This is a genomic window from Pseudomonas sp. OST1909, from assembly GCF_015277575.1.
In the GTDB taxonomy this organism is placed as follows: Bacteria; Pseudomonadota; Gammaproteobacteria; order Pseudomonadales; family Pseudomonadaceae; genus Aquipseudomonas; species Aquipseudomonas synxantha_A.
Map to the genome: position 1 here is coordinate 5,697,125 of NZ_CP063780.1, position 57,292 is coordinate 5,754,416.

At 61.0% G+C, this 57,292-nt stretch carries 54 protein-coding genes and 1 pseudogene (2 of these 55 cut by a window edge); 24 read left to right on the forward strand and 31 right to left on the reverse strand.

All coding sequences use genetic code 11. The features are described from left to right. Positions 1-2,355, reverse strand: partial view of a hybrid sensor histidine kinase/response regulator gene (locus IH404_RS24815; RefSeq protein WP_005791698.1) — the 5' portion only. Its footprint begins 45 nt before the window's first position; 2,355 of the gene's 2,400 nt are visible here — the first part of the coding sequence; the start codon lies at positions 2,353-2,355; the stop codon falls past the left edge of the window. Between the two features lie 275 nt (positions 2,356-2,630). Here IH404_RS24815 and IH404_RS24820 point away from each other — a divergent pair, with 275 nt between their 5' ends. The 4 genes from IH404_RS24820 to IH404_RS24835 all read left to right on the forward strand — a co-directional run bounded on the left by IH404_RS24820 (position 2,631) and on the right by IH404_RS24835 (position 6,168). Continuing rightward, positions 2,631-3,428 (forward strand): hydroxymethylpyrimidine/phosphomethylpyrimidine kinase, encoded by a 798-nt coding sequence (locus tag IH404_RS24820; RefSeq protein ID WP_194439315.1) that lies wholly within the window; start codon positions 2,631-2,633, stop codon positions 3,426-3,428. A gap of 32 nt (positions 3,429-3,460) precedes the next feature. After that, positions 3,461-4,084: a thiamine phosphate synthase gene (gene thiE, locus IH404_RS24825; RefSeq protein ID WP_005791702.1), complete on the forward strand. Its 624-nt coding sequence runs from the start codon at positions 3,461-3,463 to the stop codon at positions 4,082-4,084. Positions 4,085-4,103: 19 nt separating this feature from the next. Beyond that, on the forward strand, positions 4,104-5,387 hold the full coding sequence (hemL, locus tag IH404_RS24830; RefSeq protein WP_005791703.1) for a glutamate-1-semialdehyde 2,1-aminomutase: 1,284 nt from the start codon (positions 4,104-4,106) through the stop codon (positions 5,385-5,387). 226 nt (positions 5,388-5,613) lie between these two features. After that, complete coding sequence (locus tag IH404_RS24835; RefSeq protein WP_005791705.1) at positions 5,614-6,168, forward strand: tetratricopeptide repeat protein; 555 nt, start codon at positions 5,614-5,616, stop codon at positions 6,166-6,168. On the opposite strand, the gene IH404_RS24840 is transcribed toward IH404_RS24835, so the two are convergent. From IH404_RS24840 to IH404_RS24865, 6 genes and pseudogenes are all read right to left on the reverse strand, one after another. Further along, positions 6,169-7,281: a succinylglutamate desuccinylase/aspartoacylase family protein gene (locus tag IH404_RS24840; RefSeq protein ID WP_005791707.1), complete on the reverse strand. Its 1,113-nt coding sequence runs from the start codon at positions 7,279-7,281 to the stop codon at positions 6,169-6,171. Positions 7,282-7,289: 8 nt separating this feature from the next. Next, positions 7,290-8,000, reverse strand: coding sequence for an ABC transporter permease (locus IH404_RS24845; protein ID WP_005791709.1), 711 nt, complete (start codon positions 7,998-8,000; stop codon positions 7,290-7,292). Then, positions 7,997-8,713 (reverse strand): annotated as a pseudogene (locus IH404_RS24850) (ABC transporter permease subunit). Before IH404_RS24850 ends, IH404_RS24845 begins: the two are co-directional and overlap by 4 nt. A 30-nt stretch (positions 8,714-8,743) precedes the next feature. After that, a complete protein-coding gene (locus IH404_RS24855; protein ID WP_032803725.1) occupies positions 8,744-9,502 on the reverse strand; it encodes a transporter substrate-binding domain-containing protein in 759 nt (252 codons plus the stop codon). Positions 9,503-9,540: 38 nt separating this feature from the next. Beyond that, on the reverse strand, positions 9,541-11,595 hold the full coding sequence (locus IH404_RS24860; RefSeq protein WP_194439317.1) for an NAD(P)-binding protein: 2,055 nt from the start codon (positions 11,593-11,595) through the stop codon (positions 9,541-9,543). A gap of 223 nt (positions 11,596-11,818) precedes the next feature. Then, complete coding sequence (locus tag IH404_RS24865) at positions 11,819-12,145, reverse strand: DUF1820 family protein (RefSeq protein ID WP_003194436.1); 327 nt, start codon at positions 12,143-12,145, stop codon at positions 11,819-11,821. Between the two features lie 130 nt (positions 12,146-12,275). On the opposite strand from IH404_RS24865, the gene miaB reads away from it, so the two are divergent. From miaB to lnt, 5 genes are all read left to right on the forward strand, one after another. Continuing rightward, positions 12,276-13,604, forward strand: a complete 1,329-nt coding sequence (gene miaB / locus IH404_RS24870) for a tRNA (N6-isopentenyl adenosine(37)-C2)-methylthiotransferase MiaB (RefSeq protein ID WP_005791718.1) — start codon at positions 12,276-12,278, stop codon at positions 13,602-13,604. 230 nt (positions 13,605-13,834) lie between these two features. Continuing rightward, positions 13,835-14,839: a PhoH family protein gene (locus tag IH404_RS24875; protein ID WP_005791720.1), complete on the forward strand. Its 1,005-nt coding sequence runs from the start codon at positions 13,835-13,837 to the stop codon at positions 14,837-14,839. Then, positions 14,832-15,290, forward strand: coding sequence for an rRNA maturation RNase YbeY (ybeY, locus tag IH404_RS24880; RefSeq protein ID WP_194439319.1), 459 nt, complete (start codon positions 14,832-14,834; stop codon positions 15,288-15,290). Before IH404_RS24875 ends, ybeY begins: the two co-directional genes overlap by 8 nt. 42 nt (positions 15,291-15,332) lie before the next feature. After that, positions 15,333-16,172 (forward strand): HlyC/CorC family transporter, encoded by an 840-nt coding sequence (locus IH404_RS24885; RefSeq protein ID WP_005791724.1) that lies wholly within the window; start codon positions 15,333-15,335, stop codon positions 16,170-16,172. 273 nt (positions 16,173-16,445) lie between these two features. Continuing rightward, positions 16,446-17,969, forward strand: a complete 1,524-nt coding sequence (gene lnt, locus IH404_RS24890) for an apolipoprotein N-acyltransferase (RefSeq protein ID WP_005791726.1) — start codon at positions 16,446-16,448, stop codon at positions 17,967-17,969. A gap of 42 nt (positions 17,970-18,011) precedes the next feature. Here lnt and IH404_RS24895 read toward each other — a convergent pair whose 3' ends face one another. Both IH404_RS24895 and IH404_RS27935 read right to left on the reverse strand, forming a co-directional pair. After that, complete coding sequence (locus IH404_RS24895) at positions 18,012-18,773, reverse strand: YdcF family protein (protein WP_005791728.1); 762 nt, start codon at positions 18,771-18,773, stop codon at positions 18,012-18,014. A 97-nt stretch (positions 18,774-18,870) separates the two neighbouring features. Then, complete coding sequence (locus IH404_RS27935; protein ID WP_005791730.1) at positions 18,871-19,188, reverse strand: hypothetical protein; 318 nt, start codon at positions 19,186-19,188, stop codon at positions 18,871-18,873. A gap of 261 nt (positions 19,189-19,449) precedes the next feature. On the opposite strand from IH404_RS27935, the gene leuS reads away from it, so the two are divergent. From leuS to IH404_RS24920, 5 genes are all read left to right on the forward strand, one after another. Further along, positions 19,450-22,056 carry a leucine--tRNA ligase gene (gene leuS / locus IH404_RS24900; protein ID WP_005791732.1) on the forward strand — a complete coding sequence of 869 codons (2,607 nt, stop codon included), beginning with the start codon at positions 19,450-19,452 and terminating at the stop codon, positions 22,054-22,056. An 89-nt stretch (positions 22,057-22,145) separates the two neighbouring features. Continuing rightward, a complete protein-coding gene (gene lptE, locus IH404_RS24905) occupies positions 22,146-22,751 on the forward strand; it encodes an LPS assembly lipoprotein LptE (RefSeq protein ID WP_005791734.1) in 606 nt (201 codons plus the stop codon). Positions 22,752-22,790: 39 nt separating this feature from the next. Continuing rightward, complete coding sequence (holA, locus tag IH404_RS24910; protein ID WP_194439321.1) at positions 22,791-23,828, forward strand: DNA polymerase III subunit delta; 1,038 nt, start codon at positions 22,791-22,793, stop codon at positions 23,826-23,828. Between the two features lie 214 nt (positions 23,829-24,042). Further along, complete coding sequence (gene arfA, locus IH404_RS24915) at positions 24,043-24,207, forward strand: alternative ribosome rescue factor ArfA (RefSeq protein WP_003176285.1); 165 nt, start codon at positions 24,043-24,045, stop codon at positions 24,205-24,207. Positions 24,208-24,269: 62 nt separating this feature from the next. Next, the gene (locus tag IH404_RS24920; RefSeq protein WP_148854014.1) at positions 24,270-25,595 is read left to right on the forward strand and encodes a lytic murein transglycosylase; all 1,326 of its coding nucleotides are present in this window, start codon (positions 24,270-24,272) and stop codon (positions 25,593-25,595) included. Between the two features lie 68 nt (positions 25,596-25,663). On the opposite strand, the gene IH404_RS24925 is transcribed toward IH404_RS24920, so the two are convergent. The 13 genes from IH404_RS24925 to IH404_RS24985 form a co-directional block, all read right to left on the reverse strand. Next, positions 25,664-26,584: an LD-carboxypeptidase gene (locus IH404_RS24925; RefSeq protein WP_194439323.1), complete on the reverse strand. Its 921-nt coding sequence runs from the start codon at positions 26,582-26,584 to the stop codon at positions 25,664-25,666. A gap of 153 nt (positions 26,585-26,737) precedes the next feature. Then, positions 26,738-27,739 carry a lipoyl synthase gene (gene lipA, locus IH404_RS24930; protein ID WP_161794304.1) on the reverse strand — a complete coding sequence of 334 codons (1,002 nt, stop codon included), beginning with the start codon at positions 27,737-27,739 and terminating at the stop codon, positions 26,738-26,740. A gap of 25 nt (positions 27,740-27,764) precedes the next feature. Further along, positions 27,765-28,412, reverse strand: a complete 648-nt coding sequence (gene lipB / locus IH404_RS24935; protein WP_032879294.1) for a lipoyl(octanoyl) transferase LipB — start codon at positions 28,410-28,412, stop codon at positions 27,765-27,767. Beyond that, entirely contained in the window at positions 28,412-28,693 is a 282-nt protein-coding gene (locus IH404_RS24940; RefSeq protein WP_194439325.1) for a DUF493 domain-containing protein, read from the reverse strand. Before IH404_RS24940 ends, lipB begins: the two co-directional genes overlap by 1 nt. Before the next feature lie 85 nt (positions 28,694-28,778). Continuing rightward, positions 28,779-29,936: a D-alanyl-D-alanine carboxypeptidase family protein gene (locus tag IH404_RS24945; RefSeq protein ID WP_005791754.1), complete on the reverse strand. Its 1,158-nt coding sequence runs from the start codon at positions 29,934-29,936 to the stop codon at positions 28,779-28,781. Between the two features lie 180 nt (positions 29,937-30,116). Further along, positions 30,117-31,121 carry a septal ring lytic transglycosylase RlpA family protein gene (locus IH404_RS24950; protein ID WP_103734857.1) on the reverse strand — a complete coding sequence of 335 codons (1,005 nt, stop codon included), beginning with the start codon at positions 31,119-31,121 and terminating at the stop codon, positions 30,117-30,119. Beyond that, complete coding sequence (mltB, locus tag IH404_RS24955; RefSeq protein WP_005791758.1) at positions 31,121-32,131, reverse strand: lytic murein transglycosylase B; 1,011 nt, start codon at positions 32,129-32,131, stop codon at positions 31,121-31,123. The genes IH404_RS24950 and mltB overlap by 1 nt, the downstream gene beginning before the upstream one ends. A 17-nt stretch (positions 32,132-32,148) precedes the next feature. Continuing rightward, positions 32,149-33,252, reverse strand: coding sequence for a rod shape-determining protein RodA (gene rodA / locus IH404_RS24960; RefSeq protein WP_050549432.1), 1,104 nt, complete (start codon positions 33,250-33,252; stop codon positions 32,149-32,151). Positions 33,253-33,283: 31 nt separating this feature from the next. Further along, positions 33,284-35,182, reverse strand: a complete 1,899-nt coding sequence (gene mrdA, locus IH404_RS24965; RefSeq protein ID WP_005791763.1) for a penicillin-binding protein 2 — start codon at positions 35,180-35,182, stop codon at positions 33,284-33,286. 15 nt (positions 35,183-35,197) lie between these two features. Further along, positions 35,198-35,665 (reverse strand): 23S rRNA (pseudouridine(1915)-N(3))-methyltransferase RlmH, encoded by a 468-nt coding sequence (gene rlmH / locus IH404_RS24970; protein ID WP_003176297.1) that lies wholly within the window; start codon positions 35,663-35,665, stop codon positions 35,198-35,200. Positions 35,666-35,674: 9 nt separating this feature from the next. Beyond that, positions 35,675-36,169, reverse strand: coding sequence for a ribosome silencing factor (gene rsfS, locus IH404_RS24975; protein ID WP_003176298.1), 495 nt, complete (start codon positions 36,167-36,169; stop codon positions 35,675-35,677). A gap of 66 nt (positions 36,170-36,235) precedes the next feature. Next, entirely contained in the window at positions 36,236-36,880 is a 645-nt protein-coding gene (gene nadD, locus IH404_RS24980; RefSeq protein WP_194439327.1) for a nicotinate-nucleotide adenylyltransferase, read from the reverse strand. Next, positions 36,880-38,145, reverse strand: coding sequence for a glutamate-5-semialdehyde dehydrogenase (locus IH404_RS24985; RefSeq protein ID WP_005791769.1), 1,266 nt, complete (start codon positions 38,143-38,145; stop codon positions 36,880-36,882). The genes nadD and IH404_RS24985 overlap by 1 nt, the downstream gene beginning before the upstream one ends. A 174-nt stretch (positions 38,146-38,319) precedes the next feature. Here IH404_RS24985 and IH404_RS24990 point away from each other — a divergent pair, with 174 nt between their 5' ends. Next, a complete protein-coding gene (locus IH404_RS24990) occupies positions 38,320-39,003 on the forward strand; it encodes a DNA-3-methyladenine glycosylase (RefSeq protein WP_005791771.1) in 684 nt (227 codons plus the stop codon). A gap of 141 nt (positions 39,004-39,144) precedes the next feature. Then, positions 39,145-40,461 carry a bifunctional DedA family/phosphatase PAP2 family protein gene (locus IH404_RS24995; RefSeq protein ID WP_005791773.1) on the forward strand — a complete coding sequence of 439 codons (1,317 nt, stop codon included), beginning with the start codon at positions 39,145-39,147 and terminating at the stop codon, positions 40,459-40,461. Here the strand turns inward: IH404_RS24995 and IH404_RS25000 are convergent. From IH404_RS25000 to IH404_RS25015, 4 genes are all read right to left on the reverse strand, one after another. Next, positions 40,455-40,670 (reverse strand): hypothetical protein, encoded by a 216-nt coding sequence (locus IH404_RS25000; protein ID WP_032803985.1) that lies wholly within the window; start codon positions 40,668-40,670, stop codon positions 40,455-40,457. The genes IH404_RS24995 and IH404_RS25000 overlap by 7 nt on opposite strands. Positions 40,671-40,770: 100 nt before the next feature. Beyond that, positions 40,771-41,361, reverse strand: a complete 591-nt coding sequence (locus IH404_RS25005; protein ID WP_005791777.1) for an LON peptidase substrate-binding domain-containing protein — start codon at positions 41,359-41,361, stop codon at positions 40,771-40,773. 22 nt (positions 41,362-41,383) lie between these two features. Then, positions 41,384-42,100: an LrgB family protein gene (locus IH404_RS25010; RefSeq protein ID WP_005791780.1), complete on the reverse strand. Its 717-nt coding sequence runs from the start codon at positions 42,098-42,100 to the stop codon at positions 41,384-41,386. Continuing rightward, positions 42,097-42,450, reverse strand: a complete 354-nt coding sequence (locus IH404_RS25015) for a CidA/LrgA family protein (protein ID WP_005791782.1) — start codon at positions 42,448-42,450, stop codon at positions 42,097-42,099. Before IH404_RS25015 ends, IH404_RS25010 begins: the two co-directional genes overlap by 4 nt. A 185-nt stretch (positions 42,451-42,635) precedes the next feature. Between IH404_RS25015 and IH404_RS25020 the strand changes: the two genes are divergently transcribed. The 3 genes from IH404_RS25020 to IH404_RS25030 all read left to right on the forward strand — a co-directional run bounded on the left by IH404_RS25020 (position 42,636) and on the right by IH404_RS25030 (position 45,586). Beyond that, on the forward strand, positions 42,636-43,091 hold the full coding sequence (locus tag IH404_RS25020; RefSeq protein ID WP_005791783.1) for a MaoC family dehydratase: 456 nt from the start codon (positions 42,636-42,638) through the stop codon (positions 43,089-43,091). A gap of 105 nt (positions 43,092-43,196) precedes the next feature. Next, positions 43,197-44,915: a C13 family peptidase gene (locus IH404_RS25025; protein WP_005791785.1), complete on the forward strand. Its 1,719-nt coding sequence runs from the start codon at positions 43,197-43,199 to the stop codon at positions 44,913-44,915. 29 nt (positions 44,916-44,944) lie between these two features. Further along, positions 44,945-45,586, forward strand: coding sequence for an oxidoreductase (locus tag IH404_RS25030; protein ID WP_005791787.1), 642 nt, complete (start codon positions 44,945-44,947; stop codon positions 45,584-45,586). A 121-nt stretch (positions 45,587-45,707) separates the two neighbouring features. Here IH404_RS25030 and IH404_RS25035 read toward each other — a convergent pair whose 3' ends face one another. The 5 genes from IH404_RS25035 to IH404_RS25055 all read right to left on the reverse strand — a co-directional run bounded on the left by IH404_RS25035 (position 45,708) and on the right by IH404_RS25055 (position 51,336). Continuing rightward, on the reverse strand, positions 45,708-45,992 hold the full coding sequence (locus tag IH404_RS25035; RefSeq protein ID WP_005791789.1) for a YceK/YidQ family lipoprotein: 285 nt from the start codon (positions 45,990-45,992) through the stop codon (positions 45,708-45,710). Next, entirely contained in the window at positions 45,985-46,614 is a 630-nt protein-coding gene (gene ubiX, locus IH404_RS25040) for a flavin prenyltransferase UbiX (RefSeq protein WP_005791790.1), read from the reverse strand. The genes IH404_RS25035 and ubiX overlap by 8 nt, the downstream gene beginning before the upstream one ends. Continuing rightward, positions 46,611-47,960 (reverse strand): UDP-N-acetylmuramate:L-alanyl-gamma-D-glutamyl-meso-diaminopimelate ligase, encoded by a 1,350-nt coding sequence (mpl, locus tag IH404_RS25045; protein WP_194439329.1) that lies wholly within the window; start codon positions 47,958-47,960, stop codon positions 46,611-46,613. The genes ubiX and mpl overlap by 4 nt, the downstream gene beginning before the upstream one ends. 109 nt (positions 47,961-48,069) lie before the next feature. Beyond that, positions 48,070-48,768 carry a hypothetical protein gene (locus IH404_RS27940; RefSeq protein WP_032803986.1) on the reverse strand — a complete coding sequence of 233 codons (699 nt, stop codon included), beginning with the start codon at positions 48,766-48,768 and terminating at the stop codon, positions 48,070-48,072. A 657-nt stretch (positions 48,769-49,425) separates the two neighbouring features. After that, positions 49,426-51,336 carry a sigma-54-dependent Fis family transcriptional regulator gene (locus IH404_RS25055; protein ID WP_194439332.1) on the reverse strand — a complete coding sequence of 637 codons (1,911 nt, stop codon included), beginning with the start codon at positions 51,334-51,336 and terminating at the stop codon, positions 49,426-49,428. A gap of 271 nt (positions 51,337-51,607) precedes the next feature. On the opposite strand from IH404_RS25055, the gene IH404_RS25060 reads away from it, so the two are divergent. From IH404_RS25060 to IH404_RS25080, 5 genes are all read left to right on the forward strand, one after another. Then, on the forward strand, positions 51,608-53,128 hold the full coding sequence (locus tag IH404_RS25060) for an aldehyde dehydrogenase family protein (RefSeq protein ID WP_005791797.1): 1,521 nt from the start codon (positions 51,608-51,610) through the stop codon (positions 53,126-53,128). 217 nt (positions 53,129-53,345) lie between these two features. Next, the gene (eat, locus tag IH404_RS25065) at positions 53,346-54,779 is read left to right on the forward strand and encodes an ethanolamine permease (protein ID WP_005791799.1); all 1,434 of its coding nucleotides are present in this window, start codon (positions 53,346-53,348) and stop codon (positions 54,777-54,779) included. Positions 54,780-54,831: 52 nt separating this feature from the next. Further along, positions 54,832-56,226, forward strand: a complete 1,395-nt coding sequence (locus IH404_RS25070) for an ethanolamine ammonia-lyase subunit EutB (RefSeq protein ID WP_005791801.1) — start codon at positions 54,832-54,834, stop codon at positions 56,224-56,226. Further along, positions 56,223-57,059 (forward strand): ethanolamine ammonia-lyase subunit EutC, encoded by an 837-nt coding sequence (gene eutC, locus IH404_RS25075; protein ID WP_032803728.1) that lies wholly within the window; start codon positions 56,223-56,225, stop codon positions 57,057-57,059. Before IH404_RS25070 ends, eutC begins: the two co-directional genes overlap by 4 nt. 89 nt (positions 57,060-57,148) lie before the next feature. Further along, on the forward strand, positions 57,149-57,292 hold the beginning of the coding sequence (locus IH404_RS25080) for a GNAT family N-acetyltransferase (RefSeq protein WP_005791806.1). 315 nt of this gene lie beyond the right edge of the window; the window shows 144 of its 459 coding nt (coding positions 1-144); it begins with the start codon at positions 57,149-57,151; its stop codon lies off the right edge, out of view.

Consider the following 57,292-nt stretch of genomic DNA (forward strand, 5'->3'; position numbering starts at 1 on the left):
ACTCAAGCGCAACACGCGACGCTCCAGCACCCCTTGCAGGGCTTCGAACCGCACCGGTTTAGCCAGGCGATCAGTCATGCCGATGCCATGGCAGCGTTCACGCTCTGGTCCATCACTTGAGCTACTCAAGGCGATCACCGGCAACTCACCACAGTCGGGCAGTGCACGAATCTGACAGCACAATGAGAAGCCGCCCTCAGGTACATCGAGCAGCACCGCATCGAAGCGATTGCCTTGTAATGCCGCGAGTGCCGCCGGGCCGTTATCTACGGTTTTCACCCGGTAGCCGAGTTTGAGCAACATGCCACGCACCGCCAACTGGCCGACGCTGTTGTCGTCCACCAGCAACACAGTGCAATCCTGGGGCGCACGCTGCCTGGGCTGCGCTTGCCCGCTCGGCTTGGGTTGCGCAGGCACCACGCTGACGTCCACCTCCAACTGAAAACGGCTGCCCTTGCGCGGCTCCGAATGATGGGTCAGGCGCCCACCCAACAGCTCGATCAACTGCCGGCAAATCGCCAAACCAATGCCCAGGCCGCCGTATTCGCGAGTCATCGAGCCATCAAGCTGGAAGAAGCGCTGGTACAGCGTGGCTTCATCGAGAAAGGCGAAGCCGATACCGGTGTCGGTCACAATAAAGCTCAGGTGCAATGCACCCTCCCCTTCGGGCACCCCGACCACGCGCAAGCGCACAGCGCCGAGTTGGGTAAATTTGAATGCGTTGTCCAGCAGGCAATCCAGGCATTGGAGCAGTTTGTCGGCATCGCCGATCACCCGGTCCGGCAACTCATCGGCAACATCAATGGAAAACGCCAGGCCCTTGCTCTGCGCGCTGGGGGTGAACTGCTGGCGCAAGGTGTCGAGCACACCGCGCAGGCTGAACGCTTGCGGCTGGGCCACCATCCGACCGGCCTGCAACTCGGTCAGGGTGAGGATACCGTTGACCATGCGCATCATGTCCCGCGCCGAGCCCGCGGCGGTTTGCTGGTACTGCGCCAGGTCCTCGCCCAACGGCACGGTCTGCATCAATTCCAGGGAACCAATCACCCCGTTCATCGGCGTGCGCAGTTCGTGGGTCAGGGTGGCGAGGAACTCGTCTTTGAGGCGATTACTGCGGGCCAGTTGCTGGTTGAGCGCTTCGAGCTTCTGACTGGCGTCGAGGAGGATTTGCGCCTGCTGTTCGCGCATACCGTTGATGCGGTCGGCCAGGGCCAGGGACAGCAGTGCCACTTCAATGGCCGAGCCGAGCTGGCTGGCGTACATGGTCAGGAACACGTTGGGCAGGTAGCCCAGCACCATCAGCGTATTGACCACTCCGCCCAGCAGGAACGCCGACCAGGCGATGATGAAGTAGCGCGCCATGCGCTGCCCGCAATACCAGGCCTTGATCGCGGCGACAAAGATGGTCACGGTGAACACCAGCGCCAGGCCGGTGGCCAGGCGCAGGGCCACGGCGTAGCTGGTCAACAGCGCCAGCGCCATTACCACGCCGCCGCAGGCTGCCAGCGCCAGCAGGATCCGGTCGATCCAGCGGCTGTGCTGCACGGTGTGCAGGAAGCTGCGAGCAAACAGGCTGCCGAACAATGCCGCCGATCCGATCAGGAACGGCACCGCCGCATTCGCCCACCACGGGTTGTTCGGCCAGAAGTACTGCACCGCGACGCCATTGACCGACAGCTGGTACAAGCCGAACGATGCAATATAGAGGATGTAATAGAGGTAGCTGGTGTCGCGCACGCTGAGGTAAATGAACAGGTTGTAGATCAGCATGCCCAGCAACACACCATAAATAGCCCCGAGCACATACAAGCGCAGCGGTTGTTCTTCCAGGTACGCCGTGCCCGCCCACAGGGTCAGTGGCGCCTGGATCGAGCCCTGGCTTTGCAAGCGCAGGTACAGGGTCTGCTGCTGATCGGGCGCAAAGTTGAGCTTGAACAGGTAATTGCTCTGGCTCACCTCACGGCTGGAAAACGGTAATGCACTGCCGGTGCGGGCGGTCAGGCGGTAGTGACCGGTGCCGTCGCTCTGATACAGGTCCAGGCGATTGAGCGGCGGATAAGCCAACTCCAGAAACCAGGTGCGCGGTGCACGGGGATCTGTTGCGCTGTAATGCAGGTTGACCTTGAGCCAGAACACCGAGCGCGAATAGCCGGCGTTGAGGGTGGCTTTGTCATGGGTCTTGAACTGGGCGGCGTAGGCGGGGGAACTGACATCGGCGATGGTGAGGGCATCGGTTGGGTCTTCGAGCACTTGCATGACCTGGCCCAGCGGCAGGCTTCGCGTGTCCTGGTTGAACTCGACGGCGCCGGCGAGCAAGGGTAGCCCGCACAATATAAAGATCAGCAAATAGCGCATAGAGCCCCAGCGTGGCCTGTCCGGTTATGTCAAAAGCCCCCCATCCTTTTGAGAAGACGTACACCGGCGATACAGTAAGTTGTTTGAATGCACTTTAGCATAGCCATTAAAGGCCATTGGACACCATTGAACTATTTTTTTGAAAGGCTCTACATCGCGGCCTTCAGAGGATTTTCATGCTGTTTCAATCGCCAGAAAAGCGCTGCTTCAGCGCTCACACTTCAACCATCGTCAGACGGCCACGCAAAAAGCGTTTGGTGGTAAGCTCGCGCACCATGAATATCTACAGCTCTCGCCCTGTTGTCCTCTGTCTCTCCGGCCACGATCCCAGTGGTGGCGCCGGCTTGCAGGCAGATATCGAAGCCCTGCTCGCCCAGGGCTGCCACGCGGCCCCGGCCGTCACAGCGTTGACCGTGCAGAACACCGTCAATGTCAGCGACTTCCGCGTGCTCGACCGTGAGTGGGTGATGGCCCAGGCCAATGCCGTGCTCGGCGACTGCGAAGTCGCAGCCGTCAAACTGGGCATGCTCGGTTCCACCGCCATGGTCGATACGGTGGTCGAACTGCTGCAGGCGCACCCGCATCTGCCGGTGGTCTGCGACCCGGTGCTGCGCGCCGGTGGCGGCGGTAGCCTGGGCAAGGACGAAGTCGGCTATGCGATGCGCGAGCGGCTGTTGCCCCTGTCGCTGATCGCCACGCCCAACCTGCCGGAAGCGCGCATCCTGGCCGAACTGCCAGACGGCACTGCCGATGAATGCGCCGAGAAACTGTTGCCGTACATCAAGCACCTGCTGATCACCGGCGGCCATGGCGACGAACATGAAGTGCACAACCGCCTGTACAGCCGCGACGGCACGCGCCATACCTTTACCTGCCAGCGCTTGCCTGGCAGCTATCACGGTTCGGGCTGCACCTTGGCCAGCGCCCTGGCCGGGCGCATCGCCCAGGGCGAAGGTTTGACCAGCGCGGTGCAATCGGCCCTCAACTACACCTGGCGCACCCTGCGTGACGCCGAGCAACTGGGCCATGGCCAGTTCGTGCCGCGCCGGCTGCCGCTGGATTTCTGCTCGTAACTTATCGCTTGTCACAGCAAGGGGCTTGCCCGATGAAACTACGTGGCCTTTACGCCATTACCGACAGCCAGCTCCTGGCCGGCAAGTTCCTCGCCTACGTCCAAGCGGCGCTGGACGGCGGCGTGACACTGTTGCAGTACCGCGACAAAAGCAGCGACGAGGCACGGCGCCTGCGTGAAGCCGAAAAGCTGCATGAACTGTGCTCGCGCTACAAGACTCAATTGATCATCAACGATGATGCCGAACTCGCCGCGCGCCTGGGCGTGGGCGTGCATCTGGGGCAGACCGATGGTCCGCTGACCCCGGCCCGTGCGCTGCTCGGTTCCAAGGCGATCATCGGTGCTACCTGCCACAGCCAGATCGAACTGGCCGAACAGGCCGCCAAGGAAGGCGCCAGCTATGTCGCCTTCGGCCGCTTCTTCAATTCCACCACCAAGCCCGGCGCACCTGCCGCCACCGTTGAAATGCTGGCCGAGGCCCGCACGCGCGTGCAGCTGCCGATCTGCGTGATCGGCGGCGTGACCCTGGACAACGCCGAACCGCTGGTGACCCACGGTGCCGACCTGCTGGCCGTGGTGCACGGTTTGTTCGGCGCCGACAGTACTCAGGAAGTCACGCGACGCGCCCGTGCTTTCAATGCCCTTCTTAAAATCTGATTTCAGAGAGACGTCCATCATGTCCCGTTCCGAAACCCTGTTTGCCAATGCCCAGAAACACATCCCCGGCGGTGTGAACTCCCCCGTGCGTGCGTTCAAGAGCGTGGGCGGCACGCCGTTGTTCTTCAAACATGCCGAAGGCGCCTACGTCACCGACGAAGATGACAAGCGCTACGTCGACTACGTAGGCTCCTGGGGCCCGATGATTCTCGGCCACAGCCACCCGGACGTACTCGACGCGGTGCGCCAGCAGCTGCAACACGGCTTGTCCTATGGCGCGCCGACCGCCATGGAAACCGAGATGGCCGACCTGGTTTGCTCTATCGTTCCGTCGATGGAAATGGTGCGCATGGTCAGCTCCGGTACCGAAGCCACCATGAGCGCGATCCGCCTGGCCCGTGGTTTCACCGGCCGCGACAACATCATCAAGTTCGAGGGTTGCTACCACGGCCACTCCGACAGCCTGTTGGTCAAGGCCGGCTCCGGCGCGCTGACCCAGGGCGTACCCAACTCTGCCGGTGTACCGGCGGCATTCGCCAAACACACCCTGACCCTGCCGTTCAACGACATCGCCGCCGTCGAGCAAATGCTCAGCGAAGTCGGCCAGGACGTGGCCTGCATCATCGTCGAACCGGTGGCCGGCAACATGAACTGCGTACCGCCAGCACCGGGTTTCCTCGAAGGCCTGCGCGAGCAGTGCGACAAGCACGGCGTGGTGCTGATCTTTGACGAAGTGATGACCGGTTTCCGCGTCGCCCTCGGCGGCGCCCAGGCACACTATGGCGTCACGCCGGACCTGAGCACCTTCGGCAAGATCATCGGTGGCGGTATGCCAGTAGGCTGCTTCGGCGGCAAGCGCGAAATCATGCAGCACATCGCCCCGCTGGGCCCGGTCTACCAGGCTGGCACCCTGTCGGGTAACCCGCTGGCAATGGCCGCTGGCCTGACCACCCTGCGCCTGATCAGCCGCCCGGGCTTCCACGCCGAGCTGACCGACTACACCACCCGCCTGCTTGATGGCCTGCAACAGCGCGCCGACGCCGCCGGTATCCCGTTTGTCACCACCCAGGCCGGTGGCATGTTCGGCCTGTACTTCAGCGGCGCCGACGACATCGTCACCTTTGATGACGTGATGGGCAGCGATGCCGACCTGTTCAAGCGCTTCTTCCACCTGATGCTTGAAGGCGGCGTGTACCTGGCGCCGAGCGCCTTCGAAGCCGGCTTCACCTCGATCGCCCATGGCGAAGCCGAGCTGAAACTGACCCTGGATGCTGCCGAACGCGCCTTTGCCGCCCTGAAATAAGTGACCCTCGTTCTGACGTTGCCCCCCAGGCAGCGTCAGATTTGCTACTTTGCTTACAGAAATTTCCTGGTTTTTTCGAGAATTGCCCTGCAATCCGGCAGATAACTTGCCCAAGCAGCAGAAAAACGAGTAAAGACTTTGTAAGCAGAGGCCTGCTTATTTCATAATGCGCGCTTATTGGACTCCCCGAGGGTCCGCGCGCCCCGTCAGAGGTAAGTCGATTCCCATGAAACGCACCGGCCGCACCCTGGTTCTGGGCTGCCTGTTGCTCCTTCAGCCGCTGCTGGCACATGCCCAGGCAGGCGGCAACTCGTTGTTAATCCCAGCGATGGGTCGTTGCACCCTCAATACCCAGCCAGACAGCCAGGCCGAAGCCCTGAGCGCGTGCCAGAAACAGGCTGATGAAGGGGATGCGCAAGCGCAATACGAGTTGGGCGAGTTCTACCACGACAGCAAGAACCCGGCCGTCGACCTCAACAAAGCGTTGAGCTACTTCGAAAAGGCTTCGCTGCAAGGCCATGCCCAGGCGCAATTCCAGCTCGGCAATATGTTCTTCAAGGGCGAAGGCGTACCGGCCAATAACGTGCAGGCCTACATCGTGCTGAAAATGGCTGCGGTCAACGGTGCTGAAGACGCGCTGGACACCGCCGATGAGGTCGCCGAGCACATGCAGCGCGATGAACTGGAAGTGGCGACCCAGGTACTGGGGCAGATTTTCCGTAATTACCTGCAGGAATTGCAGAGCGCCGATGGGCGCTCGCCCTTCTCCCCCCTGCCCTGATCACGGCGATAACAGGTCGCCCTGTCGATACGCCGTGGGCCCCGCTACATGGGCAATCGTCATACCGGCGCTTGCCATTCGGCGTACTGATCGCACATACAACAGCCCTTCATGCTCACACGCTACCTCAATCACTCGGTCCGTGATCGGGTCGATGACTTGCGCCACGATCTGTCCTGCTTCGAGGTAGTCCCCCACCTGCGCGCAAAAGACCATCAAGCCTCCCACCGGGCTCACCACCGGCTCGACCCCCGCCAAGGGTGTTGGCGGGCTCAATAACGCCGGCAGTGGCGGCGCTTGCCCCTCAATGCCTCCCTGCAACGTCAGATAGTTGATCAACGCCTGACAATCCTGCCGCGCCAGCCCGTGGTCCACATCGGCCACGCCGCGCAACTCCACGGTCACGGCAAAACCCGGCGCCGAAAAGGCCCCCGGAAAACGCGCCTGCATCCGTGCCCAGAACAAGGTGTAGCAATCGTCGAACGAATGCCCGCCCGCGTCCGGGCTCATAAAGCAGGCCCGAGCGCCCAGGTACCGCGCCAGCGGCTCAACCTGGGGCCAGGCATCGGGCGCCAGGTACAGGTGCTGCACTGCCTCGAAATCACAATGCAGGTCCAGCACCCTGTCGGCGTCACAGGCCAGCGTTTGCAGGACCAAACGCAGAGAGTGCAGCTGGGTCGCCGGTATCTGCCCGACAAGGCTTCGCCGCAGGGCCGCACGGATCAGATGCAGGTTATGCGCAGGATCATCGGTCAGAACATCCTGTACCTGGTCGCCGACCTGCTCGCTGACGTCAACGAAGAAGCGGTTGAAGTTCTCTCGACTGTCGTTATCGAAACGCCCCTGCGGTACGTCCATCAGCACCTGCTCCAACCCCAGCGGATTGGCCACCGGCACCAGCACCACCTGCCAACGCAACGCCCCTGCAGCCTCCAGTTCCGCCAGCCGCTGTTTCAGATGCCACAACACCAGCATCCCCGGCAGCTCATCGGCGTGCAGGGACGCCTGGATGTAAACCTTGCTCGGCGCATTGGCCGGACCGTAATGAAAACTATGAATATGCCGCGTGGTACCTGGCACAGCCGTTAACAGTTCATGCCTGTGAGCCTGCATATTGCCCCCTATCGACTCGAATCAAGAAAGCTCAGCCAACGTCGTTCAGCCAGATGGAACAAGCCGACCAACGTGAACGTAATGCATAAGTAAAGCGCCGCGGCCAGGCCAAAGGATTGGAAGGTGAGGAAGGTTGCAGCGTTGGCATCCCGTGCGACTTTCAGGATATCCGGCACCGTTGCCGTGAACGCCAGGGTGGTGGAATGCAACATGAAGATCACTTCATTGCTGTAATAGGGCAACGACCGGCGCAGGGCCGAGGGCATGATCAAGTGCACGTACAACTTCCAGCCGTCGAAGCCCAGGGAACGAGCAGCCTCGATTTCACCGCGTGGCATTGCCCGAATTGCGCCCGCCAGTATTTCCGTGGTGTAGGCCGCGGTATTGAGGGCAAACGCCAGAAGCGTGCAATTGAGCGCTTCGCGAAAAAAGGCATCCAGCAACGGTTGCTCGCGAACAGCGCCAATGCTGTAGATGCCGGTGTAGAAGATCAGCAACTGGATATACAACGGTGTGCCGCGAAACACGTAGGTAAAGCTTTGCACCGGCCAGCGCAGCCAGCGTCGGCCGGACGTCCTGGCGATGGACAGTGGCAACGCCAACAGCAGGCCCAGGCACAAAGAGGCGCTGGTCAGCCACAAGGTCATGGCCAGACCGGTGATTTGTTGACCGTCGGAATAGATAAACGGCCGCCAATACTCCTGGATAAGCTCGATCATGATGATGATCCCTGCACACCTTCACCATACCGACGCTCCAGCCAGCGCAACGCTGCGTTTGAAACACTGCTGAGCAACAGGTAGACCAGCGCCGCCAGCAGCAGAAAAGCCAGTAATTGCTGACTGCTCTTGCCCGCCATCTGCGCCACTTTCACCAGGTCTGCCAGGCCGATGATCGACACCAGCGCCGTAGCCTTGAGCAAGACCATCCAGTTATTGCCCAGACCCGGCAGGGCGAATCGCATCATCTGCGGGAATATCACATGCAAAAAGCTCTGCCTGAAGCTCAGGCCAAGGGCCTTGGCAGCCTGGAACTGCCCTCGGGGCACAGCCAGCAACGCACCGCGAAAGGTTTCGGTGAAATAAGCGCCGTAGATAAACCCCAGAGTGATCACGCCGGCGCTGAAAGGGTCGATATCGATGTAGGCCCAGCCCAACTCGCTGGTCAGACGACTCAGGCCTGTCTGCAACCCGTAGAAAATCAACAGCATTAACAGCAGGTCCGGTACCCCGCGAATCAAGGTGGTATACACCTGCGCGCACAGGCGCTATGCCCTCACCCTGGACAGCTTGGCACCTGCCCCCAGCAGGCCCAGGATCAGCCCCAGCAGCAATGACAACAGTGCCAGTTGCAAGGTGACCCAGACCCCGTGCAGTAACATCGGTAAAAAACCACCCAGGGACGCGGCGAATTGAGTGAAGGCAGGTAGCATGATCGTGTCCTCGCTGGCCGTTGAGGGCGGTTATTGGCCGCTGAACATGTTCACACCGGGGAAGTACTGCTCTTGCAGGCGAGCATAGGTACCATCGGCGTGCAGGGCAGCCAGCCCCTTATCCAACAGCGCTTTCAACGTGTGGTTGCCCTTGGCGACGCCGATGCCGCTTTTGGACGGCATCAACTCGCTGTCAATCAGCGGCCCCAGTACAAACCCGACGCCTTGGGGTGAACGCAAAAATCCGCTCTGTGCTTGCTGAGCATCCTGCAGCGATGCCTGCAAACGCCCTGTCAGCAGGTCCGCGTACACTTGCTCCTGATCGGCATAAGCCACCACCTTCATACCCTGCCCAGCGAGCACTTGCCGGGCATAAACTTCCTGAGTACTGCCCTGCAAATAGCCGACGGCCATGCCTGTGGAAAGCTCAGTGCCTGGGCGCATCACCATGGCGGTGGGGCTGGAAAACACCTCCGAGGAAAAGTCGATGACCTTTTGCCGAGCGGCAGTGATGGTCATTGAAGCGAGGATGGCGTCGATCTTGCCGGCGTTGAGGCTGGGAATCATGCCGTCAAAGTCACTCTCGATCCATTGGCAGCGAACATTCAAACGTGCACAAATTGCATTGCCGATATCTATTTCAAAACCGGTCAAAGTCCCCGTGCTGTCTTTATAAGCAAAGGGCGCATAGTTGGGATCGGCAGCGAAACGGATCACGTTGTAATCGTTGGCAAACAACGATGTATTAATCAGGAGCGCGGTGAATAACATCAGGAGTATTTTTTTCATTATTGTATTCCTCGTTATTGATTGAACAGTTGGACTGACTACACCTCTATAAATGGAATTTCTCTGCGCACTACCAGCGAGCCCTCCGGCGCATCGAACTCACGCGCGATGCGATGCCCTGAATACACCGCCGCCGCAATGGTGCCGGGCGCCACACAGTCGCCGATCAGCGTGAGCGTTCGGATGCCTGCCGCCTGTAACTGTTCGGGTGAGTGGTTCAAGGCCTGATACAGCGCCTGCTCAGGCTCCCGGGAAGTGACCAGCAGCAAGGCTGCAGCTGGGATCAACCGCGTACGTTCGGTGTAGATGCAGCCCGCTACAACGCCCTCTTGCTTAACGCTGACCAGCGTATGGGACGGCACGATCATGACATTCAACTGCATCAGACGACGCTGAATGCGATGCTGCTCAAGGGTGTTATGGGTCCAGGCCGCCACGTCCGCCGCGGGGGTGACGAATATCACCTCCACGCCACGCGCCACCAGATGTTCGGCCAGCACGCTGCCCATGTAATAGTGATCGTCATCGAACAGCAGCACCGGCGAAGCGGGCAACGCCCCTGCCATCAGGTCATCAGGCGTCAGCACGGGCAGGCTGTCCAGGCCCGATAAGGATCGGCGCAAGGCGCGTCCCAAGCCATCACGTCGCCAGTGGGAACCCGTAGCAATGAACACATGTTCAGCGGCTAAATCCAGCACGTCCTGAGCCTGCAAGTGGCTTTCCCGATAGATCTCCACCGACGGCATACGGCTCAACGCATCCAGTCGATAGTCAATCACCCGCGCCCAACTCGCCAGCCCCGGCAGCCGGGCTTCCAGCGCTACACGTCCGCCCAGGGTGCGCAGGCTATCGACCAGGGCCACTTCCATCCCTCGCGCACCCAGGATCCGTGAACACTCAAGCCCGGATGGCCCGGCGCCGACCACCAGCGCCCGGCCGGGTTGCTGCGTATGGTTGACCGACTCGGGATGCCAGCCACGTCGCCATTCCTCACCCATGGTCGGGTTCTGTGTACAGCGCAGGGGCGTGCTGGTGTGATCGCCACTGACGCATACATTGCAGCCGATACACTCGCGAATTTCCTCGGCGCGCCCCTCTTCAATCTTCTTGGGCAAGAACGGATCGGCAATCGAAGGGCGGGCCGCGCCGATCAGGTCCAGCACGCCACGACGAACCAAAGACACCATGGTGTCTGGCGAAGTGAAGCGGCCGACGCCCACCACGGGCTTGCTGGTCAGCGCCTTGAGCCCCAGCAGGAATGTCTCCTGGTAACCCTCCCCGGCAAAGCGCGCCGTCACGCTGTCATTGGACCAATCGGCGACATTGACGTCCCACAGGTCCGGCAGGTCTGCCAGCATCGAGAAGGTTTCGGCACCTTCGCCCTCGCGACTCAGGCCGTCGGCCATTTGTTCGTCCACCGCCAGGCGGACCGCTACGGCACACCGATCGCCCACTGCGTCGCGAGTGTCTTCAATCAACTCGCGCAACAGGCGCACACGGTTTTTCAGCGTACCGCCGTATTCGTCGGTACGCCGGTTATTGCGTGGCGTGAGGAAATGGAACGGTACGCTCAGGTCGTGGCCGGCGTACACATAGATGATGTCGAAACCCGCCTCCCGGGCGCGCAATGCGGCGGCTCGATGCAGGGCGCGCAATTGCCGGATATCGGCATGGCTCATGGCCCGGGCCTGCACCGGGTCGTAACTGCGCACCGGGGTATTGGAAGGCGCCCAGGGAATTTCGCGACTGTAGCGGTTGGGCGCCGAGTAACCGTTGAATGCCAGCTCTACCCCAGCTAACGACCCGTGCTGGTGTACCGCCTCACACATGCGGGCCAATGCAGGGATGTCGCGCTCATCCCACAAACGCGCCTCTATATAAGGGGAGAACTCGCTCAGCGGGCTGATTTCGCACTCTTCAGTGCACACCACACCCCAGCCGCCCTCGGCTTTCACTGCGCGCATCCGGGCCATGGCCGAGGGATGTACATGGCCCATGCCATTACAGTGGGGAACTTGATAAAAGCGATTGCGAGTACGGACCGGGCCTATTTGTACCGGCTCAAACAGAATGTCATAGCGAGGATCGCGCACAGGGCTACTCCCGAACAAGTCAGTTCGTTAATGACGGCGTGATGGAACTTGGCGCTAATGAGTGGCGTGATTAAACGCAGTTGAACGGGGGAAACTTCGAGGTTTTCTTATTATTGGTATATTCATGATGCCCTCTCTGAATAAACAAAATTTGCTATCTTTCAAACAAAATGTCCATCCACTGAGAGACAGTTTCGGAAACGCCCTACAAATTAATTGCAGATCACTTCTCAGGCATCGGCATCGGAAACGGCATCACATTGCTCGTGCCCCGTGCTTCGCTGATCTTCGGCGTACCCAGGCGTTCGACCTCATCGATGCGCACAATCGAATGCATCGGCACAAAGCTGCGCACCACGCCTTCGAACTGGGCCTTGAGCTTTTCTTCGCCCGGATCGACGACCAACTGGGTGCGCTCGCCAAAGACGAACTCTTCCACTTCCAGGAAGCCCCACAGATCACTTTGATAGATCTGCTTGGCGTACATTTCGAACACCTGGCCCTGGTTGAGGAAAATCACCTTGTAGATTGGAGCTTCACGTTTGGTCATGGTGGGCGGGGAACACATGGGGATATAAAAGAGGGCGCGAACTATAGCATGGCACCCGATGCACAGCGCTAGGAACCGATGGGCATGACCCCTATAATGCGCGGTTCTTTACCACCAGTTGACGATTCCCATGGCCAAGAAGCTTTATATCGAAACCCACGGTTGCCAGATGAACGAGTACGACAGCTCGCGCATGGTCGACCTGCTGGGCGAACACCAGGCCCTGGAAGTCACCGCCCGTGCCGAAGATGCCGACGTGATCCTGCTCAATACCTGCTCGATCCGCGAACGGGCCCAGGACCGTGTGTACTCCCAGCTGGGCCGCTGGCGTGAATTGAAACTGGCCAACCCGGACATGGTGATCGCCGTCGGCGGTTGCGTGGCCAGCCAGGAAGGTGCTGCGATCCGCGACCGCGCCCCGTATGTCGACGTGGTGTTCGGCCCGCAGACCTTGCACCGCCTGCCGGAAATGATCGACGCCGCACGCGTCACCAAGCTGCCGCAGGTGGACGTATCGTTCCCGGAAATCGAGAAATTCGACCATTTGCCCGAGCCGCGCATCGACGGCCCGAGCGCCTACGTGTCGGTGATGGAAGGTTGCAGCAAGTACTGCACTTTCTGCGTGGTGCCCTACACACGCGGTGAAGAAGTCAGCCGGCCGTTTGACGATGTACTGGCAGAAATCATCCACCTGGCTGAAAACGGCGTGCGCGAAGTGACCCTACTTGGTCAGAACGTCAACGGCTACCGCGGCCTGACCCACGACGGGCGCCTGGCCGACCTGGCGGAGCTGATCCGCGTGGTCGCCGCCGTCGATGGCATCGAACGTATCCGCTATACCACTTCGCACCCGCTGGAATTTTCCGACAGCCTGATCCAGGCCCACGCCGAAGTGCCGGAGCTGGTCAAGCACCTGCACTTGCCGGTGCAATCGGGCTCGGACCGCATCCTGTCGGCGATGAAGCGCAACCACACGGCGCTGGAATACAAATCCAAGCTGCGCAAATTGCGCGCCGCCGTACCGGGCATCTGCATCAGTTCGGACTTTATCGTCGGCTTCCCGGGCGAAACCGAGAAAGATTTCCAGCAGACCATGAAGCTGATTGAAGACGTCGGTTTCGACTTTTCCTACTCGTTTGTGTACAGCCAGCGCCCGGGCACCCCGGCGGCGGACCTGCTGGACGAAACCCCGGAGGCGTTGAAAAAGGAGCGGTTGAACGCACTGCAACATCGCCTCAACCAACAGGGTTTCGAAATCAGCCGACAAATGGTCGGCTCGACCCAGCGCATCCTGGTCACCGATTACTCGAAGAAAGACCCGGGTGAGTTGCAGGGGCGCACCGAGAACAACCGCATCGTCAACTTCCGCTGCGACAACCCGACCCTGATCGGCCAATTTGCCGATGTGCACATCGATGCGGCGCAGCCACACTCGTTGCGCGGCTCGCTGATCAACTGATCTCGCGGGCCGGATGAAGATCAAAATGTGGGAGCAGGCTTGCCTGCGATAGCGATGTATCAGTGCCCTATGTGCCAACTGACCCACCGCTATCGCAGGCAAGCCAGCTCCCACAGGAGTTCTTCATGGTTATCGAGAGTGGGGCCAGGCTATTTAAGTGCTTTCGCACACCGGCGCCTGGCGTTATTCTCTCTCTCACCTCATCAGCCAAAGGGCGGCTAAAAGCAACCTTGAACGCACCCATAGCAGAACCCCATCGTTTTCTCCTCGAGCCGTTTGAGGCTCGCCGTTTCGCCAACCTGTGCGGACAGTTCGACGAGCACCTGCGCCTGATCGAACAACGCCTGAGCATCGAGATCCGCAACCGCGGCAATCAGTTCGAGCTCATTGGTGAACCCCAACACACCACGTCTGCAGAAAACCTGCTGCGTCGCCTCTACCGCGAAACCAAGGGTAGTGAGCTGTCGCCGGAGACGGTGCACCTGTACCTGCAGGAATCAGCCGTGGAGGACCTGGCCAACAACCCGGTGGCCGAAGCCAGCGTGGCCCTGCGTACCAAAAAAGGCATGATTCGCCCACGCGGCTTGAATCAGCAGAAGTACGTCAAGGAAATCCTCGGCAACGACATCAACTTCGGCATCGGCCCAGCCGGTACCGGCAAGACTTACCTGGCCGTCGCCTGTGCGGTGGATGCCCTGGAGCGCGAGCAAGTGCGGCGCATCCTGCTGGTGCGCCCGGCGGTCGAAGCGGGTGAAAAGCTCGGCTTCCTGCCCGGCGACCTGGCCCAGAAGATCGACCCGTACCTGCGCCCGCTCTACGACGCGCTGTACGAGATGCTCGGCTTTGAATACGTGGCCAAGCTGATCGAGCGCCAGGTGATCGAAATCGCCCCGCTGGCCTACATGCGTGGCCGCACCTTGAACAACAGCTTCATCATCCTCGACGAAAGCCAGAACACCACCGTCGAGCAGATGAAGATGTTCCTCACCCGCATCGGTTTCGGCTCTACCGCCGTGATCACCGGTGACGTCACCCAGGTCGACCTGCCCAAGGGCACCAAGTCGGGGCTGGCGCAGGTGATCGAGGTACTCAAGGATGTGCCGGGCATCAGCTTCACGCATTTCATGCCCAAGGACGTGGTGCGTCACCCGCTGGTGCAGCGCATCGTAGAAGCCTATGAGCGTTTCGACCACAAGGATGACGCACCGGCCAGGGATGTTCGCGGCGATGCTTGAGCTAGACCTGCAGCTTGCCACCGAAGCGCCCGCCCCCAGCGAAGCACAGCTCCGGCACTGGTGCACCCTGGCCCTGCGCCAGCGCACCGCAGATTCGGAACTGACCATTCGTCTGGTGGATGAGCCCGAAGGCCGCGAGCTGAACCACACCTGGCGTCAAAAAGACTACGCGACCAACGTGCTGTCCTTCCCCGCCGACGTACCCGACGAGTTGCTGGATATCCCACTGCTGGGCGATCTGGTGATCTGCGTCGAGGTGGTCGAGCGCGAGGCAAAGGAACAAGGCAAGGAACTTGAGGCCCATTGGGCCCATCTAGTCATCCACGGCTGCTTGCATCTCTTGGGTTACGACCATATAGACGATGATGAAGCCGAGGAAATGGAAGCACTGGAACGAACGTTGCTTGCCGAACTGGGTCACCGCGACCCGTACGCAGACGACGAAAGCTGATCAACACTCAACTGTCATATCAAAGGATTTAGAGTAATCGCTATGAGCGAAGACCGATCGAGCAACGGGCAGAAGTCATGGCTGGGTAAACTGACCCAGGCTTTTGCCCACGAGCCGAAAAACCGCCAGGAGCTGCTGGAGCTGCTGCGCGAGGCCCACCAGAACAAGTTGCTGGACAGCGAAGCGCTGGCCATCGTCGAAGGCGCCATCCAGGTGGCTGACCTGCAAGTACGGGACATCATGGTCCCGCGCTCGCAGATGATCAGCATCAAGGCGACCCAGACCCCACGGGAATTCCTCCCGGCCGTGATCGACTCGGCGCACTCGCGCTACCCGGTGATCGGTGAAAGCCATGATGATGTCATGGGTGTTTTGCTGGCCAAGGACCTGTTGCCGCTGATCCTCAAGGAGAATGGCGACAGCTTCAACATCAAGGACCTGCTGCGTCCGGCCACCTTCGTACCTGAATCCAAGCGCCTGAATGTGCTGCTGCGCGAATTTCGCGCCAACCACAATCACATGGCCATTGTGATCGACGAATACGGCGGCGTGGCTGGCCTGGTGACCATCGAAGACGTGCTGGAACAGATCGTCGGCGATATCGAAGACGAGCACGACGTCGAAGAAGACAGCTACATCAAGCCGCTGCCCAGCGGTGACTTCCTGGTCAAGGCGCTGACGCCGATCGAGAACTTCAACGAGTTCTTCGACAGCGAATTCTCCGACGATGAGTTCGACACGGTCGGCGGCCTGGTGATGAGTGCGTTCGGGCATCTGCCCAAGCGTAACGAAACCACCGAGATTGGCGCCTATCGCTTCCGCATTTTGAATGCCGATAGTCGTCGTATCCATCTGATCCGTTTGACACCTATTGCCCGCTAAGGAAGGGGTGGGGCATCAGCTATTTCCTGTGTCGCGTTGCCCCTGAGAGCGGGCCAGGCAAGGCGCAGGCCGCAGGGAATGGCATTCCCTTTTCAAGGCCTGCAACGCAGTATGGCCCGCTCTCAGGGACAACCCGAAGGGCCGGGCCTGCTGCGACACAGGGCTGCGTTACTCGTCGTTCATTTGGAAAAACCAAACCACACTCCTCGCGCCTTGCCCTGTGCCGCAGCAGGCCCGGCGCGATACAGGAAATAGCTGATGACCCACCCCTACATGCAGCGCCTGAACCGCCCCGGCTGGCCCGGTAACTTGCTGGCCGTGGTGGCCGGCGCCATCACTACCCTGGCGCTGGCGCCGTTCGATATCTGGCCGTTGGCTCTGGTAGCGGTCGGCCTGTTCTATATCGGCCTGCGGGAGCTGACACCCCGCCAGGCCCTGGGCCGCGGCTGGTGTTTCGGTTTCGGCCTGTTTGGCGCCGGCACCAGCTGGATCTACTACAGCATTCACCACTTCGGCGGCGCTTCGGTGTTGCTGGCGGGGTTCCTGATGCTGCTGTTTACCGCCGCCATCGCCTGGTTCTTTGCCCTGCCCGCCTGGTTGTGGGCGCGCTGGCTGCGCCGCAATGAAGCACCATTGGCGGATGCCCTGACCTTCGCCGCGTTATGGGTTGGCCAGGAAGCATTTCGTGGCTGGTTCCTCACCGGTTTCCCCTGGTTGTACTCCGGTTACAGCCAACTCGACGGCCCGCTGACCGGCCTCGCGCCGCTGGGCGGAATGTGGCTGATTTCCTTCGCGCTGGCACTCACGGCAGCCCTGCTGTGCAACCTGCCGCGCCTGCTGGCAAGCAAGCGCAACGCCTTCATTGGTGCGGGCCTGGTGTTGCTGGTCGCCCCCTGGGCCATCGGCCTGGCGCTCAAGCACCACGCCTGGACCTCGCCCTCCGGCGAACCGCTAAGCGTCGCCGCCATCCAGGGCAACGTCGAGCAAAGCATGAAGTGGGACCCCGACCAGCTCAATGCACAGTTGGCGCTGTACCGCGACATGAGCCTGAGTTCCAAGCGTGTCGACCTGCTGGTATGGCCGGAAACCGCCGTGCCGGTACTCAAGGAGTCGGTCGAGGGCTACCTGGGCATGATGGGCAAGTTTGCCGCCGACCGGAACACCGCACTGATTACCGGGGTACCGATTCGCCAGGAAGTGCACCATGAGAAGCGCTACTTCAATGGCATTACCGTAGTCGGCGAAGGTGACGGCACCTATCTCAAGCAAAAGCTGGTGCCGTTTGGCGAATACGTGCCGTTGCAGGACATGCTGCGCGGGCTGATTGCGTTCTTCGACCTGCCGATGTCGGACTTCGCCCGTGGCCCTTCAGACCAGGCCATGCTTCAGGCCAAGGGCTATCAGATTGCGCCGTTCATTTGCTATGAAGTGGTGTACCCGGAATTCGCTGCCGGCCTGTCGGCCCAGAGCGACCTGCTGCTGACTATCAGCAACGACACCTGGTTCGGTCGCTCCATCGGCCCATTGCAGCACCTGCAAATGGCGCAGATGCGTGCACTGGAAGCCGGGCGCTGGATGATCCGCGCCACCAATAACGGCGTGACCGGGCTGATCAACCCGTTTGGGCAGATCACCGCACAGATCCCGCAGTTCGAGCGCGGCATTCTTTACGGCGAAGTGGTACCGATGCACAACCTCACGCCGTACCTGCAGTGGCGTTCGTGGCCGTTGATCATCGTGTGCCTGGGGTTGTTTGGCTGGGCGCTGCTGGCTGGGCGGATGTCCAAAACGCTCTGACCTGTGGGAGCCAGCTCCCACAATTGATTTCCTGTGTTGCACCTACCGGTAGAACAACCGATACCCCACCTGCCCCACCGCTTCATTGATCAACTGCCCGCTCTGCCACACCGCCTTGACCTCCGGCATCCACCCGCCCAGCGGCCGGCCATGGTCTACACCCAGAAAGCCCACCGGCCCAGGCACCACGGTGAAACCGGCTTTCTCAAAACTCCACACCGAACGCGGCATATGCCAGGCCTGCGTCACCACCACCACACGCTTGATGCCTTGGGGCAGCAGAATTTCGGCGCTCATCTGGGCGTTTTCCCAGGTGGTACGGCTGCGCTCTTCCTTCCAGCGCACGCTGACGCCAAAGTCATCCTGCATCGAAACGGCCATCAGTTCGGCTTCACTGGGCGGCGTGCCGTAATGCAAACCGCCGCTGGTCAGCACCGGCAACCCTGACGCCTTGGCCAGTCGCGCCGCATAACGCTCACGCTCAAGACCAACGCCGGTGGGCTGGTCGCTGCCCCAGGCGATGTCCCCACGCTCGCGCCCGGAGCCCAACACCACAATCGCATCGGCGCGCTGGGCGAGCGTGGCCCAGTCTTCGCGAGCCAATGGCGGCGCTGTCTCAAGCGCACGGGCGCCCCATTGCACCATCACCGGCAGGCTGATCAACCACATCCCGCCCAGCCCCAGGGCAAAGCACACCCCGGCCAGGCGCGGGCGGCTACGGCGAAACCACCAGGCACACGCCAACAACAACAAAAAAATGCCGGGCGGCAACAGCAATTGTTTGATGAAATAACGAAAAGGCATCGGGCATCTCCAAAGATGCCCGAAGCCTAAATGCAACGCGATCAAGCGACAATCTTTACCAGCCTGTTTCGACAACGTTAATGGATAGTACTGTGCTTCACTTGCACCGTACGGACCGGGACCTTTCCGGGCCGCGACCGGCCGCCAAGTCTTTGAGCCAAATGACCTTGGCCGAACGAGGAGGCTCCTGGGCTGGCGGGGAGGCCTGCCCATGAGAGGCGCGGTGTTGATTCAACTCCAGGTAAGTCCTGATCAATTCAAGCTCTGCCTGGCTCAAGCCTCGCAACTCCAGCTCCAGAGGCCGCTCATCACGCAATCGGCCTGCGGTTCTTGCAGCATCCAATGCCCGACCCAAACGGTCGATCAGTCCTTCATACAATTGCGGTTTCGTTAGAGTTCGCTGCGATTCAACCATCCCCTCACCTCATTGAAGAAATACTTGCTCCCCAATAAACAGCGTAGCCCCCGTTGCTGCACCTGCCCGGTGCCGCGACAGACGGCCCTTGCCGCGCAATCAGGGTTTCCCTCGATAGAGTGGGGTCATGTATGCTACGGCGCTTCCTGTAACTCCACTTCCCGCAGGGTTTGGGCACGGACGCGCCACTTTCTGGTGTCGAACAACCCGGACTATGCACCGAAGAGGATTAGGCCACCCCTATTCAGTTCAAAAGTAGCCATGCACGAACAATATCAGCCCCGTGAAATAGAAAATGCCGCACAAACCTTCTGGGACGAGCAAAAGTCCTTTGAAGTCAGCGAACAGCCAGGCAAGGAGACTTACTACTGCCTATCGATGTTCCCTTACCCCAGCGGCAAGCTACACATGGGGCACGTGCGTAACTACACCATCGGCGACGTGATTTCCCGCTACCAGCGCATGCTCGGCAAAAACGTCCTGCAACCCATGGGTTGGGACGCCTTCGGTATGCCGGCGGAAAACGCCGCGATGAAAAACAACGTGGCGCCCGCCAAGTGGACCTACGAAAACATCGCCTACATGAAGACCCAGCTGCGCAGCCTGGGCCTGGCGGTGGACTGGTCCCGCGAGGTCACCACCTGCAAGCCGGACTACTACCGTTGGGAACAATGGCTGTTCACGCGCCTGTTCGAAAAAGGTGTGATCTACAAAAAGAGCGGCACCGTGAACTGGGACCCGATCGACCAGACCGTACTGGCCAACGAGCAGGTCATCGACGGTCGCGGCTGGCGCTCCGGCGCGCTGATCGAAAAGCGCGAAATCCCGATGTACTACTTCAAGATCACCGCCTACGCGGATGAACTGTTGTCGAGCCTCGACGACCTGCCGGGCTGGCCTGAACAGGTCAAGACCATGCAGCGCAACTGGATCGGCAAATCCAAGGGCATGGAAGTGCAGTTCCCGTATAACGTCGATTCCATCGGCGAAGCGGGCGCCCTGAAAGTCTTTACCACCCGTCCGGATACGCTGATGGGCGCGACTTACGTCGCGGTCGCCGCCGAACACCCGCTGGCCACCCAGGCTGCACAGAACAACCCCGAGCTGCAGGCGTTCATCGCCGAATGCAAGGGCGGCAGCGTGGCGGAAGCCGACGTCGCCACCCAGGAGAAAAAAGGCCTGCCGACCGGCCTGTTCGTCGAGCACCCGCTGACCGGCGAGAAACTGCCGGTATGGGTCGCCAACTATGTGCTGATGCACTACGGCGACGGCGCCGTCATGGCCGTGCCGGCCCACGACGAGCGCGATTTCGAATTCGCCACCAAATACAGCCTGCCGATCAAGTCGGTAGTACGTACCAGCTCGGGCGACACCAACCCAGCCCCGTGGCAAGACGCCTACGGCGAGCACGGCACCCTGATCAACTCCGGCGAATTTGACGGCCTGGACTTCCAGGGCGCCTTCGACGCCATCGAAGTCGCGCTGATCAAGAAGAACCTCGGTGCCTCGCGCACCCAGTTCCGCCTGCGCGACTGGGGTATCAGCCGCCAGCGCTACTGGGGCTGCCCGATCCCGATCATCCACTGCCAAACCTGTGGCGATGTACCGGTACCGGAAGACCAACTGCCGGTCGTGCTGCCTGAAGATGTAGTGCCGGATGGCGCTGGCTCGCCATTGGCGCGCATGCCCGAGTTCTACGAGTGCAACTGCCCGAAATGCGGCGCACCGGCCAAGCGTGAAACCGACACCATGGACACCTTCGTGGAGTCCTCCTGGTACTACGCCCGTTACGCCTCGCCGCACTATGAAGGTGGTCTGGTGGAGAAATCCGCAGCCGACCATTGGCTGCCGGTTGATCAGTACATCGGCGGTATCGAACACGCCATTCTCCATCTGCTGTACGCGCGCTTCTTCCACAAGCTGATGCGTGACGAAGGCCTGGTGAGCTCCGATGAGCCGTTCAAGAACCTGCTGACCCAGGGCATGGTGATCGCCGACACCTACTATCGTCGCGAAGCCAATGGCGCCTACACCTGGTTCAACCCGGCGGACGTCGAACTTGAGCGTGACAGCAAAGCCAAGGTGATCAGTGCCAAACTGAAAGCCGACGGCCTGCCGGTGGAAATCGGTGGCACCGAGAAGATGGCCAAGTCCAAGAACAACGGCGTCGACCCACAGTCGATGATCGACCAGTTCGGCGCCGATACCTGCCGCCTGTTCATGATGTTCGCCTCGCCGCCCGACATGAGCGCCGAATGGTCCGACTCCGGCGTCGAAGGCTCGCACCGCTTCCTCAAGCGCGTCTGGCGCCTGGCCCATGCCCATGTCAGCCAGGGCTTGCCGGGCAAGCTGGACGTCGCGGCCTTGAACGACGAGCAGAAAGCCATTCGTCGCAGCACTCACCTGGCCATCCGCCAGGCGAGCCTGGACGTAGGGCAGAACCACAAGTTCAACACCGCCATCGCCCAGGTGATGACACTGATGAACGTGCTGGAAAAAGCCCCGCAGGCCACCGAACTTGATCGCGCGCTGATTCACGAGGGCCTGGAAACGGTTACCCTGCTGCTCGCACCGATCACGCCGCATATCAGCCACGACCTGTGGAACCGCCTGGGCCACAGCGGCGCCGTCATCGATGCCGCCTGGCCGGTACAGGATGACAGCGCCCTGGTTCAGGACACGCTGCAACTGGTCATCCAGGTTAACGGTAAACTGCGCGGCCAGATCGACATGCCGGCCAGTGCCAGCCGTGAAGAGGTCGAAGCGGCTGCGCGCATCAACGAAAACGTGCTGCGCTTTACCGAAGGCTTGACGATCCGCAAAGTGATCGTGGTGCCCGGCAAACTGGTCAACATCGTCGCCAGCTAAATCGGATCGGGCGCGGGGCTTGGGCCCTGCGCCGAACTAAACCTTTAGGGCCTGGATAAGGCCCACCTGGTTTCAAGGGGAGCAACAAAATGATCAAACGCAATCTGCTGGTTATGGGCCTTGCCGTGCTGCTGAGCGCTTGCGGCTTCCAGCTGCGCGGCACCGGCACCAACGAGCTGTCGCTCAAGGAACTCGACGTCAGCGCCCGCAACGCCTACGGCGAAACCGTCACCCAGCTGCGCCAGACCCTGGAGAACAGCGGCGTGCACGTGTACAACGGTGCGACCTACAAACTGATCCTGACGGATGAGAGAGAAACCCAGCGCAATATCAGCTACGCCAGTGCTGGCCGTGCGTCCGATGTGGAGTTGAACACTGCGCTCTACTTCGAAGTACAGGGTCGCGATCAGTTGCCGCTGATGGGTGACAAGATCCAGGTGCAGAAAGTCGTGAGCCACGATGGCAATAACCTGGTGGGTTCGGACTCCGAGACCCTCCAGGTGCGCAAGGAAATGCGTCGTGAGCTGATCCAGCGCATGATGACTCGCCTGCAAATGCTGACCCCGGAAAAGCTCGCCGCTCTGCAGCAAACCGCCGACAACAAGGCCAAGGCTGACGCCGATGCCCTGAAAGCCGCGCAAGAGTATGAAGACAACACGCCGAAACAATCGCCTGTTGAAGTTCCTGTCGAGTAAACCAGACGGGGCGCCCCTGGCGCCCCGTTCGCCCTGCCTATGAAACTCGCCCCCGCCCAACTCGCCAAACACCTGCAAGGTGGCCTCGCGCCTGTCTATATCGTCAGCGGTGATGACCCGTTGCTGTGCCAGGAAGCGGCCGACGCTATCCGCACTGCCGCGCGCCAGCAAGGTTTCGATGAACGCCAGGTATTCAGTGCTGACGCCAGTTTCGACTGGGGCACCCTGCTGCAAGCCGGCGCGAGCATGTCGCTGTTTGCCGAAAAGCGCTTGCTGGAGCTGCGCCTGCCCTCGGGCAAGCCGGGCGACAAAGGTGCGGCGGCGCTGATGGAATACTGCTCGCGCCTTGCCGAAGACACCGTGCTGCTGATCAGCCTGCCCAAGCTCGACGGCAGCGCGCAGAAAACCAAGTGGGGCAAGGCACTGGTAGAAGGTGCGCAAACCCAGTTCATCCAGATCTGGCCTGTGGACAGCAACCAGTTGCCGCAGTGGATTCGTCAGCGCCTGTCACAATCGGGGCTGGCGGCGACACAAGATGCCGTGGAGCTGATCGCCGCCCGGGTCGAGGGCAACCTGCTTGCCGCCGCCCAGGAGATCGAAAAGCTCAAGCTGATGGCCGAGGATGGGCAGATCACCGTCGAAACCGTACAAGGCGCAGTGGCCGATAGCGCTCGCTTTGATGTGTTCGGCCTGGTCGATGCGATCCTCAACGGTGAGCCCGCCCACGCGCTGCGTATGCTTGAAGGTTTGCGTGGCGAAGGGGTGGAACCGCCGGTGATCCTCTGGGCCCTGGCCCGGGAGCTGCGAGTACTGGCGAATATCGCCTTGCAATACAGCCAGGGCACACCGCTGGACAAATGCTTCAGCCAGGCCAGGCCACCGGTGTGGGACAAGCGCAAACCGCTGATGAGCAAAGCCCTGCAACGGCACTCGGCGCAACGCTGGGCGCAACTGTTGCTGGAAGCGCAACGCATCGATGCGCAGATCAAGGGCCAGGCCGCCGGCTCGCCGTGGATGAGCCTGAGCCGTTTGTCGCTATTGATGGCCGGCCAGCGCCTCACCCTGCCAGCCGAATAACCCTCTCTTGAAAACACCATAGATCCAATGTGGGAGGGGGCTTGCTCCCGATGGCAGTGTGTCAGGAATTTATGTTTCACTGATGTACCGCTATCGGGAGCAAGCCGCCTCCCACATTTGACCTGCGTACCTTTCCTACACTTCGCGGGGCTTTACAGCCGCTCAACTTAGGCAGATTATTTGCCCGCTCCACCACCCACAGAGACTAGACACCATGAGCAAAAAGCCATCCAAGCATGGCCCCAACAAGGCCAAATCCATCATCGCCCAGCCACTGTTCCGCAGCCGTCAGGAACGCGCCGGCAAGGGCAAAGGCAGCTACCGCCGCGAAGCCTTCCAGTCTAATAGCTGGGAGGCTTCTTACTTTCTGGCTGCCTGAAGGCAAGCGCCCCTCTGGCATGATAAGGTCTGTACCTGATTTGTAACCCCCTGGACCTGTGCATGCCCTCTAGTCTTTCTCGTCGTTGGCACCTACGCCAATTGATCGCTGCCTCCAGCCTCATTCTGCTTGTCGCCTGCGCGGAAAAACCTACCGCCGCGGACGCTCAGCCCCTGCCCAAGCTCCAGACGGCACCGGCTATCGCACCGGCTGTGGTTGCCCCCTTGGCAGTGGATAATCTTGATATCCAGCCGACCCAGACCTTTGCCGAATGGCAGGCTGGCTTCCGTGCGCAAGCGCTGCAAGCCGGGATCACTGCGGCTGTGTTCGATAACGCTTTTGCCGGCGTTACCCCTGATATGGCGGTGATTCGCGCCGACCGCAGCCAACCGGAATTTTCCCGCCCGGTGTGGGAATACCTCGACGGCGCCCTGTCACCGGTGCGTGTGCGCAATGGTCAGGCGCTGCTGGTCAAGTACGCCGATATTCTGCAAAGCATCGAACAGCGCTATGGCGTCGACCGCCAGGCACTGGTCTCGGTGTGGGGCATGGAGAGCAACTTCGGCGCGTTCCAGGGCAATAATTCGGTGATCCGCTCCCTGGCCACCCTGGCCTATGAAGGCCGTCGCCCGGCCTTTGCCCAGGCGCAGCTGCTGGCAGCGCTGCAGATCATCCAGCATGGTGATATTCAAGCCGACCAGATGAAAGGTTCCTGGGCTGGTGCGATGGGCCAGACGCAGTTTATCCCGACCACCTATAACACCCATGCAGTGGACTTTGACGGTGATGGTCGTCGCGATATCTGGAACAGCCCATCCGACGCCCTCGCCTCCACGGCGCATTACCTGCAAAGCTCCGGGTGGCAGAAAGGCCAGCCATGGGGCGTTGAAGTGCAGCCGCTGCCATCGGGCTTCGACTACAGCCTGGCCGATGGCGGCGTGCGCAAGACCGTGGCGCAATGGCTGCAACTGGGCATCCAACTCCCCCCTGGCGTGAGCCTGCCGGCCAATGTCGACCAGTTGTCCGCCGCCCTGCTGTTACCGGCTGGCTACCGTGGCCCGGCATTCCTGGTACTGGATAACTTCCGCGCCATCCTCAAGTACAACAATTCGTCGTCCTATGCATTGGCGGTTGGCTTGCTATCGGAGCGATTTGGCGGCGGAGGTGTGATTCGTGGCAGTTGGCCCAAAGATGAACTGCCGCTGAGCCGCTCACAGCGTATCGACCTGCAAACGGCGCTCAGCGCCAAGGGCTATGACGCCGGTAACCCGGACGGGATTATCGGCGCCAATACGCGCAAGGCGATTCGCGCGGCGCAGCAGGCGTTGGGCTGGCCGGCGGATGGGTATCCGACGGTGAAGTTGCTGGAATCACTGCAGGACCGATAGATCTGCTTAGGGCAACTACCGCCATCGGGGGCAAGCCCCCGATTGCGGTTTAGCAGACTGTAAAAAACTCAGGGGTTGAACACTACATCCTGCTCCAACACCACCCGTTGCTCCCCCGCATCCAAGCGCACCAAAGCGCCCATTGGCAACGTCAGGTTGGGGTCGCAATGCCCACTGCGCCAGCCAGCCAGCACCGGAACGCACAGTGGTTCGAAGGTCTGCTTCAGCAACCGCTCCAGCGCACCGTTATCCACACCCGCCACATCCCCTACCAGCACACCGGCGACCTGGGCCAGCTTGCCGGCCAGGCGCAGGTGAGTCAGCAGGCGGTCGATACGATAAAGCGGCTCGTTGACGTCCTCGATAAACAGGATGATGCCTTCGGCGTCTATCTCATACGGCGTGCCCATTGTCGCGGCAATCATCGACAGATTACCGCCCAGCAAGCGCCCACAGGCAATGCCTGGCTCGATCGTGGTCAATGGGTAGGCCGCAGGGTGCGCAAGCAGGCTGCCGGCGCCCAGTTGGCCACGCAGCAGGCTGACCAGGGAGGATTCGGTTGGCTGTTGCTTGTCGCCCAGCAGGTCGGCATTGAGCATCGGCCCGTGGAATGTGACAAAGCCGGCGTAACGGTTGATCGCCAGGTGCAACGCGGTGATATCGCTGTAACCCACGAATGGTTTGGGGTTGGCGCGCAGCAGGTCGAAGTCCAGCGCGTCGAGCAAGCGGGGTGTGCCATAGCCGCCACGCAGGCAGAGGATGGCATCGATATCGGGGTTGGCGAAGGCGGCATGCAAATCGCGCAGGCGCACTTCATCGCTGCCCGCGAGGTAGCCGTCGCGCTCGTACACCCCAGGGAAAATGTGCAATTGGTAGCCACGGGCACGCATCCATTGCCCGGCTTTTTCAACATCCAGCGCGGCGGGGCCGGCGGGGGCGATCAGGCCGAAGGTGCCTTCGGGGCGCAGTGCAGGTACGGCGGCGGTCATCCATGGTTCTCCCTATATGACGCAGAACGAAATGTGGGAGCTGGCTTGCCTGCGATGCAAGCGCCTCGGTGTATCAGTGACACCGAGGTGATGCTATCGCAGGCAAGCCAGCTCCCACACAAGCCAGCATTTCACATTGATTCTGGGGGCGGCTTACGAAACCAGGCTCGCCTTGACCAGCTTGGCCTGCTCATCGGCGTGGTACGAAGAACGCACCAACGGGCCCGACGCCACGTTCTTGAAGCCCATCTTGTAACCTTCCTCGGCGAACCAGGCGAAGGTGTCCGGGTGCACGAAACGCTGCACCGGCAAGTGGCTGCGCGATGGTTGCAGGTACTGGCCCAGGGTCAGCATGTCGATGTCGTGTTCGCGCATGCGCTTCATGACTTCGATGACTTCTTCGTCGGTCTCGCCCAGGCCCAGCATCAAGCCGGATTTGGTCGGGATGTGCGGCATCATCTGCTTGAATTTCTGCAGCAGGGTCAGCGACCACTGGTAGTCCGAACCCGGACGCGCAGCCTTGTACAGGCGCGGTACGGTTTCCAGGTTGTGGTTGAACACATCTGGCGGCTCGGCGGCGGTGATTTCCAGCGCCACGTCCATACGGCCACGGTAGTCCGGCACCAGGGTTTCGAGCATCACGTTGGGCGACAGCTTGCGGATCTCACGGATGCAGTCGGCGAAGTGCTGGGCACCACCGTCACGCAGGTCGTCGCGGTCTACCGAGGTGATCACCACATATTTGAGCTTCAGGTCGGCGATGGCGATGGCCAGGCTTTCTGGCTCGTTGACGTCCAACGGCTTCGGACGGCCGTGGCCGACGTCGCAGAACGGGCAGCGACGGGTGCAGATGTCACCCATGATCATGAAGGTGGCGGTGCCGCCAGAGAAGCATTCACCCAGGTTCGGGCAGGAGGCTTCTTCGCATACGCTGTGAAGTTTGTGTTTGCGCAGCAGCGACTTGATACGGTCGACTTCCGGCGAAACCGGGATGCGCACACGAATCCAGTCGGGTTTCTTCGGCAGTTCGGTGGTCGGGATGATCTTGACCGGGATGCGTGCAACCTTCTCGGCGCCGCGCAGCTTGACGCCGGCTTCCACCTTGGCACGCGGGGCCGGGGCTGGACGCTCAGTGATGTCCAGCGTCGGGATCATGGTTTGCACAACATCAGTAGTCATATCAATCGATTCCGCCCGTCAGGGTCGTCTGCTCTGCATAGTCGAGGTGTTTGACGAGCTGCGCGCGCAGCCGGGCACTAACCTCGGCAAATTTAATCGGTGTGGCATGATCGCTCAGTTGGGTCATCGCCAGCCCGGCATAACCGCACGGGTTGATCCGCCGGAACGGCGCCAGGTCCATGTCCACGTTCAAGGCCAGGCCATGAAAGGAACAACCGTGGCGAATACGCAGCCCCAGAGAGGCGATTTTCGCGCCGTCCACATACACACCGGGTGCATCGGGCTTGGCCGCGGCGGTCACGCCATAACTGGCCAGCAGCTCGATCAGGCAAGCCTCCATGCGGCTGACCAGGTCGCGCACGCCAAAACCCAGCTTGCGCACATCCAGCAACAGGTAAGCCACCAATTGCCCTGGGCCATGGTAAGTCACTTGGCCACCCCGGTCGACCTGCACCACCGGAATATCACCCGGAAGCAACAGATGCTCGGCCTTGCCGGCCTGCCCCTGGGTGAATACCGGCGGGTGTTCCACCAGCCAGATTTCATCCGGGGCAGAGGTGCCGCGCTCGTTGGTAAAGCGCTGCATGGCATGCCAGACCGGCTCGTAGGCCATCTGGCCGAGCTCGCGAAAGCCCAGAACGTGCGACATCACAGCACCATGTGCACGAAGCCGGTGGCCCGCAGTTCGCTGTTGATGTTGTAGAGCTGGTCCTGATCGGTCGCAACGATGTGCAACTGAATCGTGGTGTACTTGCCGGTGGAGCTTTGACGCTCGTCCACGCGGTTGTCGTTGATCGTCGCGTGTTTCCTGACGATTTCGAGAATCTTGTCCTTGCGGCCGACACCGGTATCGCTGATCACCTTGACGGGATAATCCGTCACCGGGAATTCGATCTTTGGCGCCTTTACTTCTACTTCGTTATCGGTCATGGCAGAACAGCCTCGTAAGCGCTAAGCCGTGGCGACGGGCAAAGCCCCGCGCTGGATCAACGCGGGGCTTTGCAGGTGCGCACAATCAGTTGAACAAGCCGTAGAAGAATAGACGGATGCTATCCCATACGCGGCGGAAGATACCACCTTCCTCGACAGCGTCCAGCGCGATCAGGTCGGCGCTATGCACCACCTTGTCGTCCAGCTTGACTTCGACTTTACCGATCACGTCGCCCTTGGCGATTGGGGCGACCAATTGCGGGTTCAGGGTCATGCTGGCGGCGAGCTTTTTCAGCTGGCCTTTAGGCATGGTCAGGGTCAGGTCGTCGGCCAGGCCGGCCTTGACTTGGGAGGTGGCGCCTTTCCATACCGGCGCGGTCGCAAGCTCGGCACCCTTCTGGTAGAAGGTCTGGGTTTCGAAGAAGCGGAAGCCGTAGGTCAAAAGTTTTTGCGTCTCGGCCGCACGGGCCTGTTCGCTGTTGGTGCCGAATACCACGGCGATCAGGCGCTGGCCATCACGCACAGCGGACGACACCATGCAGTAGCCGGCTTCGTCGGTGTGGCCGGTTTTCAGGCCGTCGACAGTCTTATCGCGCCACAGCAGCAGGTTGCGGTTAGGCTGCTTGATGTTGTTCCAGAAGAATTCCTTCTGGGAGTAGATCGCGTAGTGCACCGGGTCAACGCGGATGATCGCGCGCGCCAGGATCGCCATGTCGTGAGCCGACGAATAGTGCTCTGGGTTCGGCAGGCCGGTCGGGTTCATGAAGTGGCTGTTGGTCATGCCCAGGTCGGCGGCAGTCTTGTTCATCACGTCGGCGAACGCATCTTCGCTGCCGGCGATGTGCTCGGCCAGGGCGACGCTGGCGTCGTTGCCGGACTGGATGATGATGCCGTGCAACAGGTCACTGACGGTGACTTGCGAGCCGACTTTGATGAACATCCGCGAACCACCGGTACGCCAGGCGTTTTCGCTGACGGTGACCGGATCGTTCTCGCCGATCTGGCCGCGACGGATTTCCAGGGTCGCGATATAGGCAGTCATCAGCTTGGTCAGGCTGGCTGGCGGCAGGCGTACATCACCGCCGTTTTCGACCAGCACGTTGCCACTGGCGGCGTCCATGAGGACCCACGACTTGGCGGCCAGTTGCGGGGAGGCCGGCACCATTTCAACCGCCCAGGCGGCCGGGGTGATGATCAGCGAGATAAGCAGGCACGTGCGTTTGGCTAAGGTGGTGATGTTCATCCGTCTCTCGAAATTGCTTATGGAAACTTGCCCTCGCGGGCAAAACTATTCAGACAGCCCGCTTCCAGACTGTCACGTGTTCGGTTGCCCGCTCACCCCTTGCCCCTGGGTTTTTATTGTTCAACGAGCCAACAACCTGGACTCAAGCGCGCAGGCGCACCTGAGCCATCAATCCGTTACTTATTCTGCGGTGACCACGCTGGGTTGCCCCAGGTTGGCCAGGCGTACGCTGTTCTGCACTTGCGCCACTTCACTTGGCGAACCGATCGGGCCCATGCGTACACGGTGCAACGTTTGCTGGTTACGCACGATGGAGCTGATGAAGACCGGCGCGCTGACCATACCGCTGAGCTTGGACCTTAACAGTTCTGCCGCATCCGGGTTGGCGAAAGCGCCGACCTGCAGGTATTGCCCGCCCGCCATCGAGGCGCCCGGTGCTGCGTGAGGGACGACGACGGTATCTGGAGCATGTTGCGCCGGCGGCGGCGTCCACTGCTCGATCTTGCCGGTCGAGGCCGTCACTTGCGGTTGGGGGGTTGCCGGTTCGTTAAGCATCAACGGCGCCGGCTTGCCGCGCTGAGCCCAGTACTGCGCCGGGTCGATGCCCTCGACTTTCACCCGTGCAGTGCCGGTTTCGGCGTAGCCAAGCTTCTTGGCCGCGGCGTAGGACAAATCGATGATCCGGTCCGAATAGAACGGCCCGCGGTCGTTGACCCGCAGGATCACCGTACGGTTGTTGTCCAGGTTGGTAACGCGAACATAGCTGGGCAACGGCAGGGTCTTGTGGGCCGCGCTCATGCCGTACAGGTCATACACCTCGCCATTGGCGGTGTTCTGGCCATGAAACTTGGTGCCGTACCAGGACGCGGTGCCGGACTGCACGTAAGTCTTGGATTCCTGCAGCGGGAAGTAATTCTTGCCCAGCACGGTGTAGGGGTTGGCCTTGTAGGGGCCGGTGTGCAGGGTCGGCGTGGCATCCGGGATTTTCGAGACATCCACATCCCACCACGGCGCGCCGTCTTTGTGCGCACGGTTGATGTCCAGGCCCGGCTGGGCGCGCACCACCGTGCCGCCGGCCTTCTTGGCAGGCGCACGGTTAGGGGTGGTGGAGCAACTGGCAACCAGCAAGGACAACGCGGCGAACGCCACCAGCTTGAGCGGTTTTTTGAACGGCGATACCCGCATTACTTGTTGCCCCGTGCTTGAACCAGCTCATCTGACAGCTGATGCACGGCCATGGCGTACATCACACTGCGGTTATAACGCGTGATTGCGTAGAAATTCTTCAGGCCCATCCAGTATTCCGGGCCGTTTGCACCTTCCAGGCGGAATGCCGTCACCGGCATGTCGTCGCGTGGCGCATTCTGACTCGACCAGCCCAGCGCTCGCAACTCCCCGACGGTCTTGACCGGCTCGATACCCTGGGTCAAGCCTTCATCGGCGCGCTCACCTGTGACATCGGCGCGGATAACCACCGGTTCGCCGCCAACCCAGCCGTGACGCTTGAAGTAGCTGGCCACGCTGCCGATGGCATCGTCGGGGTTGCTCCAGATATTGATATGGCCGTCGCCGTCAAAGTCCACCGCATAGGCGCGAAAGCTGCTCGGCATGAACTGCGGCAAGCCCATCGCACCGGCGTACGAGCCCTTGAGTGTCATCGGGTCGACCTGCTCTTCGCGGGCCAGCAGCAGGAATTCGCGCAGCTCCTTGCGGAAGAATTCGGCACGCGGCGGGTAATCGAAGCCCAGGGTCGACAAGGCGTCGATCACCCGATAGCTGCCGGTATTGCGGCCGTAGAACGTTTCAATGCCGATGATCGAGACGATGACCTGGGCCGGCACGCCGTATTCCTGCTCGGCGCGGGCCAGGACGGCTTCATGCTGACGCCAGAAGTCCACGCCGCGGGCAATACGTGCGTCAGTAAGGAACATCGGGCGATATTCCTTCCACTGCTTCACGCGTTCGGCGGGGCGGGAAATGGCGTCGAGGATCGCCTGCTTTTTCTGGGCTTCGCGGAACACGCCCATCAGTTGCTCGCCGGCAAAACCGTAGTCGCGGGTCATCTCACCGACAAATTCGGCGACCTGGGGTGAACCATCGTAGTCACCGGCCTGCGCCTCTTGCGTTGCCCCCAGCAGCCCAATCAGGCCCATCCAGGTCGCATGCCGAGTCGCCCAGCCGCGCATTACTTGCATTGACATCTTCACCTTATTCAAACCTGTGCGATCCACTTGCGATGCGTATGAATCGACATCAAAACCCCAAACGCTGACAGCAATGTCACCAGCGAAGTTCCGCCGTAGCTAATGAATGGCAACGGCACCCCAACCACCGGCAGCAGGCCACTGACCATACCGATGTTGACGAAAACGTAAACAAAAAAAGTCATGGTCAGGCTGCCGGCAAGCAATTTACCGAACAGCGTCTGCGCCTGGGCGGTAATCACCAGGCCGCGACCAATCAACAGCAGATAGATCAACAACAAGGCGCAAATGCCCACCAGGCCAAACTCTTCGCCCATCACCGCGATGATGAAGTCGGTATGACTCTCGGGCAAGAAGTCCAGATGGGACTGGGTGCCCAGCAACCAGCCTTTGCCGAATACGCCGCCGGAACCGATGGCTGCCTTGGACTGGATGATGTTCCAGCCGGTGCCCAGCGGGTCGCTCTCCGGGTCGAGGAACGTCAGGATCCGTTGCTTCTGATAGTCGTGCATGAAGAAGAACCACATGGCCACGGCCACGGGGACGGCAGCGGCCAGCACGCTGAGGATCCAGCGCCAGCGCAAGCCGCCCATAAACAGCACGAACGCGCCACCGGCCAAAATCAGCAATGAGGTGCCAAGGTCAGGCTGGCGCACGATCAGAATAAACGGCACGCCGATTAGAAGCAGGCTGATCACCACGTGCTTGAGCTGTGGCGGCAAGGTGCGCTTGGACAAGTACCAGGCGATGGTAGCCGGCATCAGGATCTTCATGAATTCCGACGGCTGGAAGCGAATCACCCCGGGAATGTTGATCCAGCGCGTGGCCCCCATGGCGTTATGGCCCATGACATCCACCACCACCAGCAGCAACACGCCGGCGACATACCCCAGCGGCACCCAACGCGCCATGAAGCGCGGTTCAAGCTGGGCGATCACCACCATCGACAACAGGCCCAGGCCAAACGAGGACGCTTGCTTGATCAACAGGTCCCAGTTCTTGCCGCTGGCCGAATACAGCACGAACAGGCTGCCGGCCGCCAAGGTCAGCAGCAGGATCAGCAGCGGCCCATCAATGTGCATGCGTTGCAACAACGTCGCACGGCGACGCATCACATCCTCGCTGGAGAGGATGCGGTCAAAATTACTCTTCACGGGCCGTAACCTCGGGGCTTGATGGGGGGCCGCCATACTCGGGCTTGAGCTTGCCATCCTCGGCCAACAGCCAGGCATCCATGATCTGCCGCACCACGGGCGCCGCGACGCCAGAGCCGGACTCACCGTTCTCGACCATCACCGAGACCACGATTTTCGGGTCGTCAGCCGGGGCGAAGCCGACAAACAAGGCGTGGTCGCGGTGACGCTCCTGAACCTTGGAACGGTCATATTTTTCGCCCTGCTTGATCGCGACCACCTGGGCCGTACCACTCTTGCCGGCGATGCGGTATTGCGCGCCGGCTGCCGCCTTGCGTGCGGTACCCCGTGCGCCGTGCATGACTTGCTGCATGCCGTGGTTGACCTTGGCCCAGTCGGACGGGTCGCGCAGCACAATGTCGGGAATCGGGTTGTCGTCTACCGGCTTTTCGCCTTCGATGGTCCTGGCCAGGTGCGGCCGGTTCCAGATGCCTTTATTGGCCACCAGCGCCGTGGCCTGGGCCAGTTGCAGCGGCGTGGCCTGCATATAGCCCTGGCCGATCCCCAGGATCAGGGTTTCACCCGGGAACCATGCCTGACGGCGCGTCGCACGCTTCCATTCCCGCGACGGCATCAGGCCGGGAGACTCTTCGAACATGTCCAGAGAGACTTTCTGACCGAGGCCGAACTTGCCCATGTAGGCAGACAGGCGATCGATCCCCAGCTTGTGGGCCAAGTCGTAAAAATAGGTGTCGTTGGAGCGCATGATCGCGGTGTCCAGGTCGACATAGCCGTCACCGGAGCGGTTCCAGTTACGGTATTTGTGATCATAGTTGGGCAGCATGTAGTAGCCGGGGTCATAGACCCGGCTGGAGGCCGTGACTACACCGGAGTCCAGGCCGGCGATCGCCACCGCCGGCTTGATGGTCGAACCCGGTGGATACAGGCCGCGCAATACGCGGTTGAACAGCGGTCGATCGATGGAGTCGCGCAGCTCGGCGTAGGCCTTGAAGCTGATGCCGGTGACGAACAGGTTAGGGTCGAAACTCGGCTGACTGACCATCGCCAGCACTTCGCCGGTTTTCGGGTCCAGCGCCACCACGGCGCCACGCCGACCACCCAGGGCCATCTCGGCCGCTTCCTGCAACTTGATGTCCAGGCTCAGCACAATGTCCTTGCCCGGTATCGGGTCGGTGCGCTTGAGCACGCGCAAGACGCGGCCGCGGGCGTTGGTCTCGACTTCTTCGTAACCCACCTGGCCGTGCAGCTCGGGCTCGTAGAACCGCTCGATGCCGGTCTTGCCGATATGATGGGTGCCGCTGTAATTGACCGGGTCGAGGGTTTTAAGCTCTTTCTCGTTGATCCGCCCCATATAGCCGACCGAGTGGGCAAAGTGCGCCCCTTGCGGATAGTGGCGCACCAACTGCGCCACCACTTCCACACCCGGCAGACGGAACTGGTTCACGGCGATTCGGGCGATCTGCTCTTCGGTCAGCTCGAACAGGATCGGCACCGGCTCGAACGGCCGGCGCCCCTGCTTCATGCGTTTCTCGAAGATCACCCGGTCTTCCGGCGTCAGTTGCAGCACCTCGACAATCACATCGAGCACCTGCTGCCAGTCGCCGGAACGCTCACGGGTCATGCTCAGGCTGAAGCTGGGGCGGTTATCCGCGACCACCACGCCATTGCGGTCGAAGATCAGCCCACGGGTCGGCGGAATCGGCTGCACATGCACCCGGTTGTTTTCCGACAGCGTGGAGTGATAGTCGTACTGGATCACCTGCAGGAAATACAGACGCGCAATCAGCACACACATCAGCACCACCACCAAAATCGCACCGAACACCACCCGCGCGCGTACCAGACGTGCGTCTTTCTCGTGGTCCTTGATGCGGATCGGCTGGGTCATCGGGGGCGGCGCAGACTATTTGTGGTAAGGGTGCCCGGACAGGACTGTCCAGGCGCGATACAGCTGTTCACCGATCAGAATCCTTACCAACGGGTGCGGCAATGTCAGCGCCGACAACGACCAGCGCTGATCGGCTCGCGCACAGACTTCCGGCGCCAGCCCCTCGGGGCCACCGACCATGAAGTTGACCGTACGCGAATCCAAGCGCCAGCGATCCAGTTCCACCGCCAACTGCTCGGTGCTCCAGGGCTTGCCGTGCACTTCGAGAGTGACGATACGCTCGTTGGGGCCGACCTTGGCCAGCATGGCTTCGCCTTCCTGGCGGATAAAGCGCGCCACATCGGCGTTCTTGCCCCGGGTATTGAGCGGTATTTCCACCAGTTCAAGCGACAGCTCAGCGGGCAGACGCTTGGCATACTCGTGCCAGCCTTCTTCCACCCACTTGGGCATGCGTGAACCGACAGCGATCAGACGCAGGCGCACAGCCGTTCCTTATTCCTGGTCTTTGTTGAGCTTGTCGAAGTGCGCGTGGCCCACTTCCGGGCTGTGGTGCTTGCCATCGGCGGCACGGCTCTGCTCGGCGCCTTTCCACAGACGCTCCAGGTCGTAGAACTGGCGGGCGTTGGAGGTCATCATGTGAACGATCACATCGTCCATGTCCAGCAGTACCCAGTCGCTGTCGCCCTTGCCTTCTTCACCCAGAGGCTTCACGCCCTGGGCTTTGACGGCTTCACGAACCTTGTCGAGCATCGCGCCGATCTGACGGTTGGAAGTACCGGTAGCGATGATCATGAAGTCGGTGATGCTTTGCTTGTCGCGTACGTCCAGCACCTGGATGTCCTGGGCCTTAACGTCTTCCAGGGCGGCCACGGCCACTTTCACCAGCTCTTCGCCAGCCAGTTCCGGGCCCACGTGGGCTTCAACCGGCAGCGGTGCGCTTTTGAAGGTGCCTTTGCGCTTAACTTTGCTTACGTCTTTGTTCGTCATATAAAACTCGTTTTGCTCGTATGTTCGGGCGCTTGCTGCACGGTTCGTGCGTTCAAGCGCGCCTTTTCAGTTCGACGCACGGTAAAGCCCGTGCGCATCGATGTAGGCCAGGACCGCGTCAGGCACCAGGAAACGTACCGACTTACCGCTGGCCAGCAGTTGACGGATCTGGGTGGCGGACACCGCAAGCGGGGTCTGCCAGACGAATGCAATATTCCCGTTCGGCCCGGTCAGGGCCAAGGGGTCACTTACCGACCGCGCGGCCAGCAGGTTGCGCAAGGCATCCGGCGGTTCGCTGTCGGCATCCGGGCGTTGCAAAACCAGGATGTGGCAATGCTGGAGGAGCTCCTCCCAGCGGTGCCAAGAGGGCAGGCCGCAAAATGCGTCCCAGCCCAAAAGCAGAAACAACTGGTCATCAGCGCCCATCTCAGCGCGCATCAGCTCCAGGGTGTCGACAGTGTAGGACGGTTTATCGCGCTTGAGTTCGCGGTCGTCCACCATCAACGGCTGTATGCCCTCTACGGCCACCTGCACCATTTTCAGGCGCTGTTGCGCGGACACCTGCGGCGTATCGCGATGCGGCGGCCGAAAATTGGGCAGCAGCCGCACCTCGTCCAGCGCCAGGGCATCGGCGACTTCCAGGGCACTGCGCAAATGGCCGATGTGCACGGGGTCGAAAGTACCGCCGAGCAGCCCGATGCGTTTAGCCATCAAGTGCGCACATGACCGTCGCCGAACACTACGTACTTCTCGCTGGTCAGCCCTTCAAGGCCAACCGGGCCGCGTGCATGGAGCTTGTCGGTAGAGATACCGATCTCCGCCCCCAGGCCATACTCGAAGCCGTCGGCAAAACGTGTCGAGGCGTTGATCATCACCGAAGCGGAATCCACTTCATTGAGGAAACGCCGGGCATCGCTGAAATGCTCGGAAACAATGGCGTCGGTGTGCTTGGAGCCGTATTTATTGATGTGTTCGATGGCCTGGTCCAGGTCGTCGACGATGCGAATCGACAGGATCGGCGCCGTGTATTCGGTGTACCAGTCTTGTTCAGTCGCCTCGATCACATCGCTGCCGAGCAGTGCACGGGTACGCTCGCAGCCACGCAGCTCCACGCCCTTGTCACGGTAGATGGCAGCCAGCGGCGGCAGCACGCGCTCGGCAATGCCGGCGTGCACCAGCAGGGTTTCCATGGTGTTGCACGGCGCGTAGCGGTGGGTCTTGGCGTTGTCGGCAATGCGAATCGCCTTGTCGAGGTCGGCGGCGATGTCGATGAAGACGTGGCACACGCCGTCCAGGTGCTTGATGACTGGCACCTTGGCATCGCGGCTGACGCGCTCGATCAGGCTCTTGCCGCCACGGGGCACAATCACGTCGACGAATTCCGGCATGGTGATCAACGCGCCCACAGCCGCGCGGTCGGTGGTTTCCACCACTTGCACCACTTCGGCTGGCAACTCGGCCACGGCCAGGCCTTGCTGGATGCAGGCGGCGATAGCACGGTTGGAATTGATCGCCTCGGAGCCGCCTCGCAGGATGGTGGCGTTGCCCGACTTCAGGCACAGGCTCGCGGCGTCGATGGTCACGTTCGGACGCGACTCGTAGATGATGCCGATCACACCCAGCGGCACGCGCATCTTGCCTACCTGGATACCGGACGGCAGGTAACGCATGTCGCGGATTTCACCGATGGGGTCAGGCAGCTTGGCCACCTGACGCAGGCCTTCGATCATGTCGTCGATACGTGCCGGGGTCAGTGCCAGGCGATCCAGCAAGGCCGGTTCCAGGCCATTGGCGCGACCATTGGCCAAGTCCAGTTCATTGGCAGCGGTCAACTCGGAGCGCGAAGCATCCAGAGCATCGGCAGCCGCCAGCAGCGCACGGTTCTTCTGCGCAGTGCTCGCACGGGCGATCAACCGCGAGGCCTGACGGGCAGCGCGACCCAGGCGGGTCATGTAGTCAAGAACGGACTCAGTCATGGTCAGGGAGTCTTGGCAAAGAGGAAAGCGGCAGATTATAGCTGTGACGCCGCTCGACTGACAGCGGTGAGGGGCGGATGGTCGAAATGAACTGTAAAAACCCGGGGTTCAGCGGTAATTAAGGTGAGAGTTGTTATTATTCCGTCACATTTAGCCGTAATAACCCTGAACGCCATGCCCGGACTTACCGCCCCACTCCCCGCAAGCGCCCTGCCCGACGGCTTCTTCGACCGCGATGCACAACTGCTCGCGCAAGAGCTGTTGGGGAAAATCATTCGCCACCGTGTTGGTGATCTCTGGCTTTCGGCGCGAATTATTGAAACCGAAGCCTATTACGTGGCCGAAAAAGGCAGCCATGCGTCGCTGGGTTACACAGAAAAGCGTAAGGCTTTGTTTCTGGATGGCGGTCATATCTATATGTACTACGCCAGGGGCGGTGATTCCCTGAACTTCAGCGCCCACGGCCCGGGGAATGCCGTGCTGATCAAGTCGGCTTACCCGTGGGTCGATGAAATCTGCGGGCCGGCAAGCCTGGCGCAAATGCTGTTGAACAACCCCAACCCCGACGGCAGCCCGCGCCCGGCGCAGAAGCTGTGCGCCGGGCAGACCCTGCTGTGCAAGGCGCTGGGCCTGAAAGTGCCGATGTGGGACGCCAAGCGCTTCGATCAGGAACTGCTGTATGTCGAAGATGTGGGCCAGGTGCCCACGCAGATTATCCAGACCACCCGGCTGGGCATTCCCAGCGGGCGCGATGAACACTTGATGTATCGCTTCGTCGATGCCGGCTATGCGCCGTACTGCACGCGGAACCCGCTGCGTCGCGGGCAGGTCGAAGGCCGCGATTATTTTTTGATCTAACGGGCGACACATCCCATGTGGGAGCTGGCTTGCTTGCGATAGCGGTGGGCCAGGCAACTTCCATGCTGGCCATGCCGCAGCCATCGCAGGCAAGCCAGCTCCCACAGTGGAAATTCACCGTCTCATTATGGAGTGGATTGTATGGGCCAATGGCTCGATAGCATCACCGGCTGGCTGACCCTGAACCCGCAATGGCTGGCAGCCGCGGTGTTTATTGTCGCGTGCGTGGAGTGCCTGGCCATTGCCGGGCTGATCGTGCCGGGCACGGTATTGCTGTTTGCGATTGCCGCACTGGCCGGCAGCGGTGCGTTGTCACTGAGTGAAACCCTGCTGCTGGGCTTCCTCGGCGGACTATTGGGCGACGGGGTTTCCTACTACCTGGGCCGACACTTCCATCAGAACATCCGGCGCTTGCCGGGCCTGCGCCATCATCCGGAATGGATGAATGGCGCAGAAACCTACTTCCACAAGTACGGAATCGCCAGCTTGCTGGTCGGGCGCTTCATCGGGCCATTGCGGCCCATGCTGCCGATGGTCGCCGGTATGTGCGACATGCCGCTCCCGCGCTTTGCGATCGTCAGCGTGATCGCCGCCGCCGGTTGGTCAGTGGCGTATCTGCTGCCGGGCTGGGCAGCCGGTGCCGCGTTCCGCCTGCCCTTGCCGGAAGGTTTCTGGCCGGAAGCGGCGATTGTTGCGGCGTGCCTGGCGGCGCTATTGGGATTAAGTTTGAACAGCAGCCTGCGCGCCCATCGTCGCGCAACGTTGTGGATCGGTTGTGCCAGCCTGACCCTGCTGATCGCGCTGTTTATCGGCTACCCGCATCTCAATGACTTCGATCAGGGCCTGAGCGCCCTGGTGCAGGAGCATCGCAGCCCGTGGCTGGATGAGGTGATGGTGCGGATCACGCAATTGGGCGAGTTCAAGAAAATGTTCGTCGCCAGCGCGGTGTTCACCGCCCTGTTGTTTGTGGCCCGGCAATGGCGACACGCGCTGTTTGTAGGAGCGACCCTGGCAGGCGCGGCGGTGATCAACACCGGCACCAAGCTGTTCTTTGCCCGTGGCCGCCCGGAGATTCTGACCGACCCGTTGACCAGTTTCAGCATGCCCAGCGGCCATGCCTCCGGCGCTTTTGCGTTCTTCCTGGCGCTCGCGGTATTGGCCGGTCGCGGCCAACCCACGCGGTTGCGCCTGACCTGGATGCTGCTGGGCTGCATACCCGCCGCATTCATTGCTCTGTCGCGGGTGTACCTGGGCGCTCACTGGCCCAGCGACATCCTCGCAGGCACGCTACTGGCCATGACGGTATGCGCATTCAGCCTGACCGTGATCCAGTACCGCAGCCCGCTGCCGGCAATGACGCAAAAAGCCTGGTGGCTGGTATTGCCGGCGGTGGTGGCGGTGCTCGGCTTCATTGCATTCACCGGCACCTCCCATGCATTGCTCAGGTACGCCTACTGACCCTTGGCCGGGCCAATCCAGTCGACTGAAGCAGAGCGACGCTCCACGCAACGTTCGCGTCGCTCCAGCAGCATCTCGTCGGCAATCTCGGCGGCGCGCTCGGCGATGTACTCCGCGCCCCGGGTGGCGTCCTGCTGGAGCAATTGCGTGGTCACGCTGACAAAATACGTGTCCCAGGCGACTTGTTCCGATGGTGTCAGACGAATCATGGTCATCCCCGATCATTATGGTGTGATCGGAAAATATTGCAGGCGTCGCGCCTGAAATGACGTAGCAAAATCCGAAAGCAACCGCAGAAAATTCCGTATCTCAGGTGAACAACTCACCCTGCAATTCATCCAGCAACATCTGAATGGCATCCAGCCGCTGCTGCGGATCGTCAATTTGCAGCAAGTCGACCTTATCGGCGTCGGTAAACGGCAGCAGGTACGCCAGTTGGTTGCCGAGGGCCTGCTGGCCTTCGGCATGGGCGTTCATCTCCAGCGAAGCTACCATCGGGTGCTCCGCCAGAGCCTCCAGCAGCGCCAGCAAGTCGGCGTCCTCTTCTTCCAGAGGCCGATCCGGCACCTCCTCCAACCATTTAACCTCGGCCACCAGCAATTGATCTTTCTGCACCGTGACGTCTAGTACGCGGAAACGCCGGCCACCTTCCACACGAATCCCCAGCAGGCCGTTGTCCTGCTGTTTGAAGTCGCGAATAAACGCTTCGCAGCCGATCAGCGCGTAGCCGTCCGGGGCTATGCCCACTTCCAGGCCATTGAAGATGCACACCACACCAAAGCTTTCGCCCTTTTTCATGCAGCGGCTGATCATGTCCAGGTAGCGCGCCTCGAATATCTGCAGGTCGAGGGTGCAGCCTGGGAACAGCACAGTGTTGAGTGGGAACAGCGCCAGACTCATAACGGTTTCCTTAAAACCCGGGTTAAACAATTACCGACACGGCCAACGGCAGAAACACCGCCGTCGCCACGCCCATCAGGCTCATGGCCAGCGCCGCAAAAGCGCCGCACTCTTCGCTTTCCTGCAGGGCCACCGAGGTGCCGACCGCATGAGCGGTCATGCCCAGCGCCATGCCCCGCGCTTCAGGGCTGTGCACACCCAGCCGCGACAGATACGCCGGGCCGATCATCGCGCCGACCACCCCGGTGATCAGTACAAACACTGCCGCCAATGCCGCCACGCCACCAATCTGTTCGGCGACCAGCATGGCAATCGGCGACGTTACCGACTTGGGTGCCATGGTCATCAGCACCCTGTGTTCGGCACCAAACCACCACCCCAACAGCACACACAAGCCGGTAGCCAACACCCCGCCTACCACCAGCGTAGTAAAAATCGGCCAGAACAATTGGCGAATCCGCCGCAGGTTAAGATAAAGCGGTACCGCCAATGCCACCGTTGCAGGCCCCAGCAGGATCCCCATGATCTCGGTGCTTTCGCGGTACTCGGCGTAACTCAGGCCACAGGCAAGCAACACACCGATCACCAGCAACATCGACACCAGCACCGGCTGCAGGAAGATCCAGCGGGTTTTCTCGTACCCCGCCAGCACCAACTGATAGGCGCCCAGGGTGATACCGATGCCAAACAACGGGTGATGAATGACCGCCGTCCAGGCGCCCTGCCAGTCAAGCATCATTGGTCCTTCTCCTTGCGCCTGACCATCTGCTGCATCAGCACACCGACAAAGCCCATGGCGATCACCAGCGACAACACCAGCGCCCCGACGATAGCCCAGAAGTCCGCGACAATGTCCTTGGCGTAGACCATCACTCCCACGGCAGGCGGCACCAACAGCAACGGCAGATAACGCAACAGGCTGCCAGCCGCCAGGCTCAGCGGCTCGCCGACTTCACCGCGCCAGACCAGAAAGCCCAGCATCAGCAGCAGCCCGATGATCGGCCCCGGCAGTACCGGCAACAGCAAATGATTGATCGCCGTACCGATCAATTGAAACAGCACCAGCCAAGTCAGGCCACGTAACAGCATCCCGCTCTCTCCCCCCTCAAAGCCCATGCACATTATAAGCACGCCCGCCCTATGCCCAGGCATTCGCCAAAAGCATGTTGGGTTGACCGGGCCATTTGCCCATGATGATCTACATTGGTTCTCTGTATCCCATATAAAACCCCTTATCAACGGGGGATAAAAATGATGAACCCAGGAGAGACGCAATGCCCTATGTACCCGTAGCGCAGCTCAAAGATTATGTCGGCAAGGAACTGGGACGTTCCGAATGGCTCACCATCGACCAGGCGCGCATCAACCTGTTCGCAGAGGCCACCGGCGATCATCAGTTCATCCACGTCGACCCGGTCAAGGCCGCACAAACCCCGTTCGGCAGCACCATCGCCCACGGTTTCCTGTCGCTGTCACTGATGCCCAAGCTGATGGAAGACATCCTGATCATGCCCGAGGGCTTGAAAATGGCCGTCAACTACGGCCTGGACAGTGTGCGCTTCATCCAGCCGGTGAAGGTCGACTCCAAGGTACGCCTGAACGTCACGCTCACCGACGTCACCGAGAAAAAACCCGGCCAATGGCTGTTCAAGGCCACCGCCACCCTGGAAATCGAAGGCCAGGAGAAACCTGCCTATATTGCCGAGTCGCTGTCACTCTGCTTCGTGTAAGGCCGACCCTGTGGCGAGGCAATAAACCTTGCCACAGTGTATGTAAATTTATGTATGAATCTCGCGGCTGCGGCATACTCGGCGCTCAATTATCCGGATCCCGCTATGCGCCCACTCGCTCCCCTTGCCCTTGCCCTGTTGCTGACCGCTTGCGGAGACGGCGAATCGCTGTTGCCGCCCGATGCGCGCCTGCCCGATGGCGGCCGCTACCGTGGCGATGTGGTCAACGGCCTGCTGCAAGGCCAGGGCCGCGTGGACTACCCCAACGGCAGTTGGTACGCCGGCCAGTTCGATAAAGGCCAGTGGCACGGCCAGGGCGAATGGCATGGCAGCAATGGCGAAGTCTATAAAGGCCAGTTCCAGCAGGGCCTGTTTGATGGCCAGGGCAGCTTGACTACCACGGGCAGCAGCTATGTCGGCAGCTTCAAGAACGGTCGACGCAATGGCGAAGGCACCCTCAAAGAAGGGCAGATGACCTATCGCGGCGAGTTCAAGGACGACCAGTATGCAGGCCTCGGTCGCCTGGAATTGGCCGATGGCAGCCAGTACCAGGGCCAATTTGCCCACGGCAAGCCCAATGGCGAAGGCCAGCGCAATGACGACAGCGGCAATCAGTTCAGCGGCCACTTTGTCGATGGCCAACTGGAGGGCAATGGCACCTTCAATAGCGCTGAGGGCGATATCTATATCGGCCAATTCAAGCAGAACCAACTCAACGGCAAAGGCCGCTATGAAAACGCCGACGGCGACGTATGGATCGGCCAGTTCAAGGAAGGCGCCCTCAGTGGCAAAGGCGAGTTGATTGGCGCCGATGGCAGCCACTACGTCGGTCAGTTCAGTGACTGGCGCTTTACCGGTGAGGGGCGCCTGAACCTCACCGATGGCAGCTTCTATATCGGTGGCTTCGACAGCGACAACTATCAGGGGCGTGGCACCCTCGTGCTCACCGACGGCACCGTGCAGGCCGGCACCTGGGTCAATGGCCTGCGCGTGCGCGATGCCGATGGCAAGTTACTGCCCGACCCACTGGAAACCGGCCTATTGGCCCAAGGCCGCTTGCTCGACGAGGCCCTGGCCGCCGTGCCGGCCTCGACACCTGCCGTCGAGCTTTATACGTTGGCGTTGGCAGGTGACGGCAAGCAAAGCGTGTTCCTGCGCGAAGCCGATTACGTCAGCAACCTGCTCACCACACGCTTCGGCGCACGCGGGCAGGTCCGCCTGGTCAACCATCGTGACCACATCGCCGACCGTCCACTGGCCACCCGTGAAAGCCTGCGGCGTTCCGTGCAAACCCTGGCCGAACGTACCGGGCCCGAAGACCTGGTATTTATCTACTTGACCAGCCACGGCACCCATGAACATGAGTTGGTGCTCGACCAGCCGCGCATGGAACTGGCCGACCTGCCCGCCGATGAACTGGCCGCCGTGCTGACGCCGTTGAAAAACCGCGACAAGATCATCGTGATTTCCGCCTGCTACTCCGGCGGTTTCATTCCGGCCCTGAAAGATGAGCGCACGCTGATCATGACGGCTTCCCGTGCAGATCGCGTGTCCTTTGGCTGTTCAGAAGAGGCGGACTTTACCTACTTTGGCGATGCCCTTTTCGCACAAGCCTTCAACCAAACGGACGATTTGCAACACGCGTTCAAACTGGCACAACTGCATGTGGCCGAACGCGAGCAGGCGGACAACTTCGAAGCCTCAGAACCGCAGATCTGGGCGCCCAAAGGCGTGATCGCCCATTGGCAACTATTACGCAAACAGCAGGCACGAAAGGCGCTCGAAAGCGTCTCAATGAATAGCAAGGAAGCCAAAGGCAACTAAGCTGTAACGTGTAACAAGGGGGAAACATCATGTACCTGACACCTCAGCATATCCTGCTGGCGGGGGCCTCCGGCCTCACCGGCGAACACCTGCTTGATCGTCTGCTCAACGAACCCACCGTGACCCGTGTACTGGCGCCGAGCCGCAAGCCGCTGGCTGAACACCCACGCCTGGAAAACCCGGTGGGCGACCCTGCGGTGTTCCTGCCGCAACTGAGCGGCCGGGTGGACATTGCCTTTTGCTGCCTGGGCACCACGATCAAGAAAGCCGGCTCGGAAGCGGCGTTCCGTGCGGTCGATCTGGACATGGTGGTGGCCTTCGCCAAGCGCGCTCGGGAACTGGGTGCGCGGCATCTGATCGTGATCAGTGCGATCGGCGCCGACCCGAAATCCTCAGTGTTCTACAACCGAGTCAAGGGCGAAATGGAGCAGGCACTCAAAGCCCAGGACTGGCCGCAACTGACCATCGTGCGACCTTCCTTGCTGCTGGGGGACCGGCTGGAACCGCGTCTGGCCGAACAGCTTGCCGGGCCGTTGTCGCGCTTGATTCCGGGCAAGTACCACGGCATCGAAGTCTGCGAACTGGCTCGCGCCATGTGGCGCCTGGCGCTGGAAGAACAGGATGGCGTGCGGGTGGTGGAGTCGGATGAGCTGCGCAAGCTCGGCAAGTAAGAACACCAATCCAAATGTGGGAGGGGGCTTGCTCCCGATGACGGTGGGTCAGCAACAAGGTAGTTGCCTGACACGGCGCCATCGGGAGCAAGCCCCCTCCCACATTGGGTTCGTGTAGTTCTCAGAGTCCGCCAGTGGCGTTGAAGCCCACACCCAGCACGGTCAACAACGACAGTGGCAACAGCAGCGTATCGAGCAGCGCGCTGGCCGGCAGGTCGAGATGGGGATAGCCCGGCGCCTCGGCCCCAAACCTGTCCTTGGCACAGCAGCCGCCATTGATCGCATACAAATCCAGGCGCGTACCGGCATACACCACAGGCGCGCCAGGTTGCGCGGCGTCCAGGGTGCGCGCCGTGGCGCAGCCCGTGAGGTGCAACGCCAGTAATAGCAGCAGCGCTTTATTCATCGCCGCCCAAATGGTGCTCGCCCCAACGCGGCAGCATGTCCTGGGGAATGTTCAGCAGGTTGAGAATGCGCGCCACCACGAAGTCCACCAGGTCATCGATGGTCTGCGGCTGGTGATAGAAACCTGGCGACGCCGGCAAGATGGTCACGCCCATGTTCGACAACTTGAGCATGTGTTCCAGGTGAATACTCGAATACGGTGCTTCGCGCGGTACCAGGATCAATTGGCGACGCTCCTTCAAGGTCACGTCCGCCGCCCTTTCAATCAGGTTATTGCAGGCGCCCGTGGCAATCGCCGACAGGGTGCCGGTGGAGCATGGCACCACCACCATCGCCGCCGGCGCGCCGGAGCCCGAAGCCACGGGCGACATCCAGTCTTCCTTGCCATAGACCTTGATCTGCCCCGCTGCCGCACCGGTGTATTCGGTGAGGAACGCTTGCATCATCTGCACCTTGGCCGGCAATTGCACATCCGTCTCGGTCGCCAGCACCAATTGGGCGGCCTTGGAAATCAGGAAGTGCACTTCACGGTCTTCACGTACCAGGCAATCCAGCAGGCGCAGGCCGTAAGGCGCGCCGGATGCGCCGGTCATTGCCAGGGTGATACGTTCGGGGCCACTCATTGCAACGCCTCGGCCAGCTTGCCGTGCAAGCCGCCAAAACCGCCGTTGCTCATGACGACCACATGGGTGCCGGGCTTGGCCAAGTGCTTCACATGCTCAATGATGCCTTCCAGCGAATCACACACCGTCGAGGGCACGGTGCACAGCGCAGCGATCCCCGGCAGGTCCCAACCAAGGTTGGCAGGCGCGTACCAGACCACCTGGTCGGCGTCGTTGACGCTTTCCGGCAGGCCATCGCGGTGCGCACCCAGCTTCATGGAGTTGGAGCGCGGTTCGACGATCGCAATGATTTGGGCATCGCCAACGCGCTTGCGCAGGCCGTCGAGCGTAGTGGCGATAGCTGTTGGATGGTGGGCAAAGTCGTCGTAGATGGTAATCCCATTCACGTCGGCGACTTTTTCCATGCGCCGCTTGACGCTTTTGAATGCGCTCAAGGCCGCGATGCCCATGGCCGGCACCACACCGACATGCCGTGCAGCCGCCAGGGTTACCAGCGCGTTGGCGACATTGTGCTGGCCGGTCATATCCCACTCCACGACGCCTTGGGCTTGGCCTTCGAACAGCACTTCAAACCGGGAGCCGTCTTCGCTGAGCAACTTGACCTGCCATTGCCCGCCCACACCGGTGGTCTGCACCGGCGTCCAGCAGCCCATGTCGATCACGCGCTGCAACGCCGGTTCAGTGGTCGGGTGGATGACCAGGCCTTCACTCGGGATGGTACGCACCAAGTGATGGAACTGCCGCTCAATAGCCGCCAGATCGGGAAAGATGTCCGCGTGATCAAACTCAAGATTGTTCAGGATCGCTGTGCGCGGACGGTAGTGGACGAACTTGGAGCGCTTGTCGAAAAACGCGCTGTCGTATTCATCGGCTTCGATCACGAAAAACGGCGTATCGCCCAGGCGCGCCGACACCGAGAAATTCTGCGGCACGCCGCCGATCAGGAAGCCCGGACTCATGCCCGCATGTTCCAGTACCCAGGCGAGCATACTGCTGGTGGTGGTCTTGCCGTGAGTGCCGGCCACTGCCAATACCCAACGACCTTGCAACACATGATCAGCCAGCCATTGAGGGCCTGAGACGTAAGGCAAACCTTTATTGAGCACGTACTCGACCGCTGGGTTGCCACGGGACATGGCGTTGCCAATCACTACCAGATCCGGCACCGGGTCGAATTGCGAGGGATCGTAACCTTGGGTCAGCTCGATACCTTGCGCCTGCAGCTGCGTGCTCATGGGCGGATAAACGTTGGCATCGGAGCCCGTAACGTGATGGCCCAGCTCTTTGGCCAGAACCGCCATTGAACCCATGAACGTACCGCAGATACCCAGAATATGAATGTGCATAGTCGACCTCGTAAACATCGAGGCAGGTTAGCGTAGGGTGGGAAAGTTCGCACGCTTTAGCTGAGGGCGAAACGCCCGCCGGTAGGATCCGGCGGGCAAAAGGGATGTCTTAAACCATGGTGCCAGCTTTTTTAAGCTCAGCGTCTTTCAAGGTCATGATTCGTTCGGCCGCTTTTTCCATCGCGTCATACCGACGCTCTATTACGCCTAAGCGTCCCCCGGTGCCGGGAGAGGTTGACGACTCAATGTGAGGTTTGAAAATAACGCCGTTGTCCTCGGCCACTTGCCTCATATGGGTTTCTGACACGCTCAGTAACTGCTCTAGGTTAGTCAAGCGTGCCCCACGCTCCTTGGGCCAGGCGTCGTCCATGGCAAGCCGGTCTGCGGTGCTTCCCGACGCCAGCATCATGACGACATTGGCAAACTCCAGCACCACTTTCTCTACCCGATCCAGATGGCGCATGGCTTCAAGCGCAGGCTCATCGGGTGCGGATGGCGCAACGGTTGGCGGCATGGAGTCCTGTTCGGGCTGTGCAACGCCCGGCAAATGCGGTGGCGGTGGCGCCACTGGCACCGGTAGGTATTGGCCCTTGATCGCTTCCCCCGCAGCCACGGATCCGGCATACGCCCCCACATTGATCGGCGCGCTGACCATACCATTGACGCCTGCGTTGATGAACGCGTCCTTGACCGTCTTGCTGGTAGAGGGTGATGTAGAAATAACGCCCGCTTTGACCAGCCTGTCGGCATCCAACAGTCGCTGGGTGACATCGACCACGCTGACCTTGGGCGGATCGTTCTGTTTCACAGGGGCGGTCCCACCGAGGGGGGGCGTCTGAGGCCCCTTGCTCAGCACGTCCTTGAGCCTACCTGCGGTTGACTGGCTTGAACTGCCCGCAGTCGCACTTGCACTTGCACCAGGGGTATCGTGGCTTGTCGTCGGCTTTTTCCCACCCGCCGTGATTGGGGGCCGGCTGGGCGTGGGACTGACCGAGGCAGGCGGCAATCTGGGCGATGGCGTGGGCGGCACGTGAGGCGTGGGGCGGGATCCTCCCCACCCTCGCAGTCCAAAGATTCCACGCTTGATGCGCACCTTCGGCGTTTGATCAGTCTCCTGCGCAGACAACTGCGTGCCAGGCTCAGGCGGAGTGTGGTCCACCGGTTCGTCCCAGCCCGCCGTAAAGGGTTGCGGTTGGGACGTGAGCGTAACGTCAAGTTGAACAGGGAGTTGTGGCACAGGAGTCGTTATTGGACTTGTAATATTCATGTGTTGTCACCCTAGAAGTTTCAAACAACTGTGATTAAGGGCACGTGATGCTCTGCCCTTATTCCATCAGTGCTTAAAACAACGTGCAGCGTTCCGGGGCGACGTGAGTACGTAGCGCGATAAAAAACCTTAAAGCCTGTGCGACAAAACACGAGCCATCGGCAATAACTGAGTTACTCCGACAAGTGTCGCACTCCCTTAATGAGTGCAGTCCCTGGAGATTCCATGTTTGCGTAACTTGCGGTACAGCGTATTGCGACTGACCCCCAACTGTTCAGCCACATGGCTCATATGCCAGCGCTGCTGCACCAACGCACCGAGTAATGCCTGACGCTCGGCGCTTTCCAGCGGCAAGGCGTACGGCGCATCCACCCTCGCCCCCAGCGGCCGCGCCTGGCGAATCAGCGCCGGCAAGTCCTCAAGACCGACTCGCCCGCCCTCACAGAGCGCTACCACCGTGCGCAACACGGTACGCATTTGCCGCAGATTGCCGGGCCAGTGGAATGCCAACAAGGCCTGGCGCGCTGACTCGTCTAGCACCACCTGTTCGGTGCCGGCCTCTTGGGCCAGGAGGAAGTCCAACAATTGCGCCTTGTCAGTGCGTTCGCGCAACGGCGGCAGGGCGACTTCCAAGCCGCTCAAGCGGTAATACAGGTCTTCGCGAAAGCTGCCATCGGCCACACGCTCCAGCAAATTACGGTGCGTCGCGCTGATGATGCGCAGGTTCACGGCTTGAGGTTCGCCGCCGATAGGCACCACCAGGCGATCCTCCAGCACCCTCAACAAGCGGGTTTGCAGCGCCAGTGGCATGTCGCCGATTTCGTCGAGAAACAGCGTACCGCCGTCGGCCTGTTGCAGCTTGCCGCGCATGCCTTCTTTAAGGGCGCCGGTGAAACTGCCGGCGCGATAGCCAAACAGTTCGCACTCGATCAGGTTTTCCGGAATGGCCGCACAGTTCAGCGCGACAAAGGCCTTGTCGCCTCGCTGGCTGGCCTGGTGCACGGCCTTGGCGAAAGCCTCTTTACCGCAGCCGGTTTCGCCGTTGATCAGCAAGGGCACGTCGCGCTCGAATACGCGCGAGGCCTTGCGCAGCTCATTTTGCAACGCCGGATCGCCCAGGCAAATACCCAGTGGACGTGGCGCCTGCGGCTTGACGACCGGGGCCAGCGTACTGCGGGGCTGGCCTCGCAGCGCTGCAAATAAAGGCCGACCATCGCGGCTACGCAGCGGCCAACTGGCAGTGGCATTCGCGCTGGCCCGCCCTAGCAACTGATCCAGGGAACAGTCGAAAAACGCGTCCACCGGCTGGCCCACCAAGCCGCCGCGTAGCTGCCCCAACAGGTTCAGGGCGCTCTGGTTCACCGCACAAATGCGCCCTTCGCCATCGAACGCCAGCAAGCCTTCACTGAACAACCCGACCGACTCGGCCTGCAGGTGAAAACGCAGCAGCCAATGATGTTCGAAGTGGCGCAGGAAGTAGCAACTTTCGATCATCTTGGCCGACAGGTTCACCAGCGCCATGGTGTGGAACTGGCTCTGGCGCGACACGGCTTCGCGGGCCGAGGACACATCCAGCACCGCCAGCAATTCACCGTGAGGGTCGAACACCGGGCTCGCCGAACACGTCAGCCCGGTATGGCGACCGCGAAAATGCTCGTCACGGTGGATGGTCAGGGATTGACGCTCGACCAGGCAGGTGCCGATGCCATTGGTGCCTTCGCAGGCTTCACTCCAGTCGGCGCCCAGCCACAGCCCGGCGCGCTCGAAAATCTTGCGCTCGGACGGCGCGGTGACACAGTTGAGGATCACCCCCCGGGCATCGGTGAGCAGCACCGCGTGACCAGCCCCCGAGAGTTGCTGGTGCAGACTGTTCATCTCGTTGCCGGCGATGTGCAGCACCTGGCGCAGGCGTTCGCGGCTTTCCAGCAGGCGGCCATGCTCAAGCACGGTGGGCGCGACGGTCTGCGCAGGGTCGAGGTGGTAGTCCTCAACGCAACGCAGCCAGGAACGGGCGATGGAGGGATCGCTGCCCGGCCCTTGGAGCGGCTCTTGCCCCCGGGTGACAGTGAGAACCTGCTGGGCATGGCGACTGAAATGATCGTTGTGCATGTTCTTATTATTCTCCCTGCGTGAGAGCGCCCAGCATCCACCAGCCACCGGGCCATTGCAATCCCGGTCCGACCCATCGGTCACAGGCTGTACCGTTTGTGGCACAAACTGTCACCCCGCCTGTATCGCCCCAGCCACAGTCATGCCTTGTAAACAAAACCAAACCCTTGATTTACCTGGCCCGTACGCACTGGCCCGACCTTTGCTCTACGCTTTATAACGCGCTTGCAGCGCTGTACTCCGATAAACATAAAAGCAGGAGATGCCCACCATGCGTTATGCACACCCCGGTACCGAAGGCGCCATCGTTTCGTTCAAGGCCAAGTACGGCAACTACATCGGCGGCGAGTTCGTTGCGCCGGTCGATGGCAACTACTTCTCCAACACCTCGCCGGTCAATGGCAAGCCCATCGCCGACTTCCCGCGCTCCACCGCCAAAGACATCGACAAAGCACTGGACGCCGCCCACGCCGCCGCTGACGCCTGGGGCAAAACCAGCGCCCAGGACCGCTCGCTGGTACTGCTGAAAATCGCCGACCGTATCGAGCAGAACCTCGAGTTGCTGGCCATCACCGAAACCTGGGACAACGGCAAGGCCGTGCGTGAAACCCTCAACGCCGACATCCCCCTGGCCGCCGACCACTTCCGCTACTTCGCAGGCTGCATTCGCGCCCAGGAAGGCAGCAGCGCCGAAATCAACGAACTCACTGCCGCCTATCACTTCCATGAACCACTGGGCGTGGTCGGCCAGATCATCCCGTGGAACTTCCCGCTGCTGATGGCCGCCTGGAAACTCGCCCCGGCCCTGGCCGCCGGCAACTGCGTGGTACTCAAGCCCGCCGAGCAAACCCCGCTGGGCATCAGCGTACTGATGGAACTGATCGGCGACCTGTTGCCGCCAGGCGTACTGAACGTTGTGCACGGTTTCGGCAAGGAAGCCGGCGAAGCCCTGGCGACCAGCAAGCGTATCGCCAAGATCGCCTTCACCGGTTCTACCCCGGTGGGCTCGCACATCATGCACGCGGCGGCCGAGAACATCATTCCGTCTACCGTTGAGCTGGGCGGCAAGTCGCCGAATATCTTCTTCGCCGACATCATGAAAGCGGAACCTGCATTCATCGAAAAAGCTGCCGAAGGCCTGGTGCTGGCGTTCTTCAACCAAGGCGAAGTGTGCACCTGCCCATCTCGCGCCCTGGTGGAGGAGTCGATCTACGACGACTTCATGAAAGTGGTGATGAAGAAGGTCGAGTCGATCAAGCGTGGCGACCCGCTGGACACCGACACCATGGTCGGCGCCCAGGCGTCCGAGCAGCAATTTGACAAGATCCTGTCCTACCTGGAAATCGCCAAGGGCGAAGGTGCGCAACTGCTGACCGGTGGCAAGGTTGAAAAGCTCACGGGCGATCTGGCCACCGGCTATTACATCCAGCCGACCCTGCTCAAGGGCACCAACGACATGCGTGTGTTCCAGGAAGAAATCTTCGGCCCGGTGGTGAGCATCACCACTTTCAAGGACGAAGCCGAAGCCCTGGCGATTGCCAACGACACCGAGTTCGGCCTGGGCGCCGGCCTGTGGACCCGCGACATCAACCGCGCCTACCGCATGGGCCGCGCGATCAAGGCCGGTCGCGTGTGGACCAACTGCTACCACCTGTACCCGGCGCACGCCGCGTTTGGCGGTTACAAGAAGTCTGGCGTAGGGCGCGAAACCCACAAGATGATGTTGGATCACTACCAGCAGACCAAGAACCTGCTGGTGAGCTACGACATTAATCCGTTGGGCTTTTTCTAACCCAGCCTTATAGCAAGCAACCAGCCTCCAACTTGAAATGCAATCACGTGTGGGAGCTGGCTTGCCTGCGATAGCGGTGTGTCAGCCAAGTAAAAGGTCGCTGACAAGGCACCATCGCAGGCAAGCCAGCTCCCACACTTGAACTTCGCCAGTAATTGCTACCGCGTTCGGCACACAGATGCCGAGTTAAAAACAATAACAATCCAAGGTACTTCCCATGCCTAGCGAACCCACTGGTTCTTCTGTCGACTTCGAAAAAGTCGGCACCGATTACTTTCAACAACGAGAATTGAAAAAAGGCGCTGCCGGCTGGGTGCTGTTAGTCGGCCTTGGCGTCGCCTACGTCATCTCCGGCGACTATGCCGGCTGGAACTTCGGCCTGGCCCAGGGTGGCTGGGGCGGCATGTTCCTCGCCACATTGCTCATGGCTACCATGTACCTGTGCATGTGCTTCTCCCTGGCCGAACTGTCTTCGATGATCCCCACCGCCGGCGGTGGCTACGGTTTTGCCCGCAGCGCCTTTGGCCCTTGGGGCGGGTTTCTCACCGGCACCGCGATCCTGATCGAGTACGCCATCGCCCCCGCCGCAATTGCGGTGTTTATCGGCGCTTACTGCGAGTCGCTGTTCGGCATTGGCGGCTGGATGATCTACCTGGCGTTCTACATCATCTTTATCGGCATCCATATTTTTGGTGTCGGCGAAGCCTTGAAGCTGATGTTTGTCATCACCGCCGTCGCCGCGATCGCTTTGGGCGTATTCCTGGTGTCGATGGTGCCGCACTTCAACGTCGCCAACCTGCTGGATATTCCGGTGACCGAGGCCAAGGGCGCCAGCAGCTTCCTGCCGTTCGGCTATGTGGGCGTGTGGGCGGCGATCCCTTATGCGATCTGGTTTTTCCTCGCGGTAGAAGGCGTGCCCCTGGCCGCTGAAGAAACCAAGAACCCCAAGCGCGACCTGCCCCGTGGGCTGATCGGCGCGATTGTGGTGCTGACCAGTTTTGCCCTGTTGATCCTGGTGATCGCGCCGGGCGGAGCAGGCACGTATGCGCTGATCAAATCCGGTAACCCGTTGGTGGAAGCCCTGGCGCTGTCCTATGGCGGTTCGACCTGGATGGGCAGCTTCGTCAACCTGATTGGCCTGGCCGGTTTGATCGCAAGCTTTTTCTCGATTATCTACGCCTACTCGCGGCAGATCTTTGCCTTGTCCCGCGCTGGCTACCTGCCGCGCAAATTGTCCCAGACCAACAAGAGCAAGGCGCCAGTACTGGCATTGGTGATTCCCGGGATTATCGGTTTCGGCCTGTCGCTGACCGGCCAGGGCGACCTGCTAATTTTGGTGGCCGTGTTTGGCGCGACGATCTCCTATGTGCTGATGATGGCCGCGCACATCACCCTGCGCATCCGCCGCCCTAAGATGGAGCGCCCGTATCGCACGCCGGGCGGCATCTTCACCTCGGGCGTGGCGCTGGTACTGGCCTGCGTGGCCGTGGTGGCGGGCTTTTTGGTCGACCCACGCGTGGTGATTGGCGCGGCGGTCATCTATGGAGTATTAATTGCTTACTTTGCTTTCTACAGCCGGCATCACTTGGTAGCAGGCACGCCGGAAGAAGAATTCGCGGCGATCCAGGCCGCAGAGGCCGCCCTGCACTAAGCGCCGTAAACCTCGACGCGGGCGCCTGCTCGCGTCGTCAAGGAGACACTGTATGGCAAGTTTTTCCCACGCGGTGGGTGCACATACCTACCGCTTCGACAGCCTCAAGGACCTGATGGCCAAAGCCAGCCCGGCACGCTCCGGCGACTTCCTGGCCGGCGTCGCTGCGCAAAATGATGGCGAACGGGTCGCCGCCCAGATGGCGCTGGCGAATACACCCCTGAAGCACTTCCTCGAAGAAGTGCTGATTCCCTATGAAAGCGACGAAGTCACCCGGCTGATCATCGACACCCACGACAAACAGGCTTTTGCCACGGTCAGTCACCTCACCGTCGGTGGCCTGCGCGACTGGCTGCTCAGTGACGCGGCTGATGAACAATCCCTACGCGCACTGGCGCCGGGGCTGACACCGGAAATGGCGGCAGCCGTGTCCAAAATCATGCGCGTACAGGACCTGGTGCTGGTGGCACAGAAGATTCGCGTGGTCACCCAGTTTCGCGGCACCATGGGCCTGCGCGGGCGCTTGTCCACGCGCTTGCAGCCCAATCACCCCACCGACGAACCGGCGGGCATTGCCGCGAGCATTCTCGACGGCCTGCTCTACGGCAACGGCGACGCCATGATCGGCATCAACCCGGCCACCGACAGCATCGCCTCGATCTGCGCCATGCTGGAGATGCTCGACGCGATCATCCAGCGCTACGAAATCCCCACCCAGGCCTGCGTACTCACCCACGTCACCACCTCCATCGAGGCGATCAACCGTGGCGTGCCGCTGGACCTGGTGTTCCAGTCGATCGCCGGCACCGAGGCCGCCAACGCCAGTTTCGGCATCAGCCTGAGCGTGCTGCAGGAAGGTTACGAGGCTGGCCTGAGTCTCAAGCGCGGCACTCTGGGGCAAAACCTGATGTATTTCGAAACCGGCCAGGGCAGTGCCCTGTCGGCCAATGCGCACTTTGGGGTCGACCAGCAAACCTGTGAAACCCGTGCCTACGCCGTGGCCCGGCACTTCAAGCCGTTCCTGGTCAATACCGTGGTCGGTTTTATCGGCCCGGAGTACCTGTACAACGGCAAGCAGATCATCCGCGCCGGCCTGGAAGACCACTTCTGCGGCAAGCTGCTCGGCGTACCCATGGGTTGTGATATCTGCTACACCAACCACGCCGAAGCCGACCAGGACGACATGGACACCCTGTTGACCCTGCTCGGCGTGGCCGGCATCAACTTCATCATGGGCATCCCCGGCTCCGACGACATCATGCTCAACTACCAGACCACCTCGTTCCACGACGCCTTGTACGCCCGGCAAACATTGGGTTTAAAACCGGCGCCGGAGTTTGAACAGTGGCTGGCGAAAATGGGCATCTTCACGCAAGAAGGCGGCAAGGTGCGCTTCGGCAACAGCCTGCCACCGGCGTTTCGCCACGCTCTGGCGCAACTGGGATGAAGGAGCCGACCGTGCAACCAGAATTGCCTGACAACCCGTGGCTGGAATTACGCCGCCTGACCCCGGCGCGCATCGCCCTGGGCCGCACCGGCACCAGCATTCCTACCAGTGCCCAGCTGGACTTCCAGTTTGCCCACGCCCAGGCGCGGGATGCGGTGCACCTGCCCTTCGACCATGCCGCGCTCAGCGGCCAATTGGCCGAACGTGGCCGCGACAGCCTGTTGCTGCGCAGCGCCGCCACGGACCGGCATATGTACCTGCAACGCCCGGACCTTGGGCGACGCTTGAGCGATGAGTCGGCCCAAACCTTGCGCGACTACGCTTCGGCGCATCCGGGTGGCGTGGATTTGGCCATAGTGGTGGCCGATGGCCTGTCGGCATTGGCGGTGCATAAACATACGGCGCCGTTTCTGATGCGCCTGGAGGAACAGACCCACGCCGAAGGCTGGTCCTTGTCACCGGTGATACTGGTGGAACAAGGCCGCGTGGCGGTGGCCGATGAAATCGGACAATTACTCGGCGCCAAAATGGTGGTGATCCTGATCGGCGAACGGCCGGGGCTCAGCTCACCGGACAGCCTGGGCCTGTATTTCACCTACAACCCCAAGGTGGGCCTCACCGATGCGTATCGCAATTGCATCTCCAATGTGCGGCTGGAAGGCTTGAGCTATGGCATGGCGGCCCATCGCCTGCTGTACTTGATGCGTGAGGCGTGTCGCCGGCAACTGTCGGGGGTCAACCTCAAGGATGAGGCACAGGTTCAGACGCTTGAATCCGACGACCCGGACTTGATGAAGGGCAATTTCCTGCTCAGCCCACCGAGTGACCGATAGCGGCACGATTGCGCTTTTTTGCCGCATTAGGCAGCATCAAGTCACGGCCGCTCGCGTGGTCATACCCCATTTGGAAGTTGAGGCCTGGCATGCGGATTACTCAAGCGACCCTGGAACACCTGGACCTGTTGACCCCGTTGTTCGTCAAATACCGCGAGTTTTACGGGGCCCTGCCATTCCCGGATTCATCCCGGGCCTTCCTCGAAAAGCGCCTGCGACGCAAGGAATCGGTG

Bases quoted from the DNA above. Each gene is read 5' to 3' on its own strand.
- IH404_RS24820 (WP_194439315.1), top strand. From the start codon at position 2,631: ATGAATATCTACAGCTCTCGCCCTGTTGTCCTCTGTCTCTCCGGCCAC.
- thiE (WP_005791702.1), top strand. From the start codon at position 3,461: ATGAAACTACGTGGCCTTTACGCCATTACCGACAGCCAGCTCCTGGCC.
- hemL (WP_005791703.1), top strand. From the start codon at position 4,104: ATGTCCCGTTCCGAAACCCTGTTTGCCAATGCCCAGAAACACATCCCC.
- IH404_RS24835 (WP_005791705.1), top strand. From the start codon at position 5,614: ATGAAACGCACCGGCCGCACCCTGGTTCTGGGCTGCCTGTTGCTCCTT.
- IH404_RS24840 (WP_005791707.1), bottom strand. From the start codon at position 7,281: ATGCAGGCTCACAGGCATGAACTGTTAACGGCTGTGCCAGGTACCACG.
- IH404_RS24845 (WP_005791709.1), bottom strand. From the start codon at position 8,000: ATGATCGAGCTTATCCAGGAGTATTGGCGGCCGTTTATCTATTCCGAC.
- IH404_RS24855 (WP_032803725.1), bottom strand. From the start codon at position 9,502: ATGAAAAAAATACTCCTGATGTTATTCACCGCGCTCCTGATTAATACA.
- IH404_RS24865 (WP_003194436.1), bottom strand. From the start codon at position 12,145: ATGACCAAACGTGAAGCTCCAATCTACAAGGTGATTTTCCTCAACCAG.
- miaB (WP_005791718.1), top strand. From the start codon at position 12,276: ATGGCCAAGAAGCTTTATATCGAAACCCACGGTTGCCAGATGAACGAG.
- ybeY (WP_194439319.1), top strand. From the start codon at position 14,832: ATGCTTGAGCTAGACCTGCAGCTTGCCACCGAAGCGCCCGCCCCCAGC.
- IH404_RS24885 (WP_005791724.1), top strand. From the start codon at position 15,333: ATGAGCGAAGACCGATCGAGCAACGGGCAGAAGTCATGGCTGGGTAAA.
- lnt (WP_005791726.1), top strand. From the start codon at position 16,446: ATGCAGCGCCTGAACCGCCCCGGCTGGCCCGGTAACTTGCTGGCCGTG.
- IH404_RS24895 (WP_005791728.1), bottom strand. From the start codon at position 18,773: ATGCCTTTTCGTTATTTCATCAAACAATTGCTGTTGCCGCCCGGCATT.
- IH404_RS27935 (WP_005791730.1), bottom strand. From the start codon at position 19,188: ATGGTTGAATCGCAGCGAACTCTAACGAAACCGCAATTGTATGAAGGA.
- leuS (WP_005791732.1), top strand. From the start codon at position 19,450: ATGCACGAACAATATCAGCCCCGTGAAATAGAAAATGCCGCACAAACC.
- lptE (WP_005791734.1), top strand. From the start codon at position 22,146: ATGATCAAACGCAATCTGCTGGTTATGGGCCTTGCCGTGCTGCTGAGC.
- holA (WP_194439321.1), top strand. From the start codon at position 22,791: ATGAAACTCGCCCCCGCCCAACTCGCCAAACACCTGCAAGGTGGCCTC.
- arfA (WP_003176285.1), top strand. From the start codon at position 24,043: ATGAGCAAAAAGCCATCCAAGCATGGCCCCAACAAGGCCAAATCCATC.
- IH404_RS24920 (WP_148854014.1), top strand. From the start codon at position 24,270: ATGCCCTCTAGTCTTTCTCGTCGTTGGCACCTACGCCAATTGATCGCT.
- IH404_RS24925 (WP_194439323.1), bottom strand. From the start codon at position 26,584: ATGACCGCCGCCGTACCTGCACTGCGCCCCGAAGGCACCTTCGGCCTG.
- lipA (WP_161794304.1), bottom strand. From the start codon at position 27,739: ATGATCCCGACGCTGGACATCACTGAGCGTCCAGCCCCGGCCCCGCGT.
- lipB (WP_032879294.1), bottom strand. From the start codon at position 28,412: ATGTCGCACGTTCTGGGCTTTCGCGAGCTCGGCCAGATGGCCTACGAG.
- IH404_RS24940 (WP_194439325.1), bottom strand. From the start codon at position 28,693: ATGACCGATAACGAAGTAGAAGTAAAGGCGCCAAAGATCGAATTCCCG.
- IH404_RS24945 (WP_005791754.1), bottom strand. From the start codon at position 29,936: ATGAACATCACCACCTTAGCCAAACGCACGTGCCTGCTTATCTCGCTG.
- IH404_RS24950 (WP_103734857.1), bottom strand. From the start codon at position 31,121: ATGCGGGTATCGCCGTTCAAAAAACCGCTCAAGCTGGTGGCGTTCGCC.
- mltB (WP_005791758.1), bottom strand. From the start codon at position 32,131: ATGCAAGTAATGCGCGGCTGGGCGACTCGGCATGCGACCTGGATGGGC.
- rodA (WP_050549432.1), bottom strand. From the start codon at position 33,252: ATGCGTCGCCGTGCGACGTTGTTGCAACGCATGCACATTGATGGGCCG.
- mrdA (WP_005791763.1), bottom strand. From the start codon at position 35,182: ATGACCCAGCCGATCCGCATCAAGGACCACGAGAAAGACGCACGTCTG.
- rsfS (WP_003176298.1), bottom strand. From the start codon at position 36,169: ATGACGAACAAAGACGTAAGCAAAGTTAAGCGCAAAGGCACCTTCAAA.
- nadD (WP_194439327.1), bottom strand. From the start codon at position 36,880: ATGGCTAAACGCATCGGGCTGCTCGGCGGTACTTTCGACCCCGTGCAC.
- IH404_RS24985 (WP_005791769.1), bottom strand. From the start codon at position 38,145: ATGACTGAGTCCGTTCTTGACTACATGACCCGCCTGGGTCGCGCTGCC.
- IH404_RS24990 (WP_005791771.1), top strand. From the start codon at position 38,320: ATGCCCGGACTTACCGCCCCACTCCCCGCAAGCGCCCTGCCCGACGGC.
- IH404_RS24995 (WP_005791773.1), top strand. From the start codon at position 39,145: ATGGGCCAATGGCTCGATAGCATCACCGGCTGGCTGACCCTGAACCCG.
- IH404_RS25000 (WP_032803985.1), bottom strand. From the start codon at position 40,670: ATGATTCGTCTGACACCATCGGAACAAGTCGCCTGGGACACGTATTTT.
- IH404_RS25005 (WP_005791777.1), bottom strand. From the start codon at position 41,361: ATGAGTCTGGCGCTGTTCCCACTCAACACTGTGCTGTTCCCAGGCTGC.
- IH404_RS25010 (WP_005791780.1), bottom strand. From the start codon at position 42,100: ATGATGCTTGACTGGCAGGGCGCCTGGACGGCGGTCATTCATCACCCG.
- IH404_RS25015 (WP_005791782.1), bottom strand. From the start codon at position 42,450: ATGCTGTTACGTGGCCTGACTTGGCTGGTGCTGTTTCAATTGATCGGT.
- IH404_RS25020 (WP_005791783.1), top strand. From the start codon at position 42,636: ATGCCCTATGTACCCGTAGCGCAGCTCAAAGATTATGTCGGCAAGGAA.
- IH404_RS25025 (WP_005791785.1), top strand. From the start codon at position 43,197: ATGCGCCCACTCGCTCCCCTTGCCCTTGCCCTGTTGCTGACCGCTTGC.
- IH404_RS25030 (WP_005791787.1), top strand. From the start codon at position 44,945: ATGTACCTGACACCTCAGCATATCCTGCTGGCGGGGGCCTCCGGCCTC.
- IH404_RS25035 (WP_005791789.1), bottom strand. From the start codon at position 45,992: ATGAATAAAGCGCTGCTGCTATTACTGGCGTTGCACCTCACGGGCTGC.
- ubiX (WP_005791790.1), bottom strand. From the start codon at position 46,614: ATGAGTGGCCCCGAACGTATCACCCTGGCAATGACCGGCGCATCCGGC.
- mpl (WP_194439329.1), bottom strand. From the start codon at position 47,960: ATGCACATTCATATTCTGGGTATCTGCGGTACGTTCATGGGTTCAATG.
- IH404_RS25055 (WP_194439332.1), bottom strand. From the start codon at position 51,336: ATGCACAACGATCATTTCAGTCGCCATGCCCAGCAGGTTCTCACTGTC.
- IH404_RS25060 (WP_005791797.1), top strand. From the start codon at position 51,608: ATGCGTTATGCACACCCCGGTACCGAAGGCGCCATCGTTTCGTTCAAG.
- eat (WP_005791799.1), top strand. From the start codon at position 53,346: ATGCCTAGCGAACCCACTGGTTCTTCTGTCGACTTCGAAAAAGTCGGC.
- IH404_RS25070 (WP_005791801.1), top strand. From the start codon at position 54,832: ATGGCAAGTTTTTCCCACGCGGTGGGTGCACATACCTACCGCTTCGAC.
- eutC (WP_032803728.1), top strand. From the start codon at position 56,223: ATGAAGGAGCCGACCGTGCAACCAGAATTGCCTGACAACCCGTGGCTG.